At 73.0% G+C, this 55550-nt stretch carries 54 protein-coding genes, 4 pseudogenes and 1 riboswitch (2 of these 59 running past the window's edge); of the genes and pseudogenes, 24 read left to right on the top strand and 34 right to left on the bottom strand.

The annotated features are described in order from the left end of the window. Together AC4OXY_RS44350 and AC4OXY_RS44345 are read left to right on the top strand one after the other, a co-directional pair. Window positions 1-234, top strand: partial view of a response regulator gene (locus AC4OXY_RS44350; RefSeq protein WP_356031604.1) — the end only. Its footprint begins 447 nt before the window's first position; the window shows 234 of its 681 coding nt (coding positions 448-681); the start codon falls outside the window, past its left edge; its stop codon occupies window positions 232-234. A gap of 8 nt (window positions 235-242) precedes the next feature. Next, entirely contained in the window at window positions 243-1361 is a 1119-nt protein-coding gene (locus AC4OXY_RS44345; protein ID WP_491992560.1) for a sensor histidine kinase, read from the top strand. Between the two features lie 31 nt (window positions 1362-1392). Here AC4OXY_RS44345 and AC4OXY_RS44340 read toward each other — a convergent pair whose 3' ends face one another. Beyond that, on the bottom strand, window positions 1393-1914 hold the full coding sequence (locus AC4OXY_RS44340; protein ID WP_356031482.1) for a GNAT family N-acetyltransferase: 522 nt from the start codon (window positions 1912-1914) through the stop codon (window positions 1393-1395). On the opposite strand from AC4OXY_RS44340, the gene AC4OXY_RS44335 reads away from it, so the two are divergent. Together AC4OXY_RS44335 and AC4OXY_RS44330 are read left to right on the top strand one after the other, a co-directional pair. Beyond that, window positions 1913-2518: a helix-turn-helix domain-containing protein gene (locus AC4OXY_RS44335; RefSeq protein WP_491992559.1), complete on the top strand. Its 606-nt coding sequence runs from the start codon at window positions 1913-1915 to the stop codon at window positions 2516-2518. The genes AC4OXY_RS44340 and AC4OXY_RS44335 overlap by 2 nt on opposite strands. After that, complete coding sequence (locus AC4OXY_RS44330; RefSeq protein WP_491992558.1) at window positions 2515-3753, top strand: MFS transporter; 1239 nt, start codon at window positions 2515-2517, stop codon at window positions 3751-3753. The genes AC4OXY_RS44335 and AC4OXY_RS44330 overlap by 4 nt, the downstream gene beginning before the upstream one ends. On the opposite strand, the gene AC4OXY_RS44325 is transcribed toward AC4OXY_RS44330, so the two are convergent. Further along, on the bottom strand, window positions 3665-4114 hold the full coding sequence (locus AC4OXY_RS44325) for an Lrp/AsnC family transcriptional regulator (RefSeq protein ID WP_362817917.1): 450 nt from the start codon (window positions 4112-4114) through the stop codon (window positions 3665-3667). The two genes, AC4OXY_RS44330 and AC4OXY_RS44325, sit on opposite strands and share 89 nt — an antisense overlap. A 120-nt stretch (window positions 4115-4234) precedes the next feature. Here AC4OXY_RS44325 and AC4OXY_RS44320 point away from each other — a divergent pair, with 120 nt between their 5' ends. The 4 genes from AC4OXY_RS44320 (at window position 4235) to AC4OXY_RS44305 (ending at window position 8326) form a co-directional block, all read left to right on the top strand. Beyond that, window positions 4235-4927 carry a hypothetical protein gene (locus AC4OXY_RS44320; RefSeq protein ID WP_356031473.1) on the top strand — a complete coding sequence of 231 codons (693 nt, stop codon included), beginning with the start codon at window positions 4235-4237 and terminating at the stop codon, window positions 4925-4927. Window positions 4928-5002: 75 nt separating this feature from the next. Continuing rightward, entirely contained in the window at window positions 5003-5890 is an 888-nt protein-coding gene (locus AC4OXY_RS44315; protein ID WP_491992557.1) for a LysR family transcriptional regulator, read from the top strand. Between the two features lie 73 nt (window positions 5891-5963). Continuing rightward, window positions 5964-7022, top strand: coding sequence for a tartrate dehydrogenase (locus AC4OXY_RS44310; protein WP_491992556.1), 1059 nt, complete (start codon window positions 5964-5966; stop codon window positions 7020-7022). Window positions 7023-7096: 74 nt separating this feature from the next. After that, complete coding sequence (locus AC4OXY_RS44305) at window positions 7097-8326, top strand: PucR family transcriptional regulator (RefSeq protein ID WP_491992555.1); 1230 nt, start codon at window positions 7097-7099, stop codon at window positions 8324-8326. On the opposite strand, the gene AC4OXY_RS44300 is transcribed toward AC4OXY_RS44305, so the two are convergent. Beyond that, entirely contained in the window at window positions 8316-10187 is a 1872-nt protein-coding gene (locus AC4OXY_RS44300) for an alkyl/aryl-sulfatase (protein WP_491992554.1), read from the bottom strand. The two genes, AC4OXY_RS44305 and AC4OXY_RS44300, sit on opposite strands and share 11 nt — an antisense overlap. A gap of 177 nt (window positions 10188-10364) precedes the next feature. On the opposite strand from AC4OXY_RS44300, the pseudogene AC4OXY_RS44295 reads away from it, so the two are divergent. Beyond that, window positions 10365-10598 (top strand): annotated as a pseudogene (locus tag AC4OXY_RS44295) (MFS transporter); the annotation flags it as partial. A gap of 207 nt (window positions 10599-10805) precedes the next feature. Continuing rightward, window positions 10806-11021 (top strand): hypothetical protein, encoded by a 216-nt coding sequence (locus AC4OXY_RS44290; protein ID WP_071371873.1) that lies wholly within the window; start codon window positions 10806-10808, stop codon window positions 11019-11021. Here AC4OXY_RS44290 and AC4OXY_RS44285 read toward each other — a convergent pair. The 3 genes from AC4OXY_RS44285 to AC4OXY_RS44275 form a co-directional block, all read right to left on the bottom strand. Next, window positions 11018-11890, bottom strand: coding sequence for an SDR family oxidoreductase (locus AC4OXY_RS44285; RefSeq protein WP_362817905.1), 873 nt, complete (start codon window positions 11888-11890; stop codon window positions 11018-11020). The genes AC4OXY_RS44290 and AC4OXY_RS44285 overlap by 4 nt on opposite strands. Before the next feature lie 115 nt (window positions 11891-12005). Beyond that, on the bottom strand, window positions 12006-12176 hold the full coding sequence (locus tag AC4OXY_RS44280; protein ID WP_491994826.1) for a hypothetical protein: 171 nt from the start codon (window positions 12174-12176) through the stop codon (window positions 12006-12008). Then, the gene (locus tag AC4OXY_RS44275) at window positions 12098-12268 is read right to left on the bottom strand and encodes a rhodanese-like domain-containing protein (RefSeq protein ID WP_491994733.1); all 171 of its coding nucleotides are present in this window, start codon (window positions 12266-12268) and stop codon (window positions 12098-12100) included. Before AC4OXY_RS44275 ends, AC4OXY_RS44280 begins: the two co-directional genes overlap by 79 nt. Before the next feature lie 180 nt (window positions 12269-12448). Between AC4OXY_RS44275 and AC4OXY_RS44270 the strand changes: the two genes are divergently transcribed. Further along, entirely contained in the window at window positions 12449-12676 is a 228-nt protein-coding gene (locus AC4OXY_RS44270) for a hypothetical protein (RefSeq protein ID WP_491992553.1), read from the top strand. Here the strand turns inward: AC4OXY_RS44270 and AC4OXY_RS44265 are convergent. Continuing rightward, window positions 12628-13173 carry a GNAT family N-acetyltransferase gene (locus AC4OXY_RS44265; RefSeq protein ID WP_356031454.1) on the bottom strand — a complete coding sequence of 182 codons (546 nt, stop codon included), beginning with the start codon at window positions 13171-13173 and terminating at the stop codon, window positions 12628-12630. The two genes, AC4OXY_RS44270 and AC4OXY_RS44265, sit on opposite strands and share 49 nt — an antisense overlap. Before the next feature lie 123 nt (window positions 13174-13296). On the opposite strand from AC4OXY_RS44265, the gene AC4OXY_RS44260 reads away from it, so the two are divergent. Next, on the top strand, window positions 13297-13809 hold the full coding sequence (locus AC4OXY_RS44260) for a GNAT family N-acetyltransferase (RefSeq protein WP_491992552.1): 513 nt from the start codon (window positions 13297-13299) through the stop codon (window positions 13807-13809). Window positions 13810-13880: 71 nt separating this feature from the next. Here AC4OXY_RS44260 and AC4OXY_RS44255 read toward each other — a convergent pair whose 3' ends face one another. Both AC4OXY_RS44255 and AC4OXY_RS44250 read right to left on the bottom strand, forming a co-directional pair. Beyond that, on the bottom strand, window positions 13881-14300 hold the full coding sequence (locus AC4OXY_RS44255) for a nuclear transport factor 2 family protein (protein ID WP_356031448.1): 420 nt from the start codon (window positions 14298-14300) through the stop codon (window positions 13881-13883). A gap of 62 nt (window positions 14301-14362) precedes the next feature. After that, window positions 14363-15283: a zinc-binding dehydrogenase gene (locus AC4OXY_RS44250; protein ID WP_491992551.1), complete on the bottom strand. Its 921-nt coding sequence runs from the start codon at window positions 15281-15283 to the stop codon at window positions 14363-14365. 151 nt (window positions 15284-15434) lie between these two features. On the opposite strand from AC4OXY_RS44250, the gene AC4OXY_RS44245 reads away from it, so the two are divergent. Then, window positions 15435-16385 carry a LysR family transcriptional regulator gene (locus AC4OXY_RS44245; RefSeq protein WP_356031443.1) on the top strand — a complete coding sequence of 317 codons (951 nt, stop codon included), beginning with the start codon at window positions 15435-15437 and terminating at the stop codon, window positions 16383-16385. A 40-nt stretch (window positions 16386-16425) separates the two neighbouring features. On the opposite strand, the gene AC4OXY_RS44240 is transcribed toward AC4OXY_RS44245, so the two are convergent. Beyond that, the gene (locus tag AC4OXY_RS44240) at window positions 16426-17628 is read right to left on the bottom strand and encodes a PucR family transcriptional regulator (RefSeq protein ID WP_491992550.1); all 1203 of its coding nucleotides are present in this window, start codon (window positions 17626-17628) and stop codon (window positions 16426-16428) included. 182 nt (window positions 17629-17810) lie between these two features. On the opposite strand from AC4OXY_RS44240, the gene AC4OXY_RS44235 reads away from it, so the two are divergent. Then, window positions 17811-18776, top strand: a complete 966-nt coding sequence (locus AC4OXY_RS44235) for an SGNH/GDSL hydrolase family protein (protein WP_356031438.1) — start codon at window positions 17811-17813, stop codon at window positions 18774-18776. Between the two features lie 19 nt (window positions 18777-18795). Here the strand turns inward: AC4OXY_RS44235 and AC4OXY_RS44230 are convergent, their stop codons facing one another. The 7 genes and pseudogenes from AC4OXY_RS44230 to AC4OXY_RS44200 all read right to left on the bottom strand — a co-directional run. Further along, the gene (locus AC4OXY_RS44230) at window positions 18796-19827 is read right to left on the bottom strand and encodes a cytochrome c oxidase assembly protein (protein ID WP_356031435.1); all 1032 of its coding nucleotides are present in this window, start codon (window positions 19825-19827) and stop codon (window positions 18796-18798) included. A gap of 135 nt (window positions 19828-19962) precedes the next feature. Beyond that, window positions 19963-21255, bottom strand: a complete 1293-nt coding sequence (locus AC4OXY_RS44225) for an NRAMP family divalent metal transporter (protein ID WP_356031433.1) — start codon at window positions 21253-21255, stop codon at window positions 19963-19965. Further along, on the bottom strand, window positions 21252-22598 hold the full coding sequence (locus AC4OXY_RS44220; protein ID WP_356031430.1) for a magnesium transporter MgtE N-terminal domain-containing protein: 1347 nt from the start codon (window positions 22596-22598) through the stop codon (window positions 21252-21254). The genes AC4OXY_RS44225 and AC4OXY_RS44220 overlap by 4 nt, the downstream gene beginning before the upstream one ends. A 321-nt stretch (window positions 22599-22919) precedes the next feature. Continuing rightward, window positions 22920-23091: riboswitch (M-box (ykoK) riboswitch) on the bottom strand. A 93-nt stretch (window positions 23092-23184) separates the two neighbouring features. Then, window positions 23185-27282, bottom strand: a complete 4098-nt coding sequence (locus AC4OXY_RS44215) for a bifunctional nitrate reductase/sulfite reductase flavoprotein subunit alpha (RefSeq protein WP_491992549.1) — start codon at window positions 27280-27282, stop codon at window positions 23185-23187. Between the two features lie 276 nt (window positions 27283-27558). Next, window positions 27559-28137: a lamin tail domain-containing protein gene (locus AC4OXY_RS44210; protein WP_362817886.1), complete on the bottom strand. Its 579-nt coding sequence runs from the start codon at window positions 28135-28137 to the stop codon at window positions 27559-27561. 310 nt (window positions 28138-28447) lie between these two features. After that, the gene (locus AC4OXY_RS44205) at window positions 28448-30115 is read right to left on the bottom strand and encodes an alkaline phosphatase family protein (RefSeq protein WP_491992548.1); all 1668 of its coding nucleotides are present in this window, start codon (window positions 30113-30115) and stop codon (window positions 28448-28450) included. A 300-nt stretch (window positions 30116-30415) separates the two neighbouring features. Next, a pseudogene (locus AC4OXY_RS44200) lies at window positions 30416-30532 on the bottom strand (isocitrate lyase/phosphoenolpyruvate mutase family protein); the annotation flags it as partial. A gap of 525 nt (window positions 30533-31057) precedes the next feature. Here AC4OXY_RS44200 and AC4OXY_RS44195 point away from each other — a divergent pair. The 4 genes from AC4OXY_RS44195 (at window position 31058) to AC4OXY_RS44180 (ending at window position 33483) form a co-directional block, all read left to right on the top strand. After that, complete coding sequence (locus tag AC4OXY_RS44195) at window positions 31058-31810, top strand: NPP1 family protein (RefSeq protein ID WP_491994732.1); 753 nt, start codon at window positions 31058-31060, stop codon at window positions 31808-31810. 21 nt (window positions 31811-31831) lie between these two features. Beyond that, a complete protein-coding gene (locus AC4OXY_RS44190; protein ID WP_491992547.1) occupies window positions 31832-32299 on the top strand; it encodes a pyridoxamine 5'-phosphate oxidase family protein in 468 nt (155 codons plus the stop codon). Between the two features lie 237 nt (window positions 32300-32536). Next, complete coding sequence (cpt, locus tag AC4OXY_RS44185) at window positions 32537-33058, top strand: chloramphenicol phosphotransferase CPT (protein WP_376292015.1); 522 nt, start codon at window positions 32537-32539, stop codon at window positions 33056-33058. After that, window positions 33055-33483 carry an ankyrin repeat domain-containing protein gene (locus AC4OXY_RS44180; protein ID WP_356035867.1) on the top strand — a complete coding sequence of 143 codons (429 nt, stop codon included), beginning with the start codon at window positions 33055-33057 and terminating at the stop codon, window positions 33481-33483. Before cpt ends, AC4OXY_RS44180 begins: the two co-directional genes overlap by 4 nt. A gap of 604 nt (window positions 33484-34087) precedes the next feature. Here AC4OXY_RS44180 and AC4OXY_RS44175 read toward each other — a convergent pair. After that, window positions 34088-34390 carry a tautomerase family protein gene (locus AC4OXY_RS44175; protein WP_491992546.1) on the bottom strand — a complete coding sequence of 101 codons (303 nt, stop codon included), beginning with the start codon at window positions 34388-34390 and terminating at the stop codon, window positions 34088-34090. A 111-nt stretch (window positions 34391-34501) separates the two neighbouring features. On the opposite strand from AC4OXY_RS44175, the gene AC4OXY_RS44170 reads away from it, so the two are divergent. Beyond that, complete coding sequence (locus tag AC4OXY_RS44170; protein WP_356035864.1) at window positions 34502-34876, top strand: LmrA/YxaF family transcription factor; 375 nt, start codon at window positions 34502-34504, stop codon at window positions 34874-34876. A 60-nt stretch (window positions 34877-34936) separates the two neighbouring features. Here the strand turns inward: AC4OXY_RS44170 and AC4OXY_RS44165 are convergent, their stop codons facing one another. The 6 genes and pseudogenes from AC4OXY_RS44165 to AC4OXY_RS44140 form a co-directional block, all read right to left on the bottom strand. Continuing rightward, complete coding sequence (locus tag AC4OXY_RS44165) at window positions 34937-35698, bottom strand: hypothetical protein (RefSeq protein WP_362817877.1); 762 nt, start codon at window positions 35696-35698, stop codon at window positions 34937-34939. Between the two features lie 43 nt (window positions 35699-35741). Next, on the bottom strand, window positions 35742-36413 hold the full coding sequence (locus tag AC4OXY_RS44160) for an acetate uptake transporter (RefSeq protein ID WP_356035859.1): 672 nt from the start codon (window positions 36411-36413) through the stop codon (window positions 35742-35744). Between the two features lie 142 nt (window positions 36414-36555). Beyond that, window positions 36556-37109 (bottom strand): annotated as a pseudogene (locus AC4OXY_RS44155) (LysE family translocator). A 118-nt stretch (window positions 37110-37227) separates the two neighbouring features. Continuing rightward, window positions 37228-37824 (bottom strand): hypothetical protein, encoded by a 597-nt coding sequence (locus tag AC4OXY_RS44150; protein WP_491992545.1) that lies wholly within the window; start codon window positions 37822-37824, stop codon window positions 37228-37230. Window positions 37825-38053: 229 nt separating this feature from the next. Beyond that, window positions 38054-39505: a purine-cytosine permease family protein gene (locus AC4OXY_RS44145; RefSeq protein ID WP_491992544.1), complete on the bottom strand. Its 1452-nt coding sequence runs from the start codon at window positions 39503-39505 to the stop codon at window positions 38054-38056. A 99-nt stretch (window positions 39506-39604) separates the two neighbouring features. Then, window positions 39605-40489 carry a polysaccharide deacetylase family protein gene (locus tag AC4OXY_RS44140; protein ID WP_491992543.1) on the bottom strand — a complete coding sequence of 295 codons (885 nt, stop codon included), beginning with the start codon at window positions 40487-40489 and terminating at the stop codon, window positions 39605-39607. 279 nt (window positions 40490-40768) lie between these two features. Here AC4OXY_RS44140 and AC4OXY_RS44135 point away from each other — a divergent pair, with 279 nt between their 5' ends. The 5 genes from AC4OXY_RS44135 (at window position 40769) to AC4OXY_RS44115 (ending at window position 45653) form a co-directional block, all read left to right on the top strand. Continuing rightward, window positions 40769-41326, top strand: coding sequence for a YciI family protein (locus AC4OXY_RS44135; RefSeq protein WP_491992542.1), 558 nt, complete (start codon window positions 40769-40771; stop codon window positions 41324-41326). 89 nt (window positions 41327-41415) lie between these two features. Beyond that, the gene (locus AC4OXY_RS44130; RefSeq protein ID WP_356035845.1) at window positions 41416-42072 is read left to right on the top strand and encodes a DinB family protein; all 657 of its coding nucleotides are present in this window, start codon (window positions 41416-41418) and stop codon (window positions 42070-42072) included. A gap of 431 nt (window positions 42073-42503) precedes the next feature. After that, the gene (locus AC4OXY_RS44125; RefSeq protein WP_491992541.1) at window positions 42504-43712 is read left to right on the top strand and encodes a sensor histidine kinase; all 1209 of its coding nucleotides are present in this window, start codon (window positions 42504-42506) and stop codon (window positions 43710-43712) included. Next, entirely contained in the window at window positions 43709-44368 is a 660-nt protein-coding gene (locus tag AC4OXY_RS44120; RefSeq protein ID WP_356035840.1) for a response regulator, read from the top strand. The genes AC4OXY_RS44125 and AC4OXY_RS44120 overlap by 4 nt, the downstream gene beginning before the upstream one ends. Before the next feature lie 172 nt (window positions 44369-44540). Further along, window positions 44541-45653 carry a fatty acid desaturase family protein gene (locus tag AC4OXY_RS44115; RefSeq protein WP_491992540.1) on the top strand — a complete coding sequence of 371 codons (1113 nt, stop codon included), beginning with the start codon at window positions 44541-44543 and terminating at the stop codon, window positions 45651-45653. Window positions 45654-45699: 46 nt separating this feature from the next. On the opposite strand, the gene AC4OXY_RS44110 is transcribed toward AC4OXY_RS44115, so the two are convergent. From AC4OXY_RS44110 to AC4OXY_RS44065, 10 genes and pseudogenes are all read right to left on the bottom strand, one after another. Continuing rightward, on the bottom strand, window positions 45700-47112 hold the full coding sequence (locus tag AC4OXY_RS44110) for a cation:dicarboxylate symporter family transporter (RefSeq protein ID WP_356035834.1): 1413 nt from the start codon (window positions 47110-47112) through the stop codon (window positions 45700-45702). A gap of 146 nt (window positions 47113-47258) precedes the next feature. After that, window positions 47259-48257, bottom strand: a complete 999-nt coding sequence (gene gap, locus AC4OXY_RS44105) for a type I glyceraldehyde-3-phosphate dehydrogenase (protein WP_362817859.1) — start codon at window positions 48255-48257, stop codon at window positions 47259-47261. A 156-nt stretch (window positions 48258-48413) separates the two neighbouring features. Then, on the bottom strand, window positions 48414-49370 hold the full coding sequence (locus AC4OXY_RS44100; RefSeq protein WP_356035829.1) for a GlxA family transcriptional regulator: 957 nt from the start codon (window positions 49368-49370) through the stop codon (window positions 48414-48416). Window positions 49371-49442: 72 nt separating this feature from the next. Then, entirely contained in the window at window positions 49443-50180 is a 738-nt protein-coding gene (locus AC4OXY_RS44095) for an SAM-dependent methyltransferase (RefSeq protein ID WP_356035827.1), read from the bottom strand. A 92-nt stretch (window positions 50181-50272) separates the two neighbouring features. Beyond that, on the bottom strand, window positions 50273-50443 hold the full coding sequence (locus AC4OXY_RS44090; protein WP_356035824.1) for a hypothetical protein: 171 nt from the start codon (window positions 50441-50443) through the stop codon (window positions 50273-50275). 505 nt (window positions 50444-50948) lie between these two features. Then, a pseudogene (locus AC4OXY_RS44085) lies at window positions 50949-52298 on the bottom strand (amino acid adenylation domain-containing protein); the annotation flags it as partial. Window positions 52299-52518: 220 nt separating this feature from the next. Then, window positions 52519-52776, bottom strand: a complete 258-nt coding sequence (locus AC4OXY_RS44080) for an MbtH family protein (protein ID WP_491992539.1) — start codon at window positions 52774-52776, stop codon at window positions 52519-52521. Window positions 52777-52886: 110 nt separating this feature from the next. Then, window positions 52887-53552 (bottom strand): amino acid kinase family protein, encoded by a 666-nt coding sequence (locus AC4OXY_RS44075; RefSeq protein ID WP_362817857.1) that lies wholly within the window; start codon window positions 53550-53552, stop codon window positions 52887-52889. 62 nt (window positions 53553-53614) lie between these two features. Further along, window positions 53615-55321: a carbamoyltransferase N-terminal domain-containing protein gene (locus AC4OXY_RS44070; RefSeq protein WP_376291814.1), complete on the bottom strand. Its 1707-nt coding sequence runs from the start codon at window positions 55319-55321 to the stop codon at window positions 53615-53617. A 153-nt stretch (window positions 55322-55474) separates the two neighbouring features. Beyond that, window positions 55475-55550, bottom strand: the end of a protein-coding gene (locus tag AC4OXY_RS44065; protein ID WP_491992538.1) for an SDR family NAD(P)-dependent oxidoreductase. Its footprint extends 737 nt past the window's final position; the window shows 76 of its 813 coding nt (coding positions 738-813); the start codon falls outside the window, past its right edge — the gene reads right to left on this strand; the stop codon is at window positions 55475-55477.

The following is a 55550-nucleotide window of genomic DNA, read 5'->3' as shown; positions in this document are numbered from 1 at the left end:
TCGGCCCGGGTGGAGCGGCTGACCGCACGCGAACGCGATGTGCTGACGCTGGTCGCGGAGGGGCTGTCGAACGCCGACATAGGGACGCGTCTGCATCTGAGCGCCGGCACGGTGAAGGATCATCTGAGCGCGATCTTCGCCAAGCTGCGCGTGACCGGCCGTATCCAGGCCGCGCTCATCGCCCAGCGCGCCCGGCTCCTGGACGAACGGCGCAGGCCGAGGGCAGAGCGGTGACCCGGCCGGTGAGCGGCCGCCGGACCGGCTGGGCACGGGTTCCGGCGCCCGTGCGGGACGCCGGGCTCGTCGCCGTGGCGGCCGGGGACGCCTGGCTCGCGGTCTCGGACAGCTCGTGGCCCGAGGTGGGTCTCGCCGCCCTGGCCTGTGCCGCCCTCGCGCTGCGGCGCTACGTCCCGCTCGTCGTCGTCCTGCTCACGGTGCCGGCCGCGGTGGTCGGGGACCTCGTCGTGGCCCCGCTCGCGGCCCTGTTCGCCCTCGCCGAACGGAGGCGCGACCGCCGTCTGTTGGGAGCGTGCGCCGTGCTGATGGCGGCGGCCTCCGCCGCGCCCTGGCCCTGGCACGACCCGGACTCGCGCGACCGCACCTGGACGCTGATCCAGTTCGTCTACACCCTCGCGGGCACCGCCGCGCCCGTACTGTTCGGTCAACTGGTGCAGGCGCGGCGGGACTTGTCCCAGCGCCTGGCCGAGATCGAGGAGGCCAGGGAGCACGAGCGGGCCCTGCACGCCCAGGCCGTGCTCGCCCGGGAACGCGCCCAGCTGGCCCGGGAGATGCACGACGTCGTCTCGCACCAGGTGAGCCTGATCGCCGTCCAGGCCGGTGCGCTTCAGGTCGGGGCCAGGGACACGGAAGCCCGGGAGGCCGCCCGCACCATCCGTTCGCTGAGCGTCTCCACGCTGGACGAACTGAGGAACATGGTCACCCTGCTGCGCGCCTCCGGTGGCCGCGCCACCGAGCTGACACCGCAGCCCACGCTGGCCGACATCCGCAAGCTGGTCGCGACGAGCGGCATCGACGCGGAGCTGACCGGTGTGCTGCCCGACACGGTCAGCACACCCGCCCAGCGGGCGATCTACCGCACCGTGCAGGAAGCCCTGACGAACGTGCGCAAGCACGCTCCTGGAGCCGGGGCGACCGTGAAGCTCTGGTGCGAGGGCGACGACGTCGGTGTCACCGTCACCAACAGCCGCCCCACCCGCCCGTCCCTGCCCCTGCCCGGCTCGCGGCAGGGCCTGGTCGGGCTGCGGGAGCGCGCCGAGATCCTGCACGGCACGTTCTCCGCCGGCCCGACCCCGGACGGCGGCTACGGGGTCCGTGTCCGGATCCCGGCCCAGACCACGTGACGTCGTCGCCGGCAGCACGTGCTCGACGGGCTCAGGACAGGGGCAGTCGCATGAGCGTCAGGTCGAGCCAGCGGCCGAACTTGGTGCCGACCTCCGGGAGCGTGCCGGCGACCTGGAACCCGAAGCGTTCGTGCAGCCGGATCGAGGGGGTGTTCCCGGCTTCGATTCCGGCGATCATCACGTGATGGCCGGCCTCGCGCGCGGCCGTGATGAGGGCGGTCAGCAGCGCGGATCCGATGCCGAGCCCGTGCCGGTCCTCGCGGACGTAGACCGAGTTCTCCACCGTGTGCCGGTAGCCGTCCAGCTCCCGCCAGGGGCCGTAGGCCGCGAACCCGGCGACCTCGCCGCCGACCTCGGCGACGAACGCCGAGCCGCGCTCCAGATGGGCGGCGAGCCAGGTGACCGCCTGCTCCGGGGTCTGCGGGGTCCGGGTCCACAGGGCCGTCGAGTGCTCGATCGCGTGGTTGCGGATCGCGCGGATGGCCGCCACGTCGTCGGGCCGGGCGGGGCGCACCGGCACGGCCGCCGCGCTTCTTGCGTATATTGAAGCCATGTCCAACATAGTAGAACCTCTGGTGGGGCAGATCGCGGCCCGCGTCCGCACCGAGCGGGAACGCCGCCGCTGGACGCTGGCCCAGCTCGCCGACGCCTCCGGCGTGTCCCAAGCGATGATCAGCCGGATCGAGCGCGCGGAGAGCAGCCCCACGGCGGTCGTCCTGGGCAAGCTGTCCGCGGCCTTCCAGCTCAGCGTCGCCTCCCTGCTCGCCCTCGCCGAGGGGGCGCCGGAGGGCACCGCGCGCGAGACCGCCGAGGGCGCGACGGGCGTGCGGAGGCCCGCGGACACGGCCGAGTGGCGCGACCCCGCGACCGGATACCGGCGCCGCCAGATCACCGGTCCGCGCTTCCCGGCGGAGATCGCCGAGATCCGGCTGCCGGCCGGCGCGCGCGTGCCGTATCCGGCCGCCGCCTTCGCCTTCGTACGCCAGGTCGTCTGGGTCCTCGACGGCCGGCTGACCTTCCATGACGGCGACACGGTCCATGAGCTGGAGGCGGGCGACACCATCGAGCTGGGTGAGCCCGCCGAGCGCGTCTTCGCCAACACCTCGGACTCCGAGTGCCGTTACGCCGTCGTCCTGACCCGCGGCACCACGCCGTGACCGGGCCGCTCCCCCGCGGCGGCACGCTCCTGCTGGCCGCCACAGCCGGTACGGCGATCGCGAACAACTACGCCATCCAGCCCGAACTCACCACCGTGGCATCCGACTTGGACGTGCCGCTCGCCGTGATCGGACTGGTGCCGACCGCCGCGCTCACCGGCTGCATGACCGGGTTCGCCCTCCTGCTGCCCCTCACCGACCGCCTCGCCCCCAACCGCCTGGTCGGCATCCAGCTGACCGCGCTGGCCGCCGCCCTCGCCCTGGCCGCGGCGGCACCCGGCGCGGGCGTGCTCCTCGCCGCCTATCTGCTCATCGGCGCGGCCGCGAGCGTCGCTGCGCAGGCCAGCAGCATCGCGGGCCGGCACGCGCCAACAGGACGCCGAGGAACGGGAGTTGCCACGGTGGCCGCCGGCATGTCGGCCGGTATCCTGCTCAGCCGGCTGGCGGGCGGGGCGCTCGGCGGAGCCATCGGGTGGCGGCGGATGCTCCTCGTCTTCGCCGTGCTCGCGCTGCTCGGCGCCATCGCCGCCGCCACGCTGCTGCCGCGGCAGCGGCCGCATGCCGAGCGCGGTTACCGGGCCGCGCTCGCCTCGCTCCCGCCGCTGCTGCGCCGGTTCCCCGAACTGCGCCGCGCGGTGGCCACCGGCGGGCTGTGGTACTTCGCCTTCAACCTGATCTGGGTCACGCTCGCCCTCGCGCTCGCCCAGCCGCCCCACTCCCTCGGCCCGGGCGCCATCGGCCTGTACAGCCTGGCCGGACTGCTCGGCTTCGCGGCGCTCCCGCTGACCGGCCGCCTCACCGACCGGTACGCCCCGGGCACGGTGATCGTCGCGAGCATGCTGGCCGCGGCGGCGGGCACCGCGCTGCTCGCCAGCGGGCTCGGCAACCCGCTGGTCACCGCCCTCGCACTCGCGGTGTTCGACGCCGGGTGCTTCGCCGCGCAGGCCGCCAACCAGAGCCGGATCATCGCCCTCGCCCCCGACCGGGCGGGCAGCCTCAGCAGCGTCTACCTCGTGCTGTACTTCACCAGCGGCGCCGTCGGCACCGCCGTCGCCGCGCCGCTCCTCGACGCCCTCGGCTGGCGCGGGATCAGCCTCACCGCCCTCGCCGCGCTCCTCGTCGCGGCCGCCGTCGGCAGCCGGTCACTCAGGGTTCCAGCACACGGTCCGGACCCAGCGGGACCTCGTGCAGCAGGAGCCGGCTCCTCAACTCCCGTACGCCGAAGTCGGCTTTGAGCCGGTCGATGACCGTCTCGAACTCGCGGGCGTCGGTGCAGGCCACGCGCAGCTGGTAGTCGTAGTCCCCGGTCAGCCGCATCGCGCCGACGACCTGCGGCACGTCGGGCAGCTGCTCCTCGAAGGCCGTGCGGTCCACGCCCTCGCGCAGCCGGATGTCGCTGAGCAGTTCCATCCCGCGCCCGAACGCCGCCAGGTTCAGTTCGGCGCGGTATCCGCGCACGACACCGGCCGCCTGGAGCCGGCGTACGCGGTCGGCGACGGTGTTGGCCGACAGGCGGACCTGACGCCCCAGCTCCTGGTAGGTGGCGCGGCCGTCGGTGAGGAGGATCGTGAGGATCTGCCGGTCGATGCGGTCCATGGCGCCATGCTACAAATACTCGGGGAGAGCTGGATACGGCCGAGATATTCACGGCATCATCCCGCATATCGCCGAGAAGTCCGAGCCAAAGTCGGCGCTTCCGGTGCCAGGCTCGCGGGCATGGAGATACTGCTGCTCCGCACCGCCCTCGCCCCCTCCCTCGTCCTCCTCGTCTCCGTCGTCGCCCGGCGTTCGGGCCCGCGCCGCGGCGGGCTCCTGCTGGGCGCGCCCACGACGTCCGGGCCGTTCCTGCTGCTCATCTGGCTCAGCGGCGGAAGCGCGGCGGCGGCACATGCGGCACGCGGCAACGTCGCTGCGCAGCTCGTCGTCGCGGCCTTCTGCCTCGCCTACGGCCGGCTCGCCCCCTTCCTGCGCCCGGCGCGCACCCTGACGGCGGCTGTGTCCTGCGCGGCCGCGGCGGGCCTGATCGCCGCGCTGTGCACCGACGTCTGGCTGACGGCTGCATCGGCCCTCGCCCTGGCTTTCGCCGGTCTGCGGGCCTGGCCCGCCCCGGCCCCGGCGCATCGGCCCCAACGCGCGGTCCGGAGCTGGGAGATACCGGTGCGGATGGCGGTGTCCGCCACGACCGTGCTGCTCGCCGTGCACGCCGCGGCCGCGCTCGGCTCGTTCGCCGGCGGCATCCTCGCCGCGCTCCCCGTGCTGCTGGCCGTGATGGCCCCCTCGACCCATCGCGCGACCGGCGCACAGGCCGCGGCGGCGATGATGCGCGCCGCCCTGACCGTCACACCGGCCACCCTCGCCTTCCTGCTGACGGCCTATACGGCGTTCGCCGCCTCCGTGACGACGCGGTAGAGGATGTCCGTGGCACACGGAACGCCGCACAGAACCCGCGGGGACGCCACCGGGGACGAGGAGCACACGACACGCATGGACATCAGGCAGCTGGAGTACTTCCTGGCGATCGTCGATCGCGGGGGCTTCAACCGCGCGGCCTCGGCCCTCTACGTGTCGCAGCCCTCGCTGTCCCAGGCCGTGCGCACGCTGGAGCGTGATCTCGGCTCCCAGCTCTTCCATCGCATCGGGCGCCGGGCGGTCCTCACCGAGGCGGGAAAGGCACTGATCGAGCCTGCCCGGGAGGCCGTGCGCGGCCTGGAGACGGCACGCGCGAGCGTCGCGGCCGTGCAGGAACTGCGGGAGGGACGACTGGACGTGGCCTCGATGCCGTCCCAGGCGGTGGAGCCGCTCACCACCCTGGTGCGGGACTTCAGCCGGCGGTACCCCGGCGTGTCGGTCGCGGTGAAGGCGGCGTTCACCACGCGCGAGGTCATCGACCTGGTGCGTACGGGTGCCGTGGAGCTGGGACTGCTGGCGTCCGCCGGCCCGGTCCGCGGCACGGAGGCCGTCGTCGCGCACGCGCTGGGGAGTCAGCGTTTCGTGCTGGTGGTGCCGGGCGACGGTCCGTTCGCGGGCCGGACGGCGGTGCAGTGCCATGAACTGGCCGGACAGCGACTGATCGTCGGTCAGCCGGGGACCGGGATGCGCGCCTACGTCGACGGGCTGCGCGCGCGGGGCATCGACGTCGCGGTCGCCGCCGAGACCGAGCACCGGGTGGCGCTGCTGCCCCTGGTGCTGGCCGGGGTCGGGCTCGCCGTGGTCACGGATTCCTGGCGGGACGTCGCCCGGGCCCTCGGTGCCCGCGTCCTGGACATCGAGCCGCGCACGACGCTGGACGTCGCCCTCGTCAGCCGCCGGGGGATCCTGTCCCCCGCGGCCGTCGCGTTCGTCACGACGGCCACCCGCGACGCCGGCAGCTGATAGGTCCGGCCTATAAGGCAGATCCGCAGCGCGTCTTGGACGCCCGGCGAACCGCCCTGCTGCAATCGACGGCATGACGAACCACCGCATAGCCCTGATCCCCGGCGACGGCATCGGCACCGAGGTGCTGCCCGCCGCACGGCAGGTTCTCGATGTCGTGAGCCGGCGCCACGGCTTCGGCCTGTCGTACACGTCGTACGACGACTGGTCCTGCGAGCGCTATCTGCGCGAGGGCGCCATGATGCCCGCCGACGGCATCGACCGGTTGCGCGACAAGGACGCGATCCTGCTGGGCGCGGTGGGCCACCCGGGGGTGCCCGACCATGTGTCGCTGTGGGGCCTGTTGATCCCGATCCGTCGCGCCTTCCGGCAGTACGTCAGTCTCCGGCCCGTCCGCGTCTTCGAGGGCGTGGGCAGCCCGGTGCGCGGCGCGCGGGCGGGCGAGGTCGATGTCGTCGTCGTACGCGAGAACGTGGAAGGCGAGTACAGCGAGGCCGGTGGCCGTCTCAACCGTGGGTTCCCCGAGGAAATGGCCGTCCAGGAAGCCGTGTTCACCCGGACCGGTGTCACCCGCGTCGTGGACTTCGCCTTCGCGCTGGCCGCGCGGCGCGGCGGCCGGCTGACCTCGGCGACCAAGTCGAACGGCATCGTGCACACCATGCCGTTCTGGGACGAGCTGGTCGCCGAGCGGGCCGCCCGGTTCCTTCAGGTCACCTGGGACCAGGAGCACATCGACGCGCTCGCGGCCAAGTTCGTCCTGGAACCCGCCCGCTTCGACGTCGTGGTCGCCTCCAACCTCTTCGGTGACATCCTCAGCGATCTCGCGGCCGCGGTCGCCGGTTCGGTCGGCATCGCCCCGGCGGCCAACCTCAACCCCGAGCGGGAGTTCCCGTCGATGTTCGAGCCGGTGCACGGCTCCGCTCCCGACATCGCGGGCCGGGGCATCGCCAATCCGCTGGGCGCGATCTGGTCTGCGGCCATGATGCTCGACCATCTGGGCCACCCCGCCGCGGCCGAGCACATCACGGACGCGGTGGCCTCGCTCCTGGCCAGGACCGACGTCCGCACCCATGACCTGGGGGGTACGGCGACCACCGCCGAGTTCACCGACAGGCTGCTCCGACTCCTCTGAACCCGCCGGGCCCCGGCAGCACGGCCGTACGGCCCGGCTACTGTGACGGACCGGCATCGGCGGTGAGGTGATCCATGGCGCACGGACAGGACGGGGAGCGGCGGACCGGCGGTCGTCCGCGGGAGCTGTCCGCCGGCGCGGCGGCGCTCGCCGCCCGGTGCGAGCCACGGGTGAACGCGCTCGCCCGGCGCATGGCCCGCGAGGTGTTCGGGCAACTGCGCGGCTACCCCGAACTGCCCGCCGAGGTGAAGGACGTGGAGATCGCCGCGACGGCCCGGCACGGCATGCGGCTGTTCCTGCGCGGGGCCACCGGCCGGCCGGGGCCGGACGCGCTGGAGTACTTCCAGGAGCGCGCGGCCCGGCGCGCCGAGGAGGGGATGCCGCTGCACCTCCTGCTGCGCACGTACACGCTGGGCGGGCAGGAACTGTTCCGGGCGCTGCGGGAGACCGCTCGTCCCGATGAGCGGGACGCCCTGGCCGAACTCGCCGAAGCGCTGTTCGCCTCGATCGACCGGGTCGTGGGCGCCGTCGCCGAGAGCTATCTCGACGAGCGGACCGCCCTCGCCGCCGGACGCCACGAGCGGCGTCACGCACGGGCCCGCGCCCTGCTGGAGGGCCGCCCGCCCGCCGGCACATCCACGCCGGACGGGCCCGCGCTGGTGCTGTGCCTGCGCTTCCCCGATTCGCCGCCCACCGGCGGCAGTCCGGGCTCCCCGGTGACGGTACGGCGGCTGGTGCGGCGCGTCCAGGCGGTGCTGGACCGGGTCTTCGGCACGGACGTACCCGCCCTGCTCGGCGCCGACGGAGGGCACGCGGTCGTACCGGGAGGCGCCGAACCACCCACCCAGACAACGGAGTTGCTCCGCGAGGCGGCGGGAGCGGGGGTGCGGCTGGCCGTGGCCGGGGCGGCCGGGACCGCTGACATACCCCGTGCGGCGCGGCTGGCCGCGGAGGTGGTGCGGGTCGCGGCCGCGTGCGGCCGCCCGCCCGGGCTGCACCGGCTCGACGACGTCCTGCTGGAGTACCACCTGTCCCGGCCCAGCGAGGGCAGCGACCGGATCGCCGCCCTGCTCGACCCGCTGGCCGGCCGGCCCGAACTGGCCGAGACCCTGCGCACACATCTGGAGGAGCGCCAGGACCGCCGGGCCACGGCCCGCCGGCTGAACCTGCACCCGAACTCCGTCGACCACCGGCTGGCCCGCATCCAGGAGTTGACCGGGGTCCGCCTCGCCGGCCCGAGGGACACCGCGCTGCTCCTCGCGGCCCTGCTGCTGCGCGAGACGGACCCCGGCGTCACGGGGTGACGATCGCGAAGTCCGGGTCCGGTGCGTCCAGCAGCGATCCGAAGGTGATCAGGGCCCCGGCATCGCCGTCGAGGTCCACCGCTCCGCCCGCGATCTCCTCGGCGAAGGTCGTCGCCCCGACCAGCACGGCGTCGAGAGTGGTACGGGCCAGCCGCAGTACGGCGGTGGGCTGCTCACCCTGCGGGGCGTCGCCGGGCATCGGGGTGAGCGCGCCGCGGGACAGCAGGAGCGTCCACTTCTCGCCGGTGTCGGTGAACTCCCAGCGCAGCAGCAGCCGTCCGGCCTCGGCCGCGCGGGGGCCGTTGACGCGTACGGCCATGGAGCGGAAGACCTGCTCGGCCGTCAGGGCGGCCAGGACGTCCGGGGCGGCGCGGGTCGGTGTGCCGAGGATGCCGCCGCGCAGTTCGGCCGCGCCCGTCAGGAAGAAGTTGCGCCAGGGTCCGCACTCCGCGCCCTGGCCGAGCCGCTCGAACGTGTCGGCCTGCAGAGCGCGGGCCTCGGTGTGCCCGGGATCGGCGAACAGGACATGGTTCAGCACCTCCGCGACCCACCGCAGATCACCGTCTTCGTGCGACGTCCTCGCCTTGGCGACCACGCTGTCAGCGCCGCCCATGAACTCCACGTACCGGCGCGCGGCCTCGGTGGGCGGATGCTGCCACAGGTGCGCCGGGTTGCCGTCGAACCAGCCCATGTAACGCTGGTACACCGCCTTGGCGTTGTGGCTGAGGGAGCCGTAGTAGCCGCGGACGTGCCAGGCCCGTTCGAGGGCCGGCGGGAAGCGCAACTGCTCGGCGATCTCCGCGCCCGTGTATCCGGCATTGATCATCCGCACGCACTGGTCGTGCAGATAGGCGTACGCGTCCCGCTGCTCCTCCAGGAACCGCACGACGCGGTCCTGGCCCCAGGTCGGCCAGTGGTGGGAGGCGAAGACGACGTCCGTGTCCGCGGCGAACAGCCGTACCGTCTCCGTCAGATACCTGGCCCAGGCGCTGGGATCGCGGACGAGGGCCCCGCGCAGGGTGAGCACGTTGTGCAGGGTGTGGCAGGCGTTCTCGGCGGCGCACAGCACCCGCAGGTCCGGGAAGTGGAGGTTCATCTCCGCGGGGGCTTCGGTGCCGGGCGTGAGCTGGAAGACGATCCGCACCCCGTCGACGGTCTCGGTCTGTCCGGTGGCGGTGACGTCGACCGTGGGCGCGATCAGGCCGACGCTGCCGGTCGAGGTCGTCAGCCCGAGCCCGCAACCGATCTGCCCGGCCGGTCCCTTGGGCAGCGCGGCCCCGTACATGTAGGCCGCCCGGCGGGCCATCGCCGTACCCGTGAAGACGTTCTCGCCGGCCGCGTGCTCCAGGAACCCGGCGGGTGCGATGACGGGCACCCGGCCGGCGGCCACGTCGGCCGGACCCACGACCCCGCGCACGCCGCCGAAGTGGTCGACGTGGGAGTGGGTGTAGATCACGCCGGTCACGGGGCGCTCGCCGCGGTGTGCGCGGTACAGGGCGAGCGCGGCCGCGGCGACCTCGGCGCTGATCAACGGGTCGATCACGACGACTCCGCGCTCGCCCTCCGCGAAGGTGACGTTCGACAGGTCCAGGCCGCGCACCTGGTAGATGCCGGGCACGACCTCGTACAGCCCCTGGCGGGCAACGAGCCGGCTCTGCCGCCACAGCGCGGGGTGCGCGGTCGGCGGGCAGTCGGCCGCCAGGAAGTCGTAGGCGTCCGCGTCCCACACCACCCCGCCTCGCGCGTCCCGCACCACACAGGGCTCCAGCCGGGCGATCAACCCCCGGTCCGCGTCGGTGAAGTCCTGCTCGTCGTCCCAAGCCGGGGTGGTCTCCCCGGGCTGCTGCTCGCTGCCGGTCATGGTGACCGATCGTGCCAATCCCCGGTCGCCCGCGCCTGATGACGGGTCACAGAGCGGTCGGTGACCCGTCACAGCGGCAGTCCAAGAGGCGGGGGGCTTTGTCCATGGACGCGCTCCCGGCCGGTGGGTGAGGGTCGCCGCATGACCGATTCGGGCCGCACGGCCGGCCGGGGGCGGATGCCGGGCGGGCTCGTCGCGCCGGCACTCGGCGGTTTCGGCATCGGGCTCACCGAGTTCCTGATCGCCGGGCTGCTGCCGCAGATCGCGTCGGGTTTCGCGGTGTCCGAGGCGACGGCGGGCCGGCTGATCTCCGGGTACGCGCTGAGTGTCGCGGTCGGCGCGATCGCACTCACCGCGGCCACGGCCCGGCTGCCCCGCAAGAACGTCCTGGTCGGCCTGGTGGCGTTGTTCGGCTACACGGCGCCGTTGTACGTCGGCGCCGGCATCGCCCTGGCCTCCGTCCTCGTCATGGCCGTTGCCGCACACGACGCCAGGTCCGCCCGGTAGGCGCCGGGGCCATCAGGGTGTTTCCAGGTGGTGTCGGGAGGCGGGCGTGGGCCCGCTTGGCCATGCTGGGCCGAAAGTGGCACTCTCCCTCCCCGCGACAAGGAGCACGGTATGGCCTCGGACTCGGTCGAACGCTTCATGGCGGCCCTGGATCCGGAACACCGGGACACGGTCGGCGCCAGGCCCCGCCAGGAACAGGAGCAGCTGGCGGCGGCCTGGGAACGGGAACTGGAAGCGGACGACGAGCTGGACACCCTCGACGAACTGTCCCCGCCCGCGGCGGAGGCCGAGGCCGCCCGCCGTGTGCTGGAGCGAGAGGCCGGCTAGCGAACGGCGGGCGTCCCCCGCAACAGGTGCTCCAGCGTGGTGGCCGGGTGGCCGGTCAGGTCCTGGACGGCGGTGGTCACCCCGGCGAGGGAGCCGTCGGCGATCGCCGTGTAGGTGGAGACCCAGGCGTCGAGTTGCCAGTCGGGAGCGTCGTACCCCGCGCGGGAGGCGTAGGCCTCCTCGACGGTCTCGGGGACGTACGAGACCGGGCGGCCGGTGACCGCCGTGATCGTCGCCGCCACCTCGGTGAGGGTGAGCGCCTCGGGACCGGTCAGTTCGTAGGCACGACCGGTGTGCGGGCCCGGATCGCGCAGGACCGCGACGGCCGCGTCCGCGATGTCGTCCTGCACGACCACGGCGGCCCGGCCGTCACCGGCGGGGCCGCGCAGCGCGCCGTCCTCGCCCACCAGGCCGGGCATGAAGTCGGCGTAGAGGTTGTCGCGCAGGAAGGTGAAGGGCACGCCGCTGGCGCGGATGTGCTGCTCGGTGTGCCAGTGGTCGCGGGCCAGGGTGAAGGTCGCGTCGGGTGCGGCACCGTAGAAGGAGATGTAGACCAGGTGGGCGACGCCCGCCTCGGCCGCCGCGTCGACGAAGGTGCGGTGCTGCGCGACGCGGTCCGGGGATTCCGAGGCGGAGACCATCAGCACACGGTCGGTGCCGCGCAGGGCGCGGACGAGGGCGTCGTGGTCGCCGTAGGCCCCGGGTACGGCGGTCGCGCCGGGCAGTTCCGGTGCGCGGGCCGGGGTACGGCACAGGAGGGTCTGCGGGGTGCCGGCGGCGGCCAGGCGGCGGGCGATGCGTCCGCCCAGCCGGCCGGTGGCGCCGGTGACGGCGTAGGTGGCCTCGACCTCGGCCTCGGCAGGAGCCATCGTCGTTCTCCTCGGTGCGGTCCCGGATGTACTGCTGTGTGTCTGTCGGCACAGTAGTCGCCCGGTGTGCCCGCTCCCGCCCTGTGCCCCGCCGACCGCGGCGGGGATACGGCGCTCACCTCAGGTCCGCCGTGTCGACGGGCAGCTCGGCCGGGCGCCACTCCGGCATGCCGTCATTGAGCCGGATCGCGCACCGGCCTCGGTCGGTCAGCAGGCGGACCACGTCGTGAGCGAGGACGCAGTGCTCGCCACGGCAGTTGACGACGATCTCGGCGTCCTGGGGCAAGTCGGCGATGCGGTCGGCCAGTTCGCCGGGATGGAGAGCGCGCCGGGGATGTGTCCGGCCCGGTGCTCCTCCGCCGGGCGCACATCGAGCACGCCGCCCGGGGCGACGCGCGCGTGCGGTTCCTCACGGGTGACCTCCGTGGCGCCGTCGTCGCCGAGAGATGCGCACGCCCTCTCGGCGCGTGGCGGTCCGCTCACCCACCCTGCGCGAGTGAACCGGACCCAGTTCTCCCGCAGCCCGAGCCGCAGGGGCTCGCCCGGCACAGCGCGCCGTTGCCCGGCACCGACAGCACCGGCCTGTCCGCCGCCTTCGCCCGCACCTCCTGGCGCGGCCGCTCCCTGCGCGGCGCCAGCCAGGTCGGCCTGGTCAACAACTTCCTCGCCCTCGGCACGTACCGCTTCTGGCGCGACATCGGCTACGCCGCCGGCGCCCTGATCGCCGGGCTGCTGGATCACGGTGCACCGCCGGACCGCCCGAGCGCGTCGGCGGCCAGCCGGTAGCGGAGTTCGGGCACGCACACCCCGTCGTACTCGTCGGTCTGGACGGCGCCGTCGGCGACGTATCCGGCCCGTGCGTAGAAACGGCGTGCCGGGGTGTTGCCGGTGAGGACCCAGAGCACCATCTGGTCGAAGCCGTGCGAGCGGGCGTGTGCGTGCACGGCCCGGAGCAGCGTGCGGCCGATGCCCGAGCCGATGAGCGAAGGCTGCACGTACAGGGCGTAGAGCTCACCGGTGGCCGCAGTGGTGTCGGCGTCACGGCAGGGTCCCAGGCAGGCCCAGCCCGACACACGCCCGTCGGTGTCGACCGCGACCAGGTCGGTGCGGCCGTTCCCCGGCTGTGTGACGCGCTCCCGGTGTCGCCGCGCGTCCGCCTCGACCGTCATCCGGTCGAGGCAGGACCGGGGCACGATCCCGGCGTACGCGGTCCTCCAGCCGGTCACCCGTATCGCCGCCACGGCCTCGACGTCGGCTTCCGTCATCGCTCGTACAGTCACCATCCCGGCACGGTACGGGACCTGCCCCCGCGACCACCCCGGAATTGCCGCGCCGCTCCCGCCCGGACGGGGAGCGCGGCGGAAATGTGTTGCCGCGCTGTCAACCCGGACGCCATGCTCGCGCCCATGACCGATCCGGACGAAGCCCCGCTGCCCGCCACCCTCGCCCTCCCCGTCGGCGTGCGCGACCTGACACCCGGGGATCTGCCCGCCTGCACCTGGTCGGGCTCGGCCACCCATCTGCGCCAGGTGGAGCGGGAGTTGACGCGGGCGGCGGCGGGCGAGGTGGACTACCTGGCGGTGTGCACCCTGGCGGATCTGCCCGTGGCGATCGGCGGCGTCGACTACCGGGTCCGCGCGGGCGCCGGGACCATCTGGCAGCTCGCCGTGCTGCCGGCGCTCCAGTCCCGCGGACTGGGCACGCTGCTGATCCGGGCCGCCGAGCGACGCATCGTCGGCCGTGGGCTGCGTACGGCGGAACTCGCCGTGGAGGAGGACAACCCGCGGGCCCGCGCCCTGTACGAGCGCCTGGGCTACGTCGCGTACGGCCGTGAGCCGGATGCCTGGGACGAGGAGGGCCCGGACGGGTCGCTCCGCCGGTACGAGACGATGTGCGTCCTCATGCGCAAGGAACTCTGAAGCCCCTGCCCGGCGCAGCCGGGCGGTGTCCGGCACACGGGCTCGTCCGACCGGAGCGGCCGGAGCGTGACTTACCGGGCGTCGTGCCCGGGGAAGAGGGTCGCGGCCACATGCTGGGTGTCGGCGTATTCGACCACAGAGGTGATCTTGCCGTCGTGGACGGTGTAGATGCCGAGGCAGCGGTTGTCGTACGTCCCGCCGTACACGGTCCTGGCCTTGGAGGTCCATTCGGCCACCACGCGGTCGCCCTCGGCGATCGTGCTGATCAGCTCGATCTCCAGGGTGCCCGGCACCAGGACCGGTCCCATGCCGCCGAGGAACTCCCCGATGATCCGGTCCCGTCCGTGCCACACCTTGGAGATGGGCAGGTCGCCCGGGTAGTGCCAGGTGGCGTCCTCGGCGAAGCTGTCGTGGATGACGTCCGCGTCGCCGTCGCGGACGGCCTCGACGTAGCGGATGACCACGGCCCTGGGGTCGGTGCCGGTCGTCATGGTCGTACTCCTTCGGTGGTTCGTGAACTGGCTGCTGAAAGAGGTCGGTTGGGCTGTGGTGTTCAGGACAGCGTGAGGACGGCCTTGCCGCGGATGCGGCGGTCGCGCAGGTCGGTGAGGGTGGTCGCGGTGTCGGCCCAGTCCGTGACGCGGCCGATCTCCGGGTGCAGCCGCCCCTCGGCGGTCAGCCGGACCAGCGCGGCCAGGTCGTCGTCGAGGCGGGTGTCCGCGTCGAGGTAGTGGAAGTGACGCAGGACGGCCGATTCGGGACCGTCGAAGAAGTCGAAGAAGTCGAGCGTCGCCGGCCTGCGCCCGGCCTGCCCGAACCAGACGAGGGTGCCGCGCCGGGCGAGCCGGGCCAGAGCGGTGGCGAGGGCCTGCCCGCCGGTCGACTCCAGCACGATGTCGTACGGGCCCCGGGCGTCGGCGACGTCGTGGACGATGTCGGCGGCGCCGAGTGCGGCCAGCCGGGCGCCGCGCTCCGCGTTCCGGGTCACGGCGGTGACCTGGGCCCCGGCGGCGGCCGCCAGCTCGGTGACGTAGTGGCCCACGCCCCCGGACGCGCCGGTCAGCAGGATCCGGCGGCCCACGACGGGGCCGGCCGCGCGCAGCAGCCGCAGCGCGGTGAGCCCCGCGAGGGGCAGGGCCGCGCCCTGAACGGTGCCGACCCGGTCGGGCAGTTCGGCCAGGGCGTTGGTCGGCACCGTCACGTACTCGGCCCAGCCGCCCGACATGGGGTGGCCGACGACCCGGGTGATCCCGCTCGGCCCGCTGCCGTCGGCGGCCGGCTGCACCACCAGCCCCGCGATGTCCTTGCCGGGGCGGTCACCGGGGCGGGGCTTTTCCAGCTTGAAGGTCTCACCGCGGTTCACGGAGAACGCCTCGACCCTCACCAGCGCCTCGTCGGGGCGCGGTGTGGGCTCGGCGACGTCGGCGAGCACGACGGGCTCGGCGGGGTCTCCGGTCGGCACAAAGGCTTTCATCGGTGTCGTCCTCCTCGGTGGCCTGCGGCACCATCGGCCGGTGCGGCGGTGGGTGCGGCCTCGGGAACCATCTGACCGGTCCGGGCACCGGAGCGGCCAACAACCGGACCCACCGGGCGACAACGCCGCGTTGTCGCCTATGGTCAGCGGCATGGATCTCGACCTCGCCCTGGTCCGCGCCTTCGTCACCACCGCCGGGACGCTGCACTTCGGGCGCGCCGCCGAGGAACTGGGCACCAGCCAGCAGGCGTTGTCCAAGCGCGTGGCCCGGCTGGAGGAGCTGCTCGGTGTGCGGCTCTTCGAGCGCCAGGGCGGAGTCCGGCTCAGCGAGGCGGGCGGGCGGTTCCTGCCGGGCGCGCGCGAGGCGCTCGCGGCCGGCGAGCGCGCCGTCGCGGCCGTGACCGGCGCGGGAGCGGCCGTACGGATCGACATCTGGGGGCATCTGTACGCGCCGATGCGCACCGTCGCCGCCGCCGTCCGGGCGGACGGCCCGGTGCGGTGGGAGCCGGGTCCGGGACGTGACTGGCCGTCGGTCGCCCGGGCCCTGCTGCGCGGTGACACGGACCTCGGCTTCGGCCGCGTGCATCCGCTGCCCGGGGGACGGGACGCGGGACTGACCCAGCGGCTGGTACGGCTGGAGCCCGTCGACGTGGTGCTCGGCCCGTCCCATCCGCTGGCCGGCGCCGACGCGCTGCGCCCCGTCGACCTGCGCGACAGCGCGCTGTGGAGCCCGGCCGAACTGAGCCGCCTGGACTTCCTGTGCCGTTTCGCCGACGAGTTCCGCATCACGCGCCGGCACGACGGCCCCAACCTGGGCCTCGATCACCTCCTCCAGCACGTCCGCGCCGATTGCGAGGGCTTCACCCTCTTCCCCGCCGACGCGCCGCTGCCGGACCACTCGGGACTGCGCGCCATCCCGCTGGTCGATCCGACCCCGCTGTACGCGTGGTCGCTGGCCTGGCACGACGCCTACCGTCACCCGCTGCTCGACACCCTGCTGCGGGGCTTCGCCGAAACCGGCCGCGCCCGCCGCTGGCTGGAGTACGCCCCGGGACGCGACTGGCTCCCCGACGTCGACCACGCGAAACTGGCGGCGCGTTAGCCGGTCGGCAACTCACGGCTCACGGCGCACAGTTCACGGCTCACGGCGCCTCGGGAGACTGCGGGAGCAGCGGCAGGGCGTGCAGGGCCACCGAGAGTTCCGCGACCGCGCGGGGGTCCTGGAGGGAGCGGCCGGTCAACTCCTCCAGGCGGCGCAGCCGGTAGCGGACGGTGTTGCGGTGGCAGTAGAGCTGCCGCGCCGCGTCGGCCGCCGAGCCCCCGGCCGCGTACCACTGCTCCAGGGTCGCCAGCAGTCTGCCGCGTTCCTCGTCGGGCAGGGCCAGCACACGCGCGAAGACGGTCCGGGCGATCCGGGTGGCCTCGTCCACGGACGCGGCCACCATCAGGGCGACCGGGCTGTCGTCGAACCGTACGACGCCCCCGGCCTCCCGCGGTACCCGGGCCAGCGCGAGGCGGGCCATCCGCAGGGCCCTGGGGGTGTCCCGCAGGGCGCGGTACGCAGGACTGACGCCCACCCGGGCCGCGGCGACACCGCCGAGGACGCGCAGGGCGGCCTCGTCGGCGTCCGGGCCGCGCACGGCCATGATGCCGACCTGGAGGTCGGGCAGCAGCCGCCAGGCGGAACGGATCCGCTCCGCGAGCAGCCGGGGCTCGATGCCGGGCAGCGCCTCATGGCCCGGCACGGGTACACCGGCCGCCACGACCACGAAGGGGCCCTCGGCCGGCAGGCCGAGCGCGTCGGCGGCTTCCCAGAGCGTGGTGCGGTCGGTCAGCATGCCCGTGAACAGGGCCTCGACCAGCACGGAGCGCTCGCGGTCGCGTTGCAGCAGCAGTTCCGCGGCCGTTTCGCGGTAGGCGTCGCTGGCCGCCGCCGCGAGGCCCTCGTTCACCCACCACGCCGCGAGGGCCACGAGGATATCGGTGGTGACGGCGTCCGCGGCCCGGGCGGCGGACGCCAGCTCGGACCACAGGAACTCCGAGCCGACCGGGTAGGCGTGCAGCAACTCCCCCAGCGGTGCTCCCTCGCGCGCCGCTCTGCGGCCCGTCTCCTGCGCCGGCTCCATGCCGGCCGCACAGCCGTGGGCGAGCTGCCCGAAGACCAGCTCGGTGTTGCGCCGGCAACTGGCGGTCAGCTCCTCGAAGGCGACGGGACCTTCGCCGCCGTAGTAGCCGACCTCGGCGCGGATACGGCGGGCCATGCGGGCGCCCAGCTCGTGCGCGCGGCCGAGCAGCGCGGCCGCGACGGGGGCGGTCTCGGCGGGTGGTGGCGGTGTGCGGCTCATGACCGGCAGGTTACAAACGGGCGTCGGCATGCGCGAAGGCGATGTGCGCGGGGACAACGGGGCCGTCGTGCCGCTGTGCGCGGGCACATGGTCCGCGGGGCGGGGGGCTACGACGATGTCCGCAACGTTACCGGCCGGTACCGGAGTTGTGCTTCCGTCGTCCCGTCTCCCCAGGAGCAACCGTGCCCAGAGCCGCATCGCCGAACACGCACCGCAGCCATCGCGCACCGCGCACGACAGCCGCCGAGGACCCGCACACCGCACGGGCCGCCCGCGGCGCGAAGGCGCTCGTGCGCTGGACGTCCGCCCTCGCCGGTGGCGTACTCCTCGCGACCGCCTCCACCACCACCGCCCTCGCCGCGCCCTCGACGGACGGCGCCTACGTGGCGCTCGGGGACTCGTACGCCGCCGGCGCCGGCATCCCCGCCCAGTCCGCGGGCCTGTGCATGCGCTCCGACCACGACTACGGCCGGCTCGTCGCCGCGTCCCTGGGCCCGAGCACGTACCGGGACGTGACCTGCGCGGGCGCGAAGGTCAGTGCGCTCACCACGGCGCAGACGGACGCCGGAGCCGTGGTCAACGGCCCCCAACTGGACGCCGTCACGCGGGACACCGCCCTGGTCACGCTCACCGTCGCGGGCGACAACCTCGGCACGTCGGACTTCGGCTTCGGGGACGTCGCCGCCACCTGCTCCGCCCTGTCCGTGACCGACCCGCTCGGCACCCCCTGCCGCGACCACTACAAGAACACCCTCGAAGAGCGTGTGGACGCCGCGGCGGCGCAGCTCGGCAGCGCCCTGGGGCTGATCCGTGCGCGAGCCCCGCGGGCCAGGGTGCTGGTCGTCGGCTATCCGGCGGTGCTGCCCGACGACCCCGCGGAGTGTCTCGGCAGGTTGCCGGTGACGACCGGGGACATCGCGTTCCTGCGGTCCGTGCTGGGCGGTCTCGACGACACGGTCGCGGCCACCGCCCGGGCCGGCGGCGCCACGTACGTGGACACGCTCAGCCCGACCCGGGGCCACGACAGCTGTTCCGCCACGCCCTGGATCGAGGGACTGATCCCCGCCTCGCCCACCCTGCCGCTGCACCCGAACGCCACCGGGGAACGCGCGATGGCGGACGCCGTCCTGGGCGCGCTCGGCGCCTGATCCGGCTGTACGGCCGACGTCACTTCTCCCGGTGCTGGCCCCGGATCCTCGCGGCCACCTCGTTCTGTTCCGTCTCCCACCAGGGGCGCACCCGCTCGGCCTCGGGAGACGGGGCCCGGTGGGCGTGCTCCGCGGCGGGGGCGGGCACGACGGCGGGGGTGAGTTCCGCGTCCAGGCGGCGGTCCAGGGCGGCGTTCTGGACCCGTTCCGCGCGCGCCCACTGGTAGAGGAGGGCCAGCAGGAAGGGCAGGGCGACCAGCTCGGCGATGCTCAGCATCGCGCCGCCGCCGATCTGCTGGTCGTGCTGGACGTCCGGGGACCAGGTCGGCGCGTGGTGCAGGTACCAGGCGCCCGCGATCAGCGTGCCGTGCGTCATCACCACCACGCCCGGGATCGCGTCGACGATGCCGTCCAGGAAGACCAGGGCGGCCCGGACCGGGTGGGTGCACCAGCGGGGCAGCGTCTGCTCGTGGGTCAGCATCGGTACGACGAAGAGGCAGCCGGCCACGAGCAGGTGGAGGTACATCAGCTCGTGCAGCCAGCCCACGCGCAGGGCGGTGGCGAAGTACGGCGTGAAGTACACCGTCAGTTCCGTGGCGAGCACGAGGGCGGTGCTGATGAAGGGGAAGGTGAGCACGCGCACCAGGCGGCCCGACATCGCCCGGCGCACCCGCCCGGCGGCGCCCTCCGGCAGGGCCTCGACGGCGAGCCGCAGGGGGTCGCCGAGGGCGAGGCCGAGCGGGGCGACGAGGTCCAGCAGCACGTTCTGCACGGCGGCCGGCCAGAACAGCACATGGTCGTAGACGGCCAGCGCGGACATCGTGGCCACCACCAGCGCGCCCAGGCCGAGCAGAGCGAACGCGGCCACGCGGACCGGTGGCCAGGGCTCGCCCCGCGCACGCAGTCGCGCGAGGCCCCAACCGTAGAGCGCGCCCAGGGCGATGACCAGCAGCAGGGCGGGGATGTCCAGCTGCCAGGTGGACAGCAGACGTCCTGTGGTCAGCTCGGGGAGCTGGCCGGCCGACAGTGCGGTCGACGCGTGGCCATCCATGCGGAACGTCCTCCTTTGGCTCGGTACGAGGGCCTCGGCGCCGAAGAGTCCGGCTCGGGTCCACCACGGGACGGTAGTCCCCGGCGGCCCGCGGCCCGGCATCGGGGTGCGGCACGCCGGGGTGAACGGCGTGGATCAGGCGAGACCGAACCAGCCCAGGACCGTCTGGACGAGGAGGATCGTCGACATGGCGGCGACGCCCACGACCACGGCGGTGGCGGCGACGCGGTAGCGCGGACCGTTGGCGGCCGGGCCGAGGACCGAGCGGCGGTTGGTCAGCACCAGGAGGTAGACCAGGACGATCGGGCTGATCAGTCCCTGGAGGACCTGGGTGCCGATCAGCAGCTGGATGACGTCGACCGGGGTCATCGCGACCACCGCGCCCAGCACGATCTGGGCGGTGAACAGGCCGAGGAAGAGCGGGGCGTCCCGGAAGCTGCGGGAGACGGAGCGCTCCACGCCGGCGGCCTCTCCTATGGCGTAGCTCGCCGACAGCGGGACGACGGCGCCGGCCAGGGCGGAGGCGCCGAGCAGACCGAGCGCGAACAGCAGCTCGGCGTTGCGGCCCGCGACCGGCTTGAGGGCCTCGGCGGCCTGGGCGGCCGAGTCCAGCGGGCCGGTGCCGCCGATGGCGGAGGCGGTGGCGATGATGATGGTCAGGCTGATGACGCAGGCGAAGACGGCGCCCAGGATGGCGTCGGCCCGGATCAGCGGGTAGTCCGCGGGCTTGGCGCCCCGGTCGACGACGCCCGCGGCGGCGTAGAACTGCATGTACGGGCTGACCGTCGTGCCGATCAGGGCGACCGCCAGCAGGATGAAGGCCTTGTTCGGCTCCATGTGCGGCACGACGAGGTGGTGGCCGACCGCGCCCCAGTCGGGGTGGCCGAGGATCATGGCGACCGGGTAGGCGAAGAAGGCCAGCGACATGATCAGGAAGATGCGTTCGGCCCAGTGGTAGGAGCCGAACAGCACCAGCGCCCACAGCAGGACCGCGGCCGGCGGGATGACCGCCCACTTGGGGACGCCGAGGAGTTCGAAGGCGGCGCCGATGCCGGCGAACTCGCTCACCACCAGGCCGGTGTTGGCGAGCAGCAGGCAGAACACGGCGAGCGCGGTCAGGCGGAGGCTGAACTGCTCGCGGATCAGGGCGCCGAGGCCCTTGCCCGTGTAGGCGCCGAGGCGGACGGCCATCTCCTGCACCATCACCAGGGCGACGGTGACGAGCACCATGAAGAACAGGGTGCCGTAGGTGAACTGGGAGCCCGCCGAGGCGTAGGTGGCGATGCCGGCGGCGTCGTTGCCCGCGTTCGCGGCGACCAGTCCGGGTCCGGCAACCGCCGCGATCATGGTGATGCGCCGCCAGCCGGTCCGGCGCGCGGGCGCTGTGGCCTGCGGTGCCGCGGTGGCGGTGTCGAGGTCGCGGGTCACTGCAGGAACCTCCGGAAGTGCAGCCGCCCGCGTTCGGGCAGCATCGCGTCGAGCAGGTCGTCGGCCAGGATCCGGCCGAGCGGGCGGTCGCTGTCGTCGACCACCAGGAGTGAGGAGGCGCGTGCCGCGACCAGGTGGTCGGCGGCCTCGGCCAGGGAAGTGTCGGCGCGGACGGTGTCCGGCGGGCCGAACTGGGCTCGCCAGGTGACGAGGTCGGTTATGGGGGTGGTGTCCTCGGCCACCGCCAGGTCGAACAGCGGGAGGTCGCACAGCAGCCGGTCCGTGCCGTCCACCACGGCGATCGCGTCGATCTCGGTCCGGTGCTCGTGCTGCTCGGCCAGCCGGCCGCGCACCTCGGCGACGGTCTCGTCCGGCCGGGCGGTGATCAGCAGCGTGGTCATGGCACCACCCGCCGTGCCCTCCCGGTGGGTGAGCAGCCGGCGCAGTTCGGCCGCCTCGTCCTTGGGCATCCGGGTCAGCAGGGCCTCGCGCTCCTCGCGGGTGAGGTCGCGCAGGGCGTCGGTGGCCTCGTCGGGCTCCATCTCGTCGACCAGGCGGGCGGCGTGTTCCGGCTGGGCCTCACGCAGCAGGTTCTGCAGCTCGGCGGGTTCCATCTCCTCCAGCGCGTCGGCGGCCTGCTCCGGTTCCAGCCAGCCGAGCAGCTGCTGGCGTTCGGCGCGGCCGAGGTCTTCGAGGATGTCGGCGAGGTCGGCCGGGCGCAGCCGGTGCAGGGCGGCCCGGGAGGCGCGCAGCCGGACCTCGGGCGGACCCTCGGTGGCCTGCTCGGCGAAGGGGGCTATGGCCTGCCAGTCCAGCACCCGCTCCGGGGTGGGGCGGGCCTGCCAGCGGCGCGGGCCGAGCCGGCGCAGCAGGGTGGGCAGCGAGACGTCCACACCGACGAGGACGACCTGGTCGACCAGGGGCGCGAGATACAGGTCGGCGGCGCGGGTGACCTGGACGCCGTCGACGTCGACGAGCTGGTGGTCGAGCACGTCCTTGGCGAGCAGCGCCTCGCCGGGACGGCGGACGAAGTCGCGCAGGTCGACGCGGGCGGTGCGCAGCCGTACGTGCCCGGCGTGCACCTTGCCGAGGGCGTCGGCGGGCACGAAGGTGTGGCGCCGGCCGATGCGCAGGATGAGCCCGGTGACCGGCGGGTAGGAGTCGGTGCCGTAGAGCCGGGCGACGACGTCGACGATGCGACCGACCTCGTCGCCGGACTGGTTGGTGGCCGGTCCGCCGATCAGCCCCGCGAGGGAGACCAGCGAGGTACGGACCGCCTTGGACGTGGTGGCACGGCGCTCCAGGATGACCCGGCGGTCGCGCAGGCGGGCCGAGGTGGACATGAGCAGAGTGTGGGCAGCCAAGATGAACACCCCCTTGCCCCGGTGTGACGGGGCTACGGGCGGCCCGTGGCAGCGCACGACTCCCCCGCACCCGGGCACCGGGCACGCCGGGCGCACACCGGCGCACGGCCTGCCGGCCGGGTGAACCGGTCGGGGGTCAGGGAAGAAGAGGCAGCTGCGGGCCGCGGAAGGACGGCGCGGACAACACGAAGAAGGGCCGACTATGGCCCGGACTACTGTCCATGTCGCCTCCTCCCGGTCACGGCCGCGCTGAGAGTGTCGCGGTCCTGTGGCGGAGGGCAGCCGGAGCCGGCTCGGCCCGGCACACCCCTTCTCGTCAGAGCTTTGGCACTCCACGGCGTGATCCCCGTACGGGGAAGCCACTTGGGGTCACCCCTTGGGCCGGGGAGACCTGTCCTGATCCGGAGCGTCTCTCGACGGGTGGGATCAGTGGCCTGTGTCCGTGAAGACGCCTCACCGAACGAGGTGCCTTTCGTTTGTCCGCACCAACGATACGCGGGCCGCAACCCTCCTTCCGCACCCATGACCGGCCCTTGACCTGCACACTACGGAACGGAAACCGGCGTCAGTACACATCCCGCACATACCGCTTGTCGGCGCCCAGCTGTTTCACGTAGGCGGCGGCCTCGGCCTCGGCCAGGCCGCCGTGCGCGACGGCGATCTCGCGCAGCGCCCGGTCGACGTCCTTGGCCATGCGGGAGGCGTCGCCGCAGACGTAGAAGTGGGCGCCGTCCTGGAGCCAGGCCCACAACAGCGGGCCGTGTTCGCGCATCCGGTCCTGGACGTAGACCTTGGCGCGCTGGTCCCGCGAGAAGGCGGTGTCGAGGCGGGTGAGCGTGCCCTGGGCGAGGAACCCGGTCAGCTCCTGCTCGTAGTAGAAGTCCGTCGCCCGGTGCTGCTCGCCGAAGAACAGCCAGTTGGGGGCGCGATGGCCGCGGGCCCGCCGCTCCTCCAGGAAGCCGATGAAGGGCGCGACGCCCGTGCCGGGGCCCACCATCACGGCCGGGGTGGCGGGGTCGGCGGGCGGGCGGAAGTGCGGTGCGCGCTGGACCCGGACCGGCACGGGGGTGCCGGGCTCGGCGTCCGCGAGGAACGGGGAGCACACGCCCTGACGGGGACGCCCGTCCGGGTTCTCGTACCGGACCACGGAGACCGTCAGGGACACCAGGTGGGGGTCGGTCAGGGGGCTGGACGATATGGAGTACAGCCGGGGTTGCAGCCGCCCCAGCACGTCGGCCCATTCCTGCGCCCCGGCCCGGACGCCGAACTCGGCGACGACGTCGACGGCCTGGCGCCCCCAGGACCACTGCGCCAACTCGCCCTTGTTGTCGGGCCGGAGCAGCTTGCGCAGCTCACGCGGATCGCGGGTGCGGTCGGCGGCGAAGCGCAGCAGGCCGGGGGTGACCCGGGTGATGTCCAGGTGCCGGAGCAGCGCTTCGGCGAACGGCACCTCTCCGGCGTGCTTGACCTGTACGGCCGTGTCCGCGTCGACGCCGGTGACGGCGAGCCATTCGGTCATCAGCTCCGGCCGGTTGACCGGCTGTACGGACAGGGCGTCCCCGGCCTCGTAGACGAGGGGGGCGTCGCTGTCGCGGGTGTCGAAGGTGAACCGCCGGACCTCCTTGCCGGCGCCGGGCAGGCTGAGCAGGCGGTTGCCGGTGAGGCGGGCGGTGACGGGGGTGGGGCGGCTCGACCGGGGCGCGGCCTGCGGGGCGGCAGGGGTCGCGGGCGCGGCGGGGGGCGGCTGCTCGGCGGTGCTCAGCGCGGCGAGTATCCGGTCGAGCCAGGCCCCGGCCGCGCTCTCGTAGTCCGGTTCGCAGTCGATGCGCGGTGCCAGCCGCGTCGCGTCCAGCTCCGCCATGCGCCGGTCGAGGCGCCGGCCGTGGCCGCAGAAGTCGTCGTAGGAGGAGTCGCCGAAGGCCAGGACGGCGTACCGCCTGCCGTCCAGGCGTGGTGCGTCGGGCGCGGCGAGGGCGTCCCAGAAGCCGGCGCCGTTGTCCGGGGCGTCGCCGTCGCCGAAGGTGCTGGTGATGAACAGCAGGTCGGCGTCCGAGGGCAGGGCGGCGGGGTCCGCCTCCTCCATGGGCAGCAGGGCGGCGCGGTGACCGTCCGCGGTGACCCGCTGCGCGGCCTCGGAGGCGAACTCCTCGGCGTTCCCGGTCTGCGACGCCCACAGGATCACCACCTGGCGGCGGGCAGCGTGCGGCTGTGTCGCGGACGGGGGCGTCGCTGCGGTCGTCCTGGAGTACATGCCGGCCAGGACGCCGTTGACCCACAGGGCGTGCTCCGGGCTGAAGGGGGCGTCCGGCGGCAGGACCGGGACGCCCGGGGCGCCGGACGGGATGCCCGCCAGGAAGCCGGTCAGATACCGGCGTTCGTGTGCGGCGAGGACCGGCGGAGGCGGCGCGGGCTCCAGCCCGAACGGGGCGGGGACGGACACCGTGGACGCCTCTGGGGCGACAGCCGGGGCTGCCACCGGCACCGGGGACCGCACCGTCACCGCGGTGGCGACCTTGGTCAGCGCCACGGCACACATCTTGAACTCGGGCTGGAACGACAGCGGGTCGACGGCGTCGTTGGTCACCGCGTTGACGCTCAGGTACTCCCCGAACAGGTCGTTCCAGTGGAACGGCGCGAAGCAGCAGCCCGGCCGTACGCGGTCGGTGACGACGGCGGGCAGCACGGCCCGCCCGCGCCGCGAGGCGACCTCCACCGAGTCTCCGTCGGCGAGGCCCAGGCGATCCGCGTCCTCGGGGTGCACCTCCACGAACGGGCCGGGGTCGAGCCTGTTCAGCTTGGCCACCTTCGCCGTCTTGGTCAGCGTGTGCCACTGGTGCTGGAGCCGGCCGGTGTTGAGCACGAACGGGTAGTCGTCGTCGGGCATTTCGGCCGCCGGGACGTGCGGGCGGGCGTGAAAGACCGCACGGCCGCTCGCCGTGGGGAAGGTCGGCGCGCCGTCCGCGCCGACGTAGCGGACCGGATTGCGGTCGGGCCCCCCGGGCGTGGCCGCCGGCCACTGCACGGGCGTGGTCCGCAGCCGCTCGTAGCTCACCCCGCGCAGGTCCCAGCCGGTCACCGGGTTCCATGCGCGCTTGATCTCCTCGAAGATCTCCTCCGCGCTGTCGTACGCGAAGCCCTTCTCGTACCCCATCTCCCGGGCCACGGCGGCGATGATCCGCCAGTCCGCGGTCGCCTCGCCGGGCGGGTCGGCGGCCGGGCGGGCGAGGGTCAGGTTGCGCTCGCTGTTGATCAGGACGCCCTCGGTCTCGGTCCACAGCGCGCCGGGCAGGACGACGTCGGCGTAGGCGTTCGTCTCCGTCTCGGCGAACACGTCCTGGGTGACGACGAATTCGGCGGCTTCCAGGCCCTCGATGACCGTCTTGCGGTTGGCCACGGAGGCGACCGGGTTGGTGCAGATGATCCAGCAGGCCCTGATGTCCCCGTCGGCCATCTTCCGGAACATCTCGACCGTGCCCTTGCCGACCCCGTCGGCGCGCAGGGCGCCCGGCTCCAGCTGCCACAGCTCCTCGACGAAGGCCCGGTCGGCGTCGGCGAGCACGGAGCGCTGGCCGGGCAGTCCCGGTCCCATGTAGCCCATCTCCCGGCCGCCCATGGCGTTGGGCTGGCCGGTCAGCGAGAAGGGGCCGGAGCCCGGGCGGCATATCGCGCCGGTGGCGAGGTGCAGGTTGACCAGGGCGTTGGTGTTCCAGGTGCCGTGGGTGGACTGGTTCAGGCCCATCGTCCAGCAGCTCGTCCACTCCCCCGCCTCGCCGATCAGCCGGGCCGCCTCGCGCAGGTGCTCTTCCGGGATGCCGGTGATCTCGGCGACGGCGGCGGGCGGGTAGTCGGCCAGGAAGCCGGGCATCGCCTCCCAGCCCTCGGTGTGCGCGGCGATGAAGGCGGGGTCGGTGTGGCCGTTCTCGTGCAGCAGGTGCAGCAGTCCGTTGAGCAGCGCCAGATCGGTGCCGGGTCTGATCTGGAGGAACAGGTCGGCCTTGGCGGCCGTGGCGGTGCGCCGCGGGTCGACGACGATCAGCTTGGCGCCCGCCGACTTCACGCGGTCCATCATCCGCAGGAAGAGGACGGGGTGGCAGTCGGCCATGTTGGAGCCGATGACGAGGAAGACGTCGGCCCGGTCGAGGTCCTGGTAGGAGCCGGGTGGTCCGTCCGCACCCAGCGACAGTTTGTAACCGGTGCCGGCGCCGGCCATGCACAACCGGGAGTTCGACTCGATCTGGTTCGTACGGATGAAGCCCTTGGCCAGCTTGTTCGCCAGGTACTGCGCCTCCAGGCTCATCTGGCCGGAGACGTAGAGCGCGACCGCGTCGGGGCCGTGCTCGTCGATGATCGCGCGCAGCCGGCGGGCGGTCTCGCCGACGGCTGCCGTCAGGGGCGCCGGGCGGGGCTCCGCACCGCGGTCCGGCCGCACGAGGGCCCCGGTCAGCCGGCCGGGGGCGGCGAGCATGTCGGCCGTGGTCGCGCCCTTGGTGCACAGCCGTCCGAAGTTCGCGGGGTGCTCCTTGTCCCCGCTCGCCTTCAGGACCGTCCGCCGTCCGTCCGGTCCCGTGCCGACGTCGAGGACCATGCCGCAGCCCACTCCGCAGTACGAGCAGACCGTCCGCACCTTCGTCGTGCCCTCGCTCCGCGAGCCCGGCGCGGCCACGGGCGCCTCCCTGTCCAGTGCTCGACCTGATCTCACCCTTCGTGACGGTACGAACGGCTCATTACACCGGTGTCTCCGCACCTGATCATCAGCGGTTACGCCTGCCGCACAGCTGCCGGGGGACGCGTGTGAGCCTGCCGCGAGGCCCGGGAGCCGTGGCGAGGGAAGGGGGTCGGGCAAGGGGCAGCCCCGGTCGGCGCGAACGCCGTCCGGGGCTGCCGGGTGGGGAAGGGGTCGGCGGCGGTCGCCGCGGCCGTGCCCGCCGTGGTGCGCTGCCTAGCGGTGACCGGCCTCGTGACGAGTGGCCTCGTGGCGGACGGCCTGGTGACGAGCGGTCTGGTGACGAGCGGCTTCGTGGTGACGGGCGGCTTCGTGGTGCCGGGCGGCGCCGTCGTGGCGGAGCGCGCCGCCGTTGCGGTGGCTGCGGCCGCCCCAGGAGACGGCGTCGAGCACGCGGCCGCGGTCGTCGCGCAGCGTCGCCGAGTCGGCGTTGTTGTCCCACACCCGGATGCGGCGGTCCTGGTAGAGGTCGGCCTTGGTGTCCCGGCCGACTCCGGTGTGGACGCGCACGGTGGCCCGGCCGGCGAGCCGGACGTGGTGGAAGGTGTATGTGTGACCGTTCCGGTCGGACAGCGTCCAGCGGTCCAGGTTCACCGCCCGGCGCGAGCTGTTGGTGACCGCCACCCACTGCTTGTTCAGCGTGGTGTTGGAGCGGTCGGCCCGGCTCTGCCCGTCGTGCCGTACGCCACTGATGTACACCACCGAGTGCTGACGGCCCAGGTGCTGACCGTCGGCCATGGCCGGCAGGGCCGCTACGCCCACCATGGCGGCGGCCACGGATGCGGCGGCCGTCACACGACGGACGGAAGAAGAAACGGACACAGGGTCCCCCTTCGCGAGAGCGCGTTGGCGCGGGTCGGCGGCCGGTTGGCCGCGCACGCTCACCCTGCAACCCCGAGCGGACTTTGTGAGGAAAACGCGCAGGACATTACGTTTCTCGCAGCAATCCGTAACTCTCGGATGCAATGACCATTTATGTCCTGAATAGCGAATTCCGGCGGGATGTCGGGCCTGTCCGTGGACGTCCGCCCGAGCGATCACCCGAAAGTGAGTAACGAGTACGTACTCCATCCGGATCAACCGCCCGGGCGACGGGCGCGAGGGCTCAGCGCACGGGGAGGACCCGGGTGTGCTCGGCGCGTACGGCGTCCAGGCTGCGCGGGTCGAGGCCCAGCAGCCGCAGGATCGTCGGGGCGATCTGCGTGGTGCGCACCGGGCTGTCGACGCGGACGCCGTGCGGGGTGGCGGCGCCGGTGACGACGAGCGGGACGTCGAGGTCGTCGGCGTGGGCGCCGCCGTGCTCGGCGATCTTGCCCTTGCCGCCGGTGTAGACGACGCCGTACTGGGTGACGCCGACCAGGTCGGGCACGCGGGAGTCGCCCGGGCGGGCGTGGAAGTAGCCGGCCGCGGCCACGCCCGCGTACAGGGTCTTCAGCCCGCTCGCCGTGAAGGGCCGGGCCTTGCCGTCGATGCCGTTGCCCGTGCCGGACCGGGCGAGGAGGTAGGCCTTGGCGAAGGCGGTGGCGGCCTTGGACCGGTCGGTGAGCCAGATCAGCATGGCGTCGTCGTCCACCGCGTGGGCGACGAGGTCACCGGCGCCCGGGTGAGCGGCCTTCCAGGCGGCGTTCAGGCCGTCGAGGAGGGGGCCGTCGTCGATGCGGGTCAGGGCCTGGGGGTCGGTGGGCGACTGGCCGTGCTTGGACGACAGGACGACCGTGGTGCTGTCGGCGAGGTGCTGCCTGCGCAGCTCGGCGAGGAAGGCGCCGACCTGCTGGTCCACGTAGTCGAGGCTCTTCGCCAGCAGCGGGCCGGGCACGCCCTTGGCCCGGTAGCCGCCGGCCAGGCCGTCGGACGTGGGCAGCTTCTGGGCGGTCGAGACGGACTGGAAGTTCATGCCGAAGACCGCCGGAGTGCCCACCTTGTGGGTGCGGCCGTGGTCGTAGCCGTCGATCTCGTTGAGGACGGCGCTCACCTTGTAGCCGTCGTACTGCCGGGTCGCGGCGTTGTCCTTCGTCCAGTCGTCACCCGCCGCGTAGCCGGTCGCGTTGCTGTTGATCTCGGGCGCGAAGAGGTCCTGGATGCCCTTGCCGGAGGGGCCGTTGAGGATGTCGTAGGCGGCGTGCTTGTCGGACCAGGCGGTGCGCAGACCCGCGGTGCGGGCCACCTCGAAGACGGTGTTCACGCGCAGGTAGGAGTGCGGGTAGACCGGCCTGCACGTCTTCGGGTCGACCGGCAGCTTCGAGGGGTCGAGGAGGCGGGTGGGGTCGCCCGTCATGTGGAGGATGCTGCCGGGCAGGCCCTTGAGGCCCTGGCCGGCGTCGAGGGAGTCCTTGTTCTTGTCGAGGTCCTCGGTGAGGTCGACCTCGGCACCGGGCTTGGCGCCGGCGCACTTGGTGGTGCCGGCCGGCAGGAAGGCGGAGCTGTAGGTGTCGTCGTAGTAGACACCCGTGGTGCCCGGATCGCCGCCCGTGAGCTGGCCGACCATGCCGGGGAAGGAGTCGGACGGGTTCGTGGTCGCGGCGTGCGTGTACTCCACACCGCCGCCCGCCAGTTGAGCGAGCGCGGAGTGCGGGTGACGGGCCGTGTACCAGGCGAGGTCGGACTGGTGCAGTCCGTCGACGGACAGCAGCAGGACGTGCCGGGCGGCCGGGTGCCGCTGCGCGGGGGCATGGGCGGAGGCGGGCGCGGCCGCCGCGGTGAGCGCGCCGACGGCGGCCAGCGCTGCGGCCGCCGCCGTGATGGTGCGTGCGGGGTGGGACGGGCGTCGGGACAAGGGTTCTCCTCGGACTGTGCTGAGCGAGCGAGATCATGCGAACCGTGCACGGACATCCGAGGGGAGGAACGTGTACGGAAGCGGACCGGCATGTCCTGTTCAGCCCAAGAAACTCATCGGCGCACGCAAAGACGCCCCACGGGTGCGGTCAGCGCCGCGTGCGTGCGGCGGTGCCCGCGCCGTTGACGGTGCCGAAGTCCACGGCGCCCTCCAGCGCCACGCAGGTGCCCGAGTCCACAGTCCGGCGGCCGCGCGGCGCATCGCCCCGCACGCGGTCCGGGCGGGCGCGGTACCCACGCCGACCCGGCGGCCCCCGACCGCTTCGAGAGCGATCACGGCCGGTGCGCCCGGTCCGGCCATCGCGTTGACCGGCAACGGACCGCGGCGGACCGGTTCGGCCACCGTGTCCAGGTCCACGAGACCGGGGCCGAACAGGCTGTCGGCGCCCGCCTCGGCGTAGGCCACAGCCCGGGCAGCCCGGCCTCCTCGGCGGCGGTGCGGGCCGCGCTCAGGCGTACGGCCTGGGGGCGGGAGCGTCGTGCAGCGGACCGCCCGGCGCGAGCGAGTCCTCCAGATCGACTCCGACCGCCCCGGCCTCGACCACGGCGGACGGTGGCGGCGACGTCGTCGGCGCCGGGGCCGTAACCGCCCTTGCCTGGACGCCCTGGCGGTCTGCGGCCGTCTCGTCTCCTTCGGCAACGCGAGCGGGGCGGAGCCGTGGCATGCGGGGGCAAGCCACCTGGGCGGAACATTCGGGGACAACCTCAACTCCATTGCCGCAACGCTTACTTCACCTCTTGACGTAAGTGGTCCACGCCTTTAGGTTCGCGGCGCGACCACGCCCCGTCCGAGGCTCACGCAAGAGGAGTTGAGGTGCGAACCCCCCTTTCCCCCACACGAGTTCCCGCCGGTCCGGCATCCGGCGGCCGTCGTCGGCCGCGACTGCGCCGGTCGGCCCCGGCCGCCGTACTCGCCGCGCTGGCTCTCGTGCTGACGCTTCCCGCGCAGGCCGACGCCGACGTCCTGACGCTGCTGCCGCAGAACGCCGACGGCCTGGAACAGACCTTCTCCCCCGCCTACGACTACGACGGCGACGGCTGTTACGCCACGGCCGCCATCGGCGCCGACGGCAGGATCAACCCCGGCCTGAAGCTCGGCGGCGACGTCAACGGCCACTGCCACGACTACGCGCAGCTCGCCAACGCCAACACCTATTCACGCGAGAAGTGCAACAACGGCTGGTGTGCGGTCGTGTACGCCAGCTACTTCGAGAAGGACCAGGCGACCCTGGGTCCGGCGGCCATCGGGCACACCCACGACTGGGAGCACGTGGTGGTGTGGATCAACGGCAACGAGGTCCAGTACGTGTCGGTGTCCCAGCACACCGGTTACCAGGTGGCCGCCCGCTCCTCGGTCCGCTTCGACGGCACGCATCCGAAGATCGTCTACCACAAGGACGGCATCTCGACACACGACTTCCGCTTCGCCAACACCAATGACGAGCCCCCGGAGAACGTGACCGGCGGCTGGTTCTACCCGCGTCTGGTGGGCTGGAACGGCTACCCGCCCGGATTCCGCGACAAGCTCATGAGCGCCGACTTCGGCGCGGCGACCATCAAGATCAAGGACGGCGACTTCGCGTACGCCCTGGCGCACTCCATGCCGTCGGGCATCCCCTTCGACCCGAACGCCTGACGCCACATAGGCTGCGGACTCATGAAGATCGAGGACACGGCTCGTCGGGGACGGCCGGAACGCATACGCGACACACTGAAGCGGCTTGAGGCGGAACGGGACGTGTGGCTGTCGACGGCCCATCCCGACCACGGGCCGCACCAGTTGCCGCTGTGGTTCCTGTGGGACGGACGGGTGATCTGGATGTGCACCGGCGCGACGTCCGCGACCGCGCGCAACGTCCAGGCCGAACCGCGGGTGCGGCTGGCGCTGCCGGACACGTTCGACGTGGTGCTTCTCCAGGGCGAGGCGGAGGCCTTCTCCGACCGGGAGGTGCCCGCCGGGGCGGCCGAGGCGTACACCGGGAAGTTCGGCTGGGACCCGCGCGCGGAGGACGGCCCCTTTGTCTACCTCCGCGTCGTGCCGAAGACGGTGCGTGCCTGGCGCGGCGAGCCGGAGCTGCGCGGCCGGCTCCTCATGCGTGACGGGGTGTGGCTCGGGTCCGACTGAGCGCGTCGCACGCTTCCCCGCGTGCGGTCGGCCTCGGTACGGGACAATGCCGCCATGATCGAGGACATCCACACCGAGAGCGCTCCCTTCGTACGCTTCCCCGACGGCACCGAGCCACCGCCGTCCCAGGCGATCAGGGTCGGTGACCTGGTGTTCACCTCCGGACAGGGGCCGCTCGACCCGGCCACGCACGCGATACCGGACGACCTCTCCGGTGCGGCCCCGACGAGGACCCGGGTGATCGTGCTCAACGGCGGTTCCAGCTCGGGGAAGTCCGGGATCGTGCGATGTCTCCAGGCCGTCCTGCCGGATCCGTGGCTGGCTCTCGGGACGGACACACTGGTCGACGCGATGCCGGCGGCCATGCGAGCATCGGACACCGGGATCGGGTTCGCCTCGGACGGAGAGGTCACGGTCGGACCGGAGTTCCGGCGGCTGGAGGCGGCATGGATCGAGGGGGTGGCCGCGATGGCCCGGTCTGGGGCGCGGGTCGTCGTCGACGAGGTCTTCCTCGGCGGGGCGCAGTCGCAGCAGCGCTGGCAGAAGGCGCTGGCCGACCTGCACGTGCTGTGGGTCGGCGTCCGGTGCGACCCCGGTGTCGCCGCCGGCCGGGAGGTCGCACGCGGTGACCGGGTCATCGGAATGGCCGCCGCCCAGGCGGACCTCGTCCACCGGGGCGTGATCTACGACCTTGAGGTGGACACCACCCGCGCCGAGTCGATGGAGTGCGCACGGACCATCGCGGGACACCTCAGGTGAACCACCGCCGACGCAAGAAGCTGTACCGAAATCTGTTCACCGCGATCCTGCACGACGACGTCTCCCGCGTGGCAGCGCTCCTGCGCTCCGGGGCGGACCCGGAGCGGGGCGACGGCGACGGAGCCACCCCGCTCTACCTGGCGTCCGTGCACGGACAGGCCGCGATCGTCCGGCTGCTCCTGGCGGCCGGGGCCCGCCCCGACACCGAGAGCGGCGGACTCGGCTCGGAAGGCACGCCGTTGTGCGCGGCCGCCTGCTGGGGGCACACGGCCGCGGTGCGTGAGCTGTTGGCGCACGGTGCCGATCCCCGCCTGCGCGAGGACGACGGCACCGGCCGCACCGCCCTGGAGTGGGCACGCGACTGCGGCCATCCCGGGACCGCGGCCGTGCTGAGCGCCGCGGAGGCGACCGCTCCGGGCGTCTGACACAGCGGCAGGACGTCTACGGCTGCGCCCGCATCCCGGGGAACAGCCCGCGGGCCCGCTGCGGTCCGGGGCGGTGAACACCGCGTCGGCCACCACCAGTCGGACGTCGGGGTCCGCCTCGGTCGTGATCGATCCGGTCACGACCGCCTTGCGGTCCTCCGTGCCCGTGCCGCGGGCGCGCACGCACAGTGGGGTCTCCAGCGGGACCGGGCGGGTCCTCGCGGGCGGGACCAGTGGGCCTGCCGGTTCGGTGCGGGGACCGTACGTCCGTGCGCCGTCGGGGAATTCGTCGTGGGCGCGGACGTCGTCCCGGGCGATGCGCAGGGTGACGCCGGTGAGGTACATGTCCGGCAGGGGCAGCTCGCCGGGGCGGAAGTGGTTGCCCGCGGACTCGCACACACCCTCCGGAGCAAGGGACTTGACGGCCAGGGCGAACTGGTCGACGCGTCCGGTGGCCTCCGCGGCGATGCCGAAGCCGCGCGGAAGCGGCTCCAGGGACGCGGCGGTGGCGGCGCCCAGGGTGCGTGCCAGGTCGCGGTGCGCGGGCTCGGGGCCGGCGTAGAGGACTTCGGAGGCGCCGAGTGCCCGGGGGACATAGGTCGGTTCACGCGCCAGTGCGCTGCCTCTTCGCGAGGGCCGCCAGGGCGGCGTGGCGGATGACGGAGCCGCCGGCGCCCCAGGTGCCGTCGGCCTGCTCGTGCACCAGCACCCACACCCGCAGCGCGTCGGACTGCTCCGGCCCGGCGGCGGCCGGCACGGCCTTCGTGGCGTCAGCGACCAGACCAGCCTTGCGACGCCCGGTCAGGGCCCCTTGAGGGACGGTCACCGCCTGGGCGCGGAAGAACGCGGTGTCGGGGGCGCCCTCCCAGCGCAGCAGCACCGCGGCGAGGTCCCGCTCGCTGCACACTGCGCCGGCCCGCTTCGGTCAGGGCACCGGCGGGGGCTGTGAGCCGGATCATCGGCATCTGAGCACCCCTCCGTCTATGACAGTCGTTATAGATCACGGTCGCGATAGAGCATGGCGGCCTTCCTCGGCCTGTGGCGCGGGATCGTCGTGGACAGCGACTTCCGGGCCGGCCGTCCCGTCCTCGCCGTCGCCGTCGCCGTCGCCGTCGAGGAACCTCCGGGCCACGACCAGCACGCGCGCTCCGGGTTCACCACCTGGGAGCGTCTGAAGGCCGACTCACTGCGTGCGCACGGCGCCGAGCCCGAGCGGGCGGCGCAGCCGGCGACGCACCGCCGCGGCCGTGGAGGGCACGGTCGCCGTGTGCCGCGCCAAGCGCAGCACCGAGCCCCTGGACCACACGGCGGACCGGCTCCGGACCCTGATCCTCGCCACGATCGAGGACCGACCGCACCCACCGAGGCCGGACCGGTTCCGGGCGTCCCGTAGGGGGCCGGGCCGAGGAGCTGGTGGCCGCTGGATGGCGCCGATGCGCGACCCCGGTCCCGGCTACTTCAGGATGTTGACGGCTCGGGCGACCACGAGGACCACGGTCACCAGGGACACCGACGACTGGAGCATCATCAGCATCTTGGACCAGCGGGACAGCGGCATGACGTCGGTCGGACTGAAGGCGGTGGCGTTGGTGAAGGACAGGTAGAGGTAGTCCAGGAACGCCGGCTCCCAGTCCGACGGGGCGATGTCCGGGCTCTGCATCTGGACGAAGAGGAAGTCCGCGTACCGGTGCTGTCCCCGGACCCTGGCCATCGGGCCGCCCCGGTCCCACTCCCAGTACCAGAGGGCGAACACGATGACGTTCGTGACCCAGATGACGCCGCCGGTGAGCAGCAGCGGTACCGCCTGGTCGGCTCCCCGGCCGTTCACCAGGTCCGCCACGAGCCGGACCGCCGACCAGCCGTTGGCCAGGCTGATGACGCAGATCAGGGCGAGGCCGAGCCATCGCAGCCACCGGGTACTGGGCTCCACCCGCCGGGGGTTGGCGGCGACCAGACCGGCCAGCAGCACCAGCTCCAGCGCGGGCATGGCCCAGGCGGGGTGCAGGAGGATGAGCCGGTGCGGCAGCGTGAGCTGGAGGCCGACGGCCGCCAGGATCACGACGGTGACCGTCCAGCGCGGCTCGCCCCGGGTCACTCGCTGCCAGGCGGGGACGAGTTCCCGCTCACCGCTCTCCAGCAACCGCTCGATCCTGGCGAGGCGGCTCTCGGCGTCGCCCGGGCCGTCGCCCATGTCGTCATGCATGCCGTCGTTCATGAAGAGGATTGTCGCGGGCGACCCCCTGCCGACGGGAACCCCCTCACGCGTCGGGCGGGACGCTCGATGCGCGCGCCGGAGCCGGTCCGGGCCGGCGCGAGCCCACGGGCAGGATCGTACGGCCGTGTGTCTCGTTGATGACGGTCGCCGCCGAGGCGTACCAGGCGGCCAGTCCCGTGAGGATGCCGAGCCATCCGCCGACCTGGGTCAGGGCGTGCGGCTCGGCCCCGGTCTGGAACGCCCCGATGGCCAGGAAGACGAAGGTGAGCGTCAGCAGCACCAGCACGGCCAGCACGGCCAGGCTGACCCGCAGCGCGGCGACGGCCATGTAGGCGGTGAAGACGGCCCACCCGAGCAGGAACAGGCCGAGGGCGTTGTGTGCGTCACCGGCGAGGGCCAGGCGCGGCGCGATCCACCAGTAACCCAGCCAGAAGGCGCCGTACGAGACGAAGACCGTCGCACCGAACGTGTTGCCGCGCCGGAACTCGAACAGGCCCGCCGCGAACTGGGCGAGACCGCCGTAGAACAGGGCGAGTCCCAGCACCGGAATGATCGCGGCGCCCTCCTTGAGCAGGTTGGCGTTGATGACCGAGAGCAGCAGGGTGGTGAGGGCGAAGCCGGCCAGGCCCAGCGGGGCCGGGTCGCCGCAGACCGCCGGGCGCGGAGTGTGTGCGGGCGGCTGCTCCGGGTGCAGGCTCCTCGTGTCCTCGTTCATGACCGGCTTCCCTTGTCTCCGGTTGTTCACTTTTACGAAAAGTACCCGTTTGCCGCATTCATTAGGCATGTTCCGAACGGGGAAATGCGAGGCGCCGACGACGGGGACGAGGGGGCCGGGCCAGGGGGGCCGAGGGAGCCGGTCAGCCGGCCGTCGTCGCGACGGTGAGCCCGAACCCGATCAGTACGACACCCGTCACCCGGCCCAGCGCCCGGCGCACGCGCGGCGAGTGCACCAGCGGTCCGGCCTTGGCCAGCAGGAGGACACAGCCGCCCAGCCAGGTCAGGGTGAGGCAGATGTGCGGGAGGACGAGGAACGTCATGACCCACGCGGTCGGCAGCCGGGGTGGGGCCGGCGTGGGGAGCAGTCCGGTGCAGAAGACGGTGATCTTCGGATTGAGGGGGTTGCCGACGAGCCCGGTCCGCCATGGGTTGCCGACGCGGGTGGGAGTGCCGGTCTGCGTCGGCACGGTAGCGCCACGCCGGTGCGGCCACAGGGACTGCGCGCCCAGAGACCCAGATATCCGGCGCCGAGGAGCCTGACGGCCAGGTAGGCGCTCGGCGAGCCGGCGAGTACCGCCGCGAGTCCGGCCACGGTCAGCGCACCCCAGAGCAGCAATCCGGCCGCTGTCCCGCCCACGGTGCGCAGCGCGTCCCCGGTACCGGACGTGAAGGCGCGCCGGGTCACGACGGCCATGTCCGGTCCGGGCACGATGGTCAGCAGGGCGAGGACACGGATGTGATCGGTCCAGCGAAGGTTTCCTACCGATGGCCGTCGGAGAAACCGAACATTCGAGGACGTGGTGTCCGGCCGCTCATGCCGCCGGCGTGACGTCGCAGGGGCAGGGCCGGTACTCCAGGCCGAGTTCGCTGTCGACGGCGTGGCTGGTGCGGGTCGAGGCGTCGGCGACCTTCTCCCAGGAGCCGTACTTGGCGTAGAGCTGGTCGGCGGTGGGGCCGAGCGGGTTGCCGTACTTGGCCATGTTGCGCTCTTCGAGCTGCCGGACCTCCTCGGGCGTCATGCCGGCCCGGGTGATCTCCTTGGCCTCGTTGCGCAAGTCCACCAGCCGGCGGGCGATCTCCTCCGGACCGGCTCCCTCCGCGCGCATCTCGCAGCGCACACGGTCCATCTCGCCGATGAGCCCGAGGTACCGCATGCGGATGCCCCGCGCCTGCACCCGCTCCTGCGGGGTCTCGCGGCGGATCTGGCACACCACCGGCTCGGGGCTCGTACAGACTCCGGTGCTCGGCGGTGCCGTGGACAGCGGGGCCACGACCACCGGGCCGCCGCAGTAGTCCGCGCACTGGGCGGGTGCTGCCGCGATCGTGCTGGGCAGGGTGGTGGCGGCCACGGTGGCCAGCACGACGGCGGCGCGTCGCAGGACGTGCGGGGTGAAGGACGGTACACGCATGGTGCCAGATCTTCGGACGGGCGGGCTCCGGGGGCGAGTGGCGCGCGTGAAGATCACACGAGGGAGTGACACAGGCCGTCGGGCGTGCCTCGATCCGTCAACTCCCTTTGCCCGAAGGCGGGATACCGGCGGCGGCCCGCGCGCGGGGAACCGACCCGGGCGCCGCGACCAAGCCACCGCCGAGCCCCGGGGCTCGGGGCCCTCCCCAGCGTCCTGCCCGCCGGTTCCCTCAGGGCTCGCGGTGCTCGTGGGCCGCCTGTTCCAGTGCCGCCGCCTCGGCCTGGGCCAGGCGGGTCTCGCCCTCGACGTCGATCGAGCGGGTCAGCCACCAGTACAGCAGGGAGGACACCGGCAGGCCGATGAACAGGGAGATGTCGGCTCCGCCGAGGGCCTTGGCGGCGGGGCCGACGTACAGGGTGCCGACGGAGAAGAAGGGGATCATGGCCACGAAGCCGACCACGTAGGCGATGATGCCGTGCCAGCCCCAACGGCCGTAGATGCCATGGGGGTTGAAGATCTCGGCGATGGCGTAGTGGCCGCGGCGGACGACGTAGTAGTCCATGAGGTTGACCGCGGTCCACGGGATGAAGAGGTAGAGCACGAGCAGCAGGAAGTTGTTGAAGTTCTCAAGGAAGTTGGCGGTCGCGGCCAGCGCGCCGATCAGGGAGAGGGCCGCGGTCAGGCCGAGGGTCAGCAGGCGTACGCCCAGGGTCGGCCGCACCCGCTTGAACGAGTCGATGCCGCTGATGAGGGTCAGTGAACCGCCGTACATGTTCAGGGCGGTGACGGACACCAGGCCCAGGGCGGCGAAGAGCAGGACGATCGCGCCGAAGCCGTCGAACACCTTGTCGCCCGCGGCGTTGATGGACTTGATGGTGTCGAAGTCCTTGCCCGCCCAGGCCGCCAGCAGGGTGCCGAGGACCATCAGCCAGATGCCGCCGAGCGCGGAGCCGAAGTACGTCCAGTAGAAGGTCTTGCGGACCGTGACGCCCGGCGGCAGGTAGCGCGAGTAGTCGGAGACGTAGATGGCCCAGCTGATCTGGTAGCCGGCGACCACGCCGAACTGGGCGAGGAACGGCGTCCACTTGAAGGCGCCGAGGTCGAAGGAGCCCGCCGGGTAGTGCAGCGTGACGAGGACGCCGACGGTGAAGATCCCGAAGATGACGAGGAAGGTGTACGTCAGGATCCGCTCGGCCTTGTGGATGATGTCGTAGCCGACCAGTGCGATGACGAGCGCGACCACGGTGACCACGACGACCCACAGCTTGACGCTGCCGTGCAGGGTGGTGTGCAGGGAGTCGGCGGCGAGGATGCTGTTGAAGACGTTGAAGCCCGCGTACTGCACATAGGCGAACAGCCATACGAGGAGGGCGCCGACGTAACCGAACTGCGGGCGCGACTGGATCATCTGCGGCAGGCCCAGCTGTGGCCCCTGCGCCGAGTGGAAGGCCATGAAGAACGTGCCGACGACCGTGCCGGCGACGATGGCCAGCAGCGACCAGATCAGGTTGCCGCCCGAGGTGATGCTGATCAGCCCCACGGCCAGGGTGGCGATCTGGGCGTTGGACATGAACCACAGCGGGCCCAGATGCCAGAGCTTGCCGTGCCGCTCGTTCAGGGGGACGTAGTCGATCGACCGGACTTCGAGGCCTGACACCCTCGGCTCCGCTGAAGTGCTCATGACGCCTCCCGTGCCCGGTCCGTCCCTGAGGGACATTGTTCTCCCGCAGGGGCCCGCTGACGAGTGCTGAGGTGCGGGTTCGCGTGATCGTTATCGACGTCAGGCGGGAAACGCGTCCGAAAGGCGGACGAAGCGGTGGCCGGTGGCGAGCAGATGCGGGACGGCACTCGCGATACCCTCGGCCGTGCCGCCCTCGGGGTGGTTCATGTGACAGATGACGATGGAACCGCCCGGCGCCGCCGCGACGGTCTCGTGGACCTGCCGGTGGGTGAAGGTGGCGCCGCCGTCGCCGTTGACGGAGAAGCTGGCGAAGCGTTCCCCGAGGTCGCGGACGATGCGCGCCGCGACGTCGTCGCAGTACGCGGTGCCGGAGCGGAAGAACCGGGGCGGGGCGCCGAGCAGCCCGGTCAGCTTGGCCCGGTTCCCCGCGACCTCGTCGTACACCTCGCCCGCGCTGCGGGTGCCGGGGATGCCGTAGGCGGAGCGCCCGGAGACCGAGAGGGGGAGGTGGCGGGTGCCGTGGTTGGCGATCTCGAACTGCGGCTCGCCGGCCAGCCGGTGGAACTCCGCCGGATTCTCGTCGATCCAGCGGGAGTTGAGGAAGAGCGTCGCCGGGACCTGCCGCTTGCGGAGGAAGTCGATCAGCTCGCGGTCGAAGCCGCTGCCGCCGCGGCCGCCGCACGCGTCGAAGGTCAGCGCGATCTCGTTCTTCGCTGTCGGCAGGGAGTGCACCACTCCGGGCGCGTCGAAGCCCCAGGAGTGCGGCACGCTGTGTCCGTAGCGGGCCACGATCCGGGCGCGGGTGACGGTGGGTCCGGTCGCGGTCCCCGGCACCGGGGCCGTGGTGCCGGAGGCCTGCGGGGCCGGGGCCTGACCCGTCTGCGACGAGGCGGCGGAGGCGTCAGTGCCCTTCTTCTGGTCCGCGCACCCGGCGAGCAGACCGCCCGCCATGGCGGCGAGCACCACGCGACGACCGGCAGTCATCCGTCCGCACCTCCACACCTGATCCAACGCACCTGAACCGACGCACCTGATCGAACACACCTGGTGGAGGCCGCCTCAGCCGGCGGGCTCCCCCAGACGGCCACCGTACGCAGCGCACCGGCCCCGACCGTGAAGACGCAGGTAAGCGCCGGTAAGAGATCGTCCAGAATCACTCGACACGCGGCATGTTCCACTGCCGCGGCCTCCGCGACGGCAGCGGGCCGGCCACGCCGAAAGTTGGTTGAGAGGCCGCCCCGCGGTGCGGAAGGCTCTGGGTTCATGGAGTTCTTCTGCTACCACCGCGACCGCCCCGGCTCCTCGCCACTGCGCCAGGAACTGCTGGAGGACCACTGGTCCTACATGGACCGGTACGCGCGGGAGATGATCGCGCGCGGCCCCACCTTCGCCGCCGACGGTACGACGCCGACCGGCAGCGTGCACGTCGTCGACCTGCCGGACCCCGCCGCTGCGCGCGCGTTCGCCTTCGACGAGCCCAACTACCAGGCCGGCGTCTACCGGGACGTGCTGCTGCGCCGGTGGCACAACATGCTGGGGCGCACCATGTGGGACTTCCCCGGCGGCCGGACCGGCGGCAACCGCTACCTGGTGCTCGGCCTCGGCGCGGAGTCCGCCGCCGAGCCCGCGCTGCCGGCCGACCGGGACGAGCTGATCGCGTACGGACCGCTGCTGTCGGACGACGGTACGACCCGGCTGGGCACGGCGGCACTGGTCCGCGCGCCGGACCGGGACACGGCCCGAGCCGTCCTCGCCACCGACGGGCACGCGGCGGTGGAGGTCCACGACTGGGAGTTCGGGGGCCGCCGGACGGTCCGGTGACGTCGGGGTGGCCGGCCCGGCCGTCGAAGGACGTGGGCCCGTGATCAAAGGGCGGGCGGGACCCGGTCCTGTCGCGATACGGTCCGGCCATGCCCCTGTCAGCGAAGACCGCCTACTCCCCGTCCGCCGTCACCGCGGACGACGTCGACCTCGCCGTGCGGCTCGCCGTGGCCGTCCTGCGCGAGGCACCCCCGCACGCCTGGGACGGCAAGGCCGGCTCGCTGGACTGGGACTGCTGGGAGACGGTCGAGCATCTCGCTGACGACCTCTTCGCCTACGCCGCCCAACTGGGTCCCAGGACACCGCCGTTGGAAGGCGAAGTCCCCTTCGTCTGGCAGCGCCGACGGCCCGGCGGGCCGGCGAACGTGATCCACGCCGACCGTACGGCGGGGTCCGCCGGGCTGTTGCAGGTGCTGGAGGCGAGCGGCGCGCTGCTGGTCGCCATGGTGCGTACGACGCCCCCGGGGATCCGCGCCCACCACGTCTTCGGCGTCTCCGATCCCGAGGGGTTCGCGGCGATGGGGATCACGGAGACCCTCGTGCACACCTACGACCTGGCGCAGGGGCTCGGCCTGCCCTGGAGCCCGCCCGCCGATCTGTGCGCGCGGGTGCTCGCCCGGCTCTTTCCCGACGCCCCCGACTCCATGGATCCCTGGCGCACGCTTCTGTGGGCCACCGGACGCGGTGAACTGCCCGGCCGCTCCCGCCTGACGACCTGGCGCTGGGACGGCACGCCTCGCGCGTAGGCCCTGTCGTGACGCCGTCGGCGCTCCCGGCCGGAGCCGAGTGCGGCACCGCGGGTCAGGGGCGGGCGCGAACGCCGATGCCGCCGCAGACGACGAGGCTGTCGCCGGTGATGCAGCCGGCTGCGTCCGGGACGAGGAAGGCCACGGCTTCGGCGATGCAGGCGGGAGCGCCGACGGGGCCGAGCGGGAGCCCTGAAGCGGTTCCGCCTCCTGCACAACACCGCCTCGCTGCTGCCGGTCGGCTCGAAAAGCGGCTGCGGTTCCAGGAGGACATTCTGCCGCTCGTAGAGGCGGCGACGCACCGACCGATTCGCCCACGGGCGTACGTCCCCGGGCCGATGCCGGGCGGGGTGACGGCTCGTTAGTGTCGCGGCGTGCTCACTTCACCGGCCGACCCGCTCGGCCCCGCCGTTGCCCGCAAGGAGTTGCCCGTGACGAGGAGAACGACGTTCGCCGACTGGGCGTGCGGCGTGCTGTACGTCTTCCTGGTACTGGTCCTGCTGACGGGCGCACCGCGTGCCTCGGGCGTTCTGTACGCCGTCGGATGCCTGCTGGCGGTGAGTCTGCTGACCGGTGTCGTACGGCGGCGGCCGGCGGCGGCTCTGACGCTGACGCTGCTCGGGGCCACCGCCGCGGTGGTCATTCCGCACCGCCCCACCCCCATCACGCTGACGTTGCAGGGGCAGGCCCCGTTCCTGTCGTTCCTCGCGGCCGACCTCGCGCTGGGGTACATCGTCGCCACCCGGACCCGGCGGGCCGCCCTGGCCGCCGTGGCACTGGCGTTCACCGTGCAGTTGCTGGTGATCGGTGCCTTCTCCCACGGGGACTTTCTGGTCCTCAACGGCGCCATCGGCCTGCTGTCACTGATCGCGTCCTGCATGGTCGGGCTGCTGTTCCGCGAGCGCCGCGAGCATGCGGTGGCGCTGCGCGCGCAGGAGGTGGCGGAGGCCGTCACGGCCGAACGGCTGCGGATCGCACGGGAGTTGCACGACATGATCGCGCACAGCATCGGCATCGTCGCCATCCAGGCCGGGGTGGCCGGGCGGGTCATCGACACACAGCCCGGGGAAGCGCGCGAGGCGCTGCGGGCCATCGAGGCCACCAGCAGGCAGACCCTGTCCGGCCTCCGCCGCACCCTGGTGGCGCTCCGCCGGGCCGACCCGGACACGACGACGGCCGCGGCGGGCGCGGCGGGCTTGGCGGGTGCCGGGGAGGAGTCGCTCGCGCCCGTGCCGGGACTCGCGGATCTCGAACGGCTGGCGGCGGCGACCGCGGACGCGGGAGTACGGGTCGAGGTGCGGGTCGGCGGGGCGCAGCGGCCGTTGCCGGCCGAACTCGACCTGGCGGCCTACCGTATCGTGCAGGAGGCGCTGACCAACGTGGTCCGCCACGCGGGCACCGGCGCCTGCCGGGTGGCCGTCGACTACGGGGACGAGGAGCTGACGGTGGAGGTCGTCGACGACGGGCGGGGCGCCACCGGTGCCGGCCCGGGGCACGGCTTCGGCATCATCGGCATGCGCGAGCGGGCGGGGCTGCTGCACGGCCGGCTCAGCGCCGGGCCGCGTCCCGAGGGCGGCTTCCGGGTGGTGGCGCGGCTGCCGCTGCCGGAGTCCGTCGCGGCCGGGGCCGAGGCCCGATGAGCATCCGGGTGGTCCTCGCCGACGACCAGCCCCTGGTGCGGTCCGGGCTGCGTGTCCTCATGGCCGACCATCCCGACCTGGAGGTCGTCGGCGAGGCCGCCACCGGTGACGAGGCGGTCCGGCTGGTCGAGGAACTCGCCCCCGATGTCGTGGTGATGGACATCAGGATGCCCGGGACGGACGGCATCGAGGCCACCCGCCGGATCACGACCGGCCCGACGGCGGCCCGTGTCCTGGTCCTGACCACGTTCGACGAGGACGACCATGTGTACGGCGCGCTGCGGGCCGGGGCCGGTGGCTTCGCCGTCAAGGACATGGCGCTGGACGACATCCTCGGCGCGATCCGTGTCGTCGCCGCGGGAGACGCACTGATCGCGCCCGGCGTGACCCGCCGTCTGATCGCGGACTTCGTCGGCCGCCCCGCGGCCGCACCGGAGCGCCGCGTGCGGCGTCTGGCGGGCATCACCGAGCGGGAACGCGAGGTGCTGGCCCTCGTCGGACGCGGTCGCTCGAACACCGAGATCGCGGAGGACCTCTTCATCACGGTCGCCACGACCAAGTCCCACGTCTCGCGCCTGCTCACCAAACTGGGCGCCCGTGACCGGGTCCAGCTCGTGATCACCGCGTACGAGACGGGGCTGGTCGAACCGTACTGAGCCCTCACGTCGCGCGTACGCACCACTCGCGCCACTCCCCGACACCGGGTGAACGCACGGTTCAGGGGCCCGCGGTGGTGAGAACACCCTGGGCACAGTGGGGAAAGCCCCCGGTGGGGAACGGTGACTGGCAGGCTGTTTCGGCCGGACCTCCGTTCCCAGACTCGTGTGCATGACGATTTCCACCGACACCACAGGCACCGCCGAGACCGCCGAGACCGCTGACACCTCTGTCGCGTCCGGTGCCCCTGCCATCCGCTCCCATACGTCCGGCTCCGGCGGCGGCAGCGACTTCGCCCGGTTGTCCAGGCGCATCACCGAGGCGGGTCTGCTGGAGCGGCGCCCCGGCTACTACACGGCACGGCTCGGTCTGGTGATCGCGCTGCTGGCGGCCGGCTGGGGGACCTTCCTCGCGCTCGGCGACACGTGGTGGCAGCTGGCGGTGGCCGCGTTCCTGGCCTTGGTGTTCGGGCAAGTGGCCCTGGTGGCCCATGACCTGGCGCACCGGCAGGTCTTCGGTAGCGCCCGCAGGAGTGAGATCTGGGGGCGGCTCTTCGGCAATCTCGGGATCGGCATGAGCTACGGCTGGTGGATGAACAAGCACACCCGCCATCACGCCAACCCCAACCACGAGGAGCTCGACCCCGATGTCTCCCCGGACATCCTGGTGTGGTCCACCGAGCAGGCGCGCAACAGCCGGGGGCTGGCGCGGCTCATCGGCGGGCACCAGGCGCTGCTGTTCTTCCCGCTGCTGACGCTGGAGGGTTTCAATCTGCATGTCTCCGGCGTCCGGGCGCTGCGCTCGCCCTCGATGAAGAAGCGGTCGCTGGAAGGGGTCCTGCTCTTCCTGCACATCGCGGCCTATGTGTCGGCGCTGTTCCTGGTGCTCTCCCCCGGCAAGGCGGTGGCGTTCCTCGCCGTCCACCAGTGCCTGTTCGGTGTCTACCTCGGCTGCACCTTCGCGCCGAACCACAAGGGCATGCCCACCCTCACCGGTGACGACCGGCCGGACTTCCTGCGCCGCCAGGTGCTCACCTCCCGCAACGTGCGCGGCGGCCGGCTCACCGACGTGATGCTGGGCGGGCTCAACTACCAGATCGAACACCACCTGTTCCCCAGCATGCCCACGCCGCATCTGCGCCGTGCGCAGGTCGTCGTGCGCGAGTACTGCGCCGAGATCGGGGTGCCGTACCACGAGACCGGGCTCATCCGGTCCTACCGCGAGGCCCTCACCCACATGCACCGGGTGGGAGAGCCCATCAGGCGGCAGCGGCGGGCGTCCTGACGGCACATCAGACGAGGTGGAGTGAGGCCGCCGGGACGCCGGCAGGTCAGTCGGCCCGCACGGGATGACCGGAGTCCGTCTCCGTCACGGGCCGAACGGCCCTGTGCGGGCCGGGCGATGCGGCCGCGACGGCCGTGTCGTCCTGCTCCTCCGGGACGAAGACGGCCTCCCCGGTCAGCGCCTTCCTCGCACGCGCGGTGTCCAGCGCGCCCTCCCAGCGGGCCACGGCGAAGGCGGCCACGCAGTTGCCGAGGAGGTTGGTGGTCACGCGCATCGAGTCCATGACGCGGTCCACGCCGAGCAGCAGGGCGACGGCCCCGGCGGGGATGACCCCGAGTGCGGAGGCGGTCGCCGACAGGGCGAGGAACGCCGAACCCGGCACGCCCGCCATGCCCTTGCTGGTGAGCATGAGCATCAGCACGACGGTGATCTGCTGACCGATGGTGAGGTGGACGCCCACCGCCTGGGCCATGAACAGCGTGGCGACGGAGAGGTAGATCGAGGCGCCGTCGAGGTTGAAGGAGTAGCCGGTGGGCAGGACGAGGCCCACGGCGTCGTCGCGGCAGCCGGCGTGCCGCAGCTTCTGCATCATGCGGGGCATGACCGTCTCGCTGGAGGCGGTGCCCAGGGCGAGCACCAGCTCCTCGCGGGTGTAGCGGACGAACTTCCACAGGCTCAGCCCGGTGAACGCCTTCAGCGCCACCGCGAGCAGGGCGAGGAACAGCACGGCGACGCCGTAACAGACCGCGATGAGCTTGCCGTACGTCGACATGACGCCCAGGCCGTACTGGCCGACCAGGTGGGCGGTCGCGCCGAAGACCGCGAGGGGCGCGAGCCGCATGACGAAGCCGACGACCGCGAAGACGACCTCCTGCGCCTGCTCGACGGCCGGCAGGATCGCGGGCACCTTGGTGTGCCCGAGGTGCAGCAGGGCCGCCCCCACCAGGCAGGCCAGGACGAGGACTTGGAGCAGGGAGTTCTCGGCGAACGCCCCCACCGCGCTCTCGGGCAGCGAGTGCAGGACGAACTGGCTGGTGGACGGCAAGGATCCGCCGCCGGTCTTCGCGTCGACGGCCGAGGCGTCGAGCCGGGACGGATCCACGTGCATGCCCGCGCCGGGCCGGACGAGGTTGCCCGCCACCAGGCCGATCAGCAGGGCGAACGTCGTCGCCACCTCGAACCAGAGCAGCGCCTTGACGCCGATGCGGCCGAACGCCCGCAGGTTGCCGGCCTTGGCGATGCCGGTGACGACCACGCAGAACACCAGGGGTGCGATGACGGCCTTGATCAGCCGCACGAACCCGTCGCCGAGCAACTGGACTGCGGTGCCCACGTCGGGCCAGAGGCGCCCGACGACGACTCCGAGCACCAGGGCACAGGCCACCTGGGCGAACAGCGAGGTGCGCAAGAGACGCAGGGCGCGTCGCCGCAGGGACGGTACGGACAGCGACACGGGCATCCTCCGAGCCTTGATTCCGCCATGTGGAAAGCGCATTCCGATGGATGCCCGTAACTATGGATCAAGACACGACTCCACAGAAGTCCACGAGACCAGGCCGTGGAAATCTTGGATGTTCGTCCAAGCTCCGGCCGTCGCGCGAACGGTCAGGCGGCGGCGAGGAGTTCGAGGGTGTCGATCACGCGGTTCGAGAAGCCCCATTCGTTGTCGTACCAGGCGACCACCTTGACGTGCCGGCCGTCGACGCGGGTGAGGGCCGAGTCGAAGATCGAGGAGGCCGGGTTGCCGGTGATGTCGGAGGAGACGAGCGGGTCCTCGGAGTATTCGAGGATGCCGGCCAGCGGGCCCTGTGCCGCGGTGCGGTAGGCGGCCAGGACGTCGTCGCGGGTGACGTCGCGGCGGACGGTGGTGTTGAGTTCGACGAGGGAGCCCACGGGGACCGGCACCCGGATGGAGTCGCCGGACAGCCTGCCGTCGAGGCCCGGCAGCACCAGGCCGATCGCCTTGGCGGCGCCGGTCGTGGTCGGCACGATGTTCACGGCGGCGGCACGGGCGCGGCGGGCGTCGCGGTGCGGACCGTCCTGGAGGTTCTGCTCCTGGGTATAGGCGTGCACGGTCGTCATGAACCCGTGCTCGATGCCGGCGAGTTCGTCCAGCACGGCGGCCAGCGGCGCGAGCGCGTTGGTGGTGCAGGAGGCGTTCGAGACCACGGTGTGCAGGGCCGGGTCGTAGACGTCCGTGTTGACGCCGTAGGCGAGTGTGACGTCAGCGCCGTCCGAGGGTGCGCTGACGAGGACCTTGCGGGCGCCCGCGTCGAGGTGGGCGCGTGCGGCCTTGGCCGAGGTGAAGCGGCCGGTCGACTCCAGCACGATGTCCACGCCGAGGTCGGCCCACGGCAGTCGGGCCGGTTCGCGCTCGGCGAGCACCCGGATCCGGCGGCCGTCCACGACGAGGTCGTCCCCGTCGGCGGCCACCGGGCGGCCGAGCCGGCCGGACGTGCTGTCGTAGGCGAGGAGCCGGGCCAGGGCGGTGGGTTCGGTGAGGTCGTTGACGGCGACGACTTCGAGGGCGCTGTCGCGCTCCAGCAGCGCGCGCAGCACATTGCGTCCGATGCGGCCGAATCCGTTGATGGCGATGCGCGTCACGGGTGGTGTCCCTCCGGTTGATCACTGCGGGTCATCACCAGCGTCGCGTGCGACGTCCGGCCGTGGCAGTGTCCGGAGCGCCATGGTTCGCAAGGATCGCGCCACCCTCCGCGTCACACCGCTCTCGCGGTGCTCGTCGCCCTGGCTCCCGCCCGGTCATTCGCCCCGGGTGAAGGTGCGCCGGTACTCGCTCGGGGTGGTGCCGAGGATCTGCTGGAAGTGCAGGCGCAGATTGGCACCGGTGCCGAGTCCGACGTCGACGGCGATCTGCTCGATGCCGCGCTCGGAGCGTTCCAGCAGTTCGCGGGCCAGGTCGACGCGGGCGCGCATGACCCACTGCATCGGTGTGTAGCCGGTGTCCTCGACGAAGCGCCGGGAGAAGGTGCGCGGGGAGACGGCCGCGTGCCGGGCGAGCACGGCGAGGCTGAGGGGCTCGCCGAGCCGGTGCAGGGCCCATTCGCGGGTCGCGGCGAACCGTTCACCGAGCGGCTCGGGCACGCTGCGCGGCACGTACTGGGCCTGGCCGCCGCTGCGGTAGGGGGCGGCGACCAGGCGCCGGGCGGCATGGTTGGACGCGGCGACGCCGAGGTCGCCGCGGAGGATGTGCAGGCACAGGTCGATGCCGGAGGCGGCGCCGGCCGAGGTGAGGACGCTGCCCTCGTCGACGAAGAGCACGTTCTCGTCCACCTGGATCAGCGGATGCCGGGCCGCGAGTGCCCGGGTGTAGTGCCAGTGCGTCGTCGCGCGTCGGCCGTCGAGGAGACCGGTGGCGGCGAGGGCGAAGGCGCCCGTGGAGATGGCCGCGAGGCGCGCACCCCGGGCGTGGGCGGCGCGCAGCGCGTCGATGACGGCGGGCGGCGGGTCGTCGCGGTCCGGGTGCCGGTAGCCGGGGAGGAAGACGATGTCGGCCCAGGCGAGGGCGTCGAGGCCGTGGGCGACGTGGTACGACAGCCCGTCGCCGCCGGTCACGAGCCCGGGCGCCGCGCCGCACACCCGCACCTCGTACGGCATGCTCGCCCGGGTCGTGAACACCTGCGCGGGGATGCCGACATCGAGCGGCTTCGCGCCGTCGAGCACGAGGACGGCGACGCGGCGCAGACGGGAGGCGGACACGGCGACCAGGGTACGAGAGGGGTCCGACGGGGGTGTGAGGGGTGCGGGCGGCGGTCGTCGGGTCGGGTGGGGTCAGTCGGCCGTACGGCGCAGGACGAGGCAGGCGAAGCCGAAGACGTCGCGGTAGACGCGCAGCCACTCCTCGCGGTGGACCGCGGCTGCCTCAAGGGCCTCTTCGGCGTCGGGGTCGTCCGGGTGGTCCAGGGCCCAGGAGGACAGTGAGCCGGTCCAGGACCACTCGTAGTCGTCCAGCTCCTGACGGGTGCTCACATGGCCGTAGACGGGGGTCCAGCCGTCGGCGACCACCCGGTCCACGGTGGTGGGCAGGTCGGCGAACTCACCGAGCATCTTGACGGCTTCCTGGCTGGGTTCGCGCTCCCAGATGCCCTCGCCGACGAGGACCCGGCCGCCGGGGGCCAGGTGGGTGCGCGCCGCAGCCAGGGTGGGCAGCAGTCCACCGAAGGCGTGGGTGGCGCCGACGCTGAGGACGAGGTCGTGGGCGTCGGCGGCGCGGAAGACGGCGGCGTCCTCGCGGTGCAGGGTGAGGCGGTCGTGCACGCCGAGTTCCCTGGCTCGCTCGGCTGCCCGGGTCAGCGCGCCCTCGGAGAGGTCCACGCCGTCCGCGCGGACGCCGGGGTAGTCGGTCAGGGCGCGCACCAGCCATTCGCCGGCGCCGCAGCCGAGGTCGAGGACTCGGGCGTCCGCGCGGTGGAGGCCGCGCTGGAGGAGCCGGTGCACCGAGTCGTCGCACAGGGGCGCGGCGATCGGGTGGTCCGCGTGGGCGCGGCGGGAGATCAGATCACGGTTCACCCCGGGAGCATGCCAGCAGGCCCCACCCGTTCCGCAACTTGGTTGTGGAGATCACCCGTTGGTGTGTCCGCTGACGGAAGAGGGGCCGGTCGTCAGGCCGGCTCCGTCAGGTCCCGCAGGGCCGCGAACCAGGCGTCAGCAGGCTCCCCCACCTGGTGGCGGGTCAGCAGGCGGCGCGGGAAGGTCCGGGTGACCCGGAGTTCGGGCCCGGTGCCGCCGTCCAGTGTCACGGCGGACACTTCGAGCAGATGCGTGAGCGGCATCCCGGGGTCACCGCCGCTGCCGACGGCCGGGCCCTCGGGCGCCGGCGATCAGTCGGCGTCGGGTGAGCGTTCGAAGCGGCCGAGGTAGTTGAAGATGATCTGGCGGCCGGGCGAGGACGGGCTCGGTCTCGGGGTTGAGATAGCGCAGGAGCCCGAACCCGAGGCCCTTGTCCGGCATGCGGTCCAGCCGCCGCTGTACGGCGTGCGGGGTGTCGCCGGGCTCCAGGCGGACCGGGAACATGCTGGTGAACCAGCCGACGGTGTGCGCCAGATCGAGATCCTCCGCGATCTCCTCGCGGCCGTGTCCCTCGACGTCGACGAGGAAGGGCGCGTCCCGTACGGCGGCCGGGTCGTCGGGGAAGTGTGCCGTGCGCCAGGCGGCCACCGCCCGGCCGAGGGGCGCGACCAGCACCGCGTCGTGGAGCTGCCGCCAGTCCGCCAGGCGCCCGTTCTCACCACCGCTGTCTCCGGCGCCGGCGGATCCGTCGGCACCGGCATTTCCACCGGTTGCGGCGCCCGGCGGTGCCGGCACCACGTACGCGACGATCCGGCGGTCCCCGGGGGGTCCTCGCGCAGGACGACCGCGGCCCCGGCCACGCCTTCGGCGGCGGCGGCATGCGCCTCGACCTCGCCCAGTTCGACGCGGAGCCCGCGCAGTTTGACCTGGCCGTCGGTCCGTCCGGCGAACTCCAGCCGCCCGTCGACGGTACGGCGCACCAGGTCCCCGCTGCGGTACATGCGCGCCCCCGGTGGCTCGTACGGGTCGGCGACGAAGCGTCCGGCGGTGTCGGGCCGGGCCGGTTGCGGTAACCGCGGGCGACTCCGGCTCCGCCGATGTACAACTCCCCGTTCACGCCCGCCGGAACGGGGCGCAGGCGTGCGTCGAGGATCTGCACGTGTGTGCCGCGCGCGGGGGCGCGCCGAGCGGCGGGGTGCCGTCGCCGGGGCGCAGAGCGTCGCTCATCGTGGCGCAGACCGTCGTCCCGGTGGGCCCGCAGCCGTTGATCAGTGTCCGGTTCCTCGCCCAGGCCGTGGCCAGTTCCGCGCAGCAGGCCTCCCCCGCGACGATCAGTGTGCCGACGTCGCGCAACGCGTCCGGTGCCATGACGCCGAGCGCGGCGGGTGGCACGCTGAGGTGGCTGATCCGCTGATCGGCGGCGAGCCGCGCGAGTTCCGGTCCCGGCAGCAGCCGGCGTGCCAGGGCCAGGACGAGGGTGGCACCGGCCGTGAGCGCCATGCCGGTCTCCGCGAAGAAGGCGTCGAAGCCGGGCGAGGCGAACTGCAGCACACGGCTCGTGGCCGGGACACGCAGCGCGTCGGCCAGGTGGGCCGTCAGGTTGGCGAGCCCGGCCCGGGTGACGGCCACGGGTTTGGGGGTGCCGGTGGAGCCCGAGGCGTAGATGACGTAGGCGAGGTGCGCGGGCCGGACGGGAGTGGTGCGGTCCTCGTCCGTGGGGTCGGTCGCGGGCCGGGCGTCGTGGGCGCCCTCCGGTGCCGGAAGGTTGATCCGGGTGAGGGCGGGCGTCTCGGGCAGGTCGATGCGCGGGGCGGTCAGCAGCAGTTCCGGGCGGGCGCCGGTGAGGACCGTGGCGAGGCGTGCCGCGGGGTAGCCGATGTCCAGGGGCAGCACGGCCGCGCCCGTCTTCAGCACGGCCAGCACCGCGACGATCAGCTCGACCGACCGGTCCAGGGCCCGCGACGACACCCTCGGGGCCGACTCCGCAGGCGATGAGGCGGTGGGCCAGCCGGTTGGCGCGAGCGTTGAGGTCGCCGTAGGACACCTCGCCCGAGCCGAACCGTAGCGCGACGGGGCAGTGGCGGGGCCGGTAAGGGGACCGGGGCCGGTGCGCGGCATCGGGCCGTCCTCCTCGCTCGGCGGGCCGTGCGGCCTGTTGCACCGGTCCGGCCTGGGGGCACCAGTCTCCCCGAGGTCGGTGGCAGCGGCCTTCCGGCGGTCGGTGGCAAGGGTCTTCCGGCGGTCAGGGGCGGTCGTCAGGAGGCGGTGCGGGGCACCCCGGAGGCTCTCCCGGGGCCTGCTCGGCGGTTCCTGCGGACCTTTGGGCATGACCGCGACCTCACTGCGCGCCGGGAGGAGCGGGCGGCGCGCCGGTGTCCGCCCGGGCGTGCCGTTCCATCTCTCTTCTCAGGGACGCGGGGCGCATGTCGGTCCAGGTGCGGTCGACGTAGTCGAGGCACACGGCGCGCGACGCCGGGCCGTGTGCCGTGGCCCAGCCCGCGGGGACGTCGATGCCGACGGGCCAGAGCGAGTACTGCTCCTCGTCGTTGACGAGGACCAGGAACTCGCCCGCCTCGTCGTCGAAGGGGTTCTCCACCGGTTGTTCTCCTCGGGGACGTGAACCGCCTTGCTGATGCGGCACATTGGGGGAACCCGACACCTCGTGGTCCCCGTGGCTCTTGGTCGGGCGGCCAGCGCAGTCGCTTGTCACGGTACCGGGCCGGCCGTCGGACTCGCCGCCGTTTGCCGGGGGCCCGGTAGGCCGCCCGGGTGCCCGTCCAGGCCGTACACCGTCCGCAGCAGCGCATGGGGGACGGCCGTGTCGAGCGGGGTCGCCCCGGCCGGTGCCGGGTCCTGGACCGTCGCGGGTAACAGCAGTAACCGGGCGGCCAGTTCGGTCGCGAGGAGCCGGGCCGTCGCTTCCGGGTCCGCCGGTCGGACACCGCCCGGGCCGGCGGTGAGGGCGGCGACGACGGGTATGCGGCCGTCCGCGAGGAGCACACGCAGCACACCCGTATCGGCCACGAGGTCGCCGGACGCCGTACGGGTCAGCGTGCCGCCGTCCTCGCCCGTGATGCCGACGGCGAGAGGTCCATGGGCGTTGACGCGACCGACGAGCCGGGGCTGCACCAGGCCCGCGGTCACCCGGCGCAGCGCGGTGACCCGGTCCTCGCCGGGGTACGGTGCGACCGGCTCGGCTCCGGCGTCGTGCACGACGACCGGCCGGGCACCGTGGTAGCGCAGGAGCGCCAGGTCCTCGGCGAACGCCTCGCCGAGGGGGCCCGGTTCGAGGACGCACGGGCCGGCGACGACGACCACCACGGCACCGTACAGGCGGCCGATCTCCGGCAACGCGGCCACGAGTGCCCGCACGCCCCCGCCCGCGTCCCGTTCGGTGCCGTCGTCCGCCTCGCCGGTGCGGGGCCCGGGCCGGCTCAGGAGCCGGTCCTGCGGTGCAGCACGCCGGCGCTCCAGATCCGGTCGACCTTGCCCCAGCTCATGGCGGAGGCGACGTCCGGGAAGAAGCCGTGGCCGTTGAGGTTGGCGCTGGTGTTGCACAGGACGGGAACGCCGGTCAGCCGGTGGTAGGCGGTCAGCACCTCGGCCAGCAGCGGGTCGTCGTCCGCGGAGACCGTCTGCAGCCGGGCCGTGCCGTCGAGGTGGACGACCGCGGGGATCCTGTCGAGCCATGCGGGCCGCACCTCGTGCTCGAAGAGCATGTACGGGTCCGGGGTCCCGGGGGCGAAGACGGCGGGGGCCTCGTCGACGAGGCAGATCGGGGCGACCGGACGGTAGTGCTCGCGGCCCTTGATCCGGTTGAGTTCGTCCTTCATCGCCGCGCTGGTGGGGGCGGCGAGGATGCTGCGGCCGCCGAGCGCGCGCGGGCCGAGTTCGGCGCGCCCGTCGAGGACGACGACGGGCTCGCCGGACTCGTGCAGTTCCTGGGCGAGCCGGGCGGGTGTGCACGCGGTCGCGGTCCAGCCGTCGGGGGTCTGCGCGCTGGTCTGGAGGTCCGGGCCGAGCCGGACGTGCCAGTCGACGGGGCGCAGTCCCTCGTGCTGGGCCCGGCCGAGCACGGCGGCGCCGATCGCGGAGCCTGAGTCGTTGGGGAACGGCGGCACCCAGACGTCCGCGAACTCGGGCAGGGAACGCAGGGCGCTGTTCCACTTGATGTTCAGGGCGCAGCCGCCGGCGAAGCAGAGGTTCCAGGGCCCGGCGCCGCGGGCGGTGCGTACGGTGCGGGCGATGCGCTCCAGGAGCAGTTCCTGGAAGAAGGCGTGCACGCTGGCGAGTACGTCCTCGTCGGAGACACCCTGCGGCTCCACGCGCTCGCGCACGGCGTGGAAGAAGGCGTGCACGGGTGGCACGGACGGCTCGAAGAGGCTGCCGTAGCCGCCGACGGTGCGCCGGTACTCGACGGACTCGGGCAGGTCGCTCTCGAAGATCCGGTGGAACTCCTCGCGCAGCGCGGCGAGTGCGGCCTCGCGTGGCTGTCCGAGGGCGATGTACGCCATCAGCTTCCCGGCCACGGAGAGGTCGTCGACGGTGGGTGACTGGACGGTACGGCGGAACGGGCCGAAGTGGTGGCCGGCGATGGCGTAGGCGTGGCCGAGCAGCGGGAAGAGCGCGCCGAGGTTCTCCACGCCGGTCTCGGGGTCCAGCCAGTACAGGCGCGGGAAGAGTCCGCCGTCCCAGATGAGCACGAACGACGGTTCGCCGCGGCGGGCGAAAGGGCTGGAGCAGTATGCGCTGGCGAGATGTCCCGCGGCATGGGCGTAACTGGTGTAAGCGTAGGAACGGCCGTCCATCGGGAACTCGCCCGACGCGCCCGGTCGGGCCGGATCGGGGCAGGCCGCCGATTCCCGGTAGGGGCCGACGGTGAGTTCGACCGGGACCGAGGAGCTGAGCAGCGAAACCACTCCGGTGACATCGCCGTCCCAGCCGTCCACGACCCATTCGTCGACGTCCTGCGGTTTGTATCCGAAATCGGCGAGGATCCCGGGGATCTGACTGAAGTCGGAGACCGTGCTGTACCTCGGACCGTTGCCGATCTTTTCCATCTCGACGCTGAAAACGAGGCGATCGTCGTCGAGCAGGGCCACCGCTCCGTCGTGTGTGAGCTTGAGACCGCAGATAATCAACTTCTCACTCCCTGATCACCTTGGCAGAACAGCCGGTCCCGCATTCCCGGGCTGCCGAAACCGACGAGCAAGCGTTTTCCCGCTCTGCTCGAACTCACATACGCCAGGATTCCTGGATGTATCGCGAAAACGCTTCCGACCGAAACCCGCGTGTCACGACGCATCGGCGCCGCCGGACGCACCACCCGGGTCACCGCTGCGGCTGCCCGCGAAGCCCAGCCCGAAAGGC

The organism is Streptomyces sp. HUAS MG56 (assembly GCF_058673395.1).
The sequence above is the reverse complement of the archived record's forward strand: the minus strand, read 5'-3'. Positions and strand labels throughout refer to the sequence as shown.

What these genes read in the sequence shown, in the direction of transcription:
- AC4OXY_RS44315 (WP_491992557.1), top strand. Translation starts at nt 5,003, where the DNA reads ATGGACATCAGGCAGCTGGAGTACTTCCTGGCGATCGTCGATCGCGGG.
- AC4OXY_RS44130 (WP_356035845.1), top strand. Translation starts at nt 41,416, where the DNA reads ATGCCCCTGTCAGCGAAGACCGCCTACTCCCCGTCCGCCGTCACCGCG.
- AC4OXY_RS44300 (WP_491992554.1), bottom strand. Translation starts at nt 10,187, where the DNA reads ATGACCGGCAGCGAGCAGCAGCCCGGGGAGACCACCCCGGCTTGGGAC.
- AC4OXY_RS44240 (WP_491992550.1), bottom strand. Translation starts at nt 17,628, where the DNA reads ATGAGCCGCACACCGCCACCACCCGCCGAGACCGCCCCCGTCGCGGCC.
- AC4OXY_RS44165 (WP_362817877.1), bottom strand. Translation starts at nt 35,698, where the DNA reads ATGAACGACGGCATGCATGACGACATGGGCGACGGCCCGGGCGACGCC.
- AC4OXY_RS44150 (WP_491992545.1), bottom strand. Translation starts at nt 37,824, where the DNA reads ATGCGTGTACCGTCCTTCACCCCGCACGTCCTGCGACGCGCCGCCGTC.
- AC4OXY_RS44135 (WP_491992542.1), top strand. Translation starts at nt 40,769, where the DNA reads ATGGAGTTCTTCTGCTACCACCGCGACCGCCCCGGCTCCTCGCCACTG.
- AC4OXY_RS44220 (WP_356031430.1), bottom strand. Translation starts at nt 22,598, where the DNA reads ATGTCCACCTCGGCCCGCCTGCGCGACCGCCGGGTCATCCTGGAGCGC.
- AC4OXY_RS44290 (WP_071371873.1), top strand. Translation starts at nt 10,806, where the DNA reads ATGGCCTCGGACTCGGTCGAACGCTTCATGGCGGCCCTGGATCCGGAA.
- AC4OXY_RS44250 (WP_491992551.1), bottom strand. Translation starts at nt 15,283, where the DNA reads ATGAAAGCCTTTGTGCCGACCGGAGACCCCGCCGAGCCCGTCGTGCTC.
- AC4OXY_RS44145 (WP_491992544.1), bottom strand. Translation starts at nt 39,505, where the DNA reads ATGAGCACTTCAGCGGAGCCGAGGGTGTCAGGCCTCGAAGTCCGGTCG.
- AC4OXY_RS44140 (WP_491992543.1), bottom strand. Translation starts at nt 40,489, where the DNA reads ATGACTGCCGGTCGTCGCGTGGTGCTCGCCGCCATGGCGGGCGGTCTG.
- AC4OXY_RS44120 (WP_356035840.1), top strand. Translation starts at nt 43,709, where the DNA reads ATGAGCATCCGGGTGGTCCTCGCCGACGACCAGCCCCTGGTGCGGTCC.
- AC4OXY_RS44160 (WP_356035859.1), bottom strand. Translation starts at nt 36,413, where the DNA reads ATGAACGAGGACACGAGGAGCCTGCACCCGGAGCAGCCGCCCGCACAC.
- AC4OXY_RS44265 (WP_356031454.1), bottom strand. Translation starts at nt 13,173, where the DNA reads ATGGTGACTGTACGAGCGATGACGGAAGCCGACGTCGAGGCCGTGGCG.
- AC4OXY_RS44320 (WP_356031473.1), top strand. Translation starts at nt 4,235, where the DNA reads ATGGAGATACTGCTGCTCCGCACCGCCCTCGCCCCCTCCCTCGTCCTC.
- AC4OXY_RS44325 (WP_362817917.1), bottom strand. Translation starts at nt 4,114, where the DNA reads ATGGACCGCATCGACCGGCAGATCCTCACGATCCTCCTCACCGACGGC.
- AC4OXY_RS44340 (WP_356031482.1), bottom strand. Translation starts at nt 1,914, where the DNA reads ATGGCTTCAATATACGCAAGAAGCGCGGCGGCCGTGCCGGTGCGCCCC.
- AC4OXY_RS44245 (WP_356031443.1), top strand. Translation starts at nt 15,435, where the DNA reads ATGGATCTCGACCTCGCCCTGGTCCGCGCCTTCGTCACCACCGCCGGG.
- AC4OXY_RS44090 (WP_356035824.1), bottom strand. Translation starts at nt 50,443, where the DNA reads ATGCCGCTCACGCATCTGCTCGAAGTGTCCGCCGTGACACTGGACGGC.
- AC4OXY_RS44170 (WP_356035864.1), top strand. Translation starts at nt 34,502, where the DNA reads ATGGCGGCCTTCCTCGGCCTGTGGCGCGGGATCGTCGTGGACAGCGAC.
- AC4OXY_RS44285 (WP_362817905.1), bottom strand. Translation starts at nt 11,890, where the DNA reads ATGGCTCCTGCCGAGGCCGAGGTCGAGGCCACCTACGCCGTCACCGGC.
- AC4OXY_RS44310 (WP_491992556.1), top strand. Translation starts at nt 5,964, where the DNA reads ATGACGAACCACCGCATAGCCCTGATCCCCGGCGACGGCATCGGCACC.
- AC4OXY_RS44230 (WP_356031435.1), bottom strand. Translation starts at nt 19,827, where the DNA reads ATGGATGGCCACGCGTCGACCGCACTGTCGGCCGGCCAGCTCCCCGAG.
- AC4OXY_RS44255 (WP_356031448.1), bottom strand. Translation starts at nt 14,300, where the DNA reads ATGACGACCGGCACCGACCCCAGGGCCGTGGTCATCCGCTACGTCGAG.
- AC4OXY_RS44115 (WP_491992540.1), top strand. Translation starts at nt 44,541, where the DNA reads ATGACGATTTCCACCGACACCACAGGCACCGCCGAGACCGCCGAGACC.
- AC4OXY_RS44305 (WP_491992555.1), top strand. Translation starts at nt 7,097, where the DNA reads ATGGCGCACGGACAGGACGGGGAGCGGCGGACCGGCGGTCGTCCGCGG.
- AC4OXY_RS44190 (WP_491992547.1), top strand. Translation starts at nt 31,832, where the DNA reads ATGAAGATCGAGGACACGGCTCGTCGGGGACGGCCGGAACGCATACGC.
- AC4OXY_RS44260 (WP_491992552.1), top strand. Translation starts at nt 13,297, where the DNA reads ATGACCGATCCGGACGAAGCCCCGCTGCCCGCCACCCTCGCCCTCCCC.
- AC4OXY_RS44110 (WP_356035834.1), bottom strand. Translation starts at nt 47,112, where the DNA reads ATGCCCGTGTCGCTGTCCGTACCGTCCCTGCGGCGACGCGCCCTGCGT.
- AC4OXY_RS44335 (WP_491992559.1), top strand. Translation starts at nt 1,913, where the DNA reads ATGTCCAACATAGTAGAACCTCTGGTGGGGCAGATCGCGGCCCGCGTC.